This window comes from Zobellella denitrificans (genome assembly GCF_002237365.1).
Classification (GTDB): Bacteria; Pseudomonadota; Gammaproteobacteria; order Enterobacterales; family Aeromonadaceae; genus Oceanimonas; species Oceanimonas denitrificans.
Genome location: NZ_NMUO01000025.1, coordinates 1 through 42,430, shown reverse-complemented (window position 1 = coordinate 42,430; position 42,430 = coordinate 1). Strand labels below are relative to the sequence as shown.

Sequence of the window (42,430 nt, the reverse complement as noted above, 5' to 3'; positions counted from 1 at the left end):
TGGGGTAGTAGCTGAAGTATTTAGTGTTTATCAAGCGGAAGAGGACATACGAATTAAGCGAGAGTCGCGGGGGTGCGGGGAGGTGTAGAAGAAACAGCCCCCTGCAGGGCGAAGGCCAGGGTGTTGGCGAGGGCGGAAAGCAGGGTCCCCGCCTCGGGCGGGGCCGGCAGCAGCAGGCCGGCGCCCAGGCGGGAAAGCTCGTGCCAGGGGTCGAGGGCGGTGACGGACAGATCGGCCCAGGGCAGGCACAACAGCGCCAGCAGCAGGAACAGCAGGCTGCTGTGCACCATGGCCCGGGCCGGCTGCGGCTGGGCCATCAGCGGCTCCGGTACAGGGTGCGCAGCTGGTCCGGGGTCAGCGCCTGGCTGGCCGCGTCCAGCACCACCCGCCCCTGGCGCAGGCCGACGATGCGGGTGCAGTGAGTGAGCGCCTGCTCCACATTGTGTAGCGCCAGCACTACGGTGCGGTGGCGGGCACAGACCAGCCGCAGCAGCTCGTCGGCCTGGCGCTCGTCCAGCGCCGACACCGGCTCGTCGCCGATAAAGATGGGCTTTTGCTGGTACAGGGCCCGGCCCAGGCCGACCCGGCCCTGCTGGCCGCCGGAGAGCCGTTCGGCGGCGGTCCACAGCTGGCCGGCCAGCCCCAGTTGGCTGGCCAGCTCGGTGATCTCGGCCCGGGGCCGGGCCAGGGGCCGCACCAGGTTGGCCAGGTTGTACCAGAAGGGATGGCGCTCGAGCCGCCCCATGTAGATGTTGTGAAAGGCCGACAGCATGGGCACCAGCCCCGGCTGCTGCGGGCACCAGGCCACCTCATGGGGGCGCAGCTCGCGCAGCCGGCGCAGCAGGGTGCTCTTGCCGGTGCCCGACTCGCCCAGCAGGGCGATCTTGTCCCCTTCCCTCACCTCCAGCGACAACTCGCGCAGCACGGGGGTGCCCGCGTAGCCCAGGGTGTCCTGGTGGAAGCGGAACAGGCTGGCGCCCTTGTCCATTACTGCTCGGGATCCATGATGCCGATGGCCACGGCGGTATCGCGGATGGGGGCGTAGTCGTCGTTGCTCGCCGCGATAAAGCCGGAGCGGGGGAAGGCCGCCAGCAGCTCGGGATCTTTCATCTCCAGCAGCGCCTGCTGCACCTTCTGCTTGAAGCCGGCGCCGAAGCGCGCGTCCACGTCGCCGCGGATGCTCCACTGGTAGTCGGGATAGGCCGGCGTGGCCCAGATCACCCCGACCTTGCTCTCGTCGATATTGCCCTTGGCCTTTTCCGCCTCCCACACCGCGTAGTTCACCGCGCCCAGCTCGAAGGCGCCGGACTGCACCAGGCTGATGGTGCGGTTGTGGTCGCCGGAAAAGCCAACCCGGGAAAACAGCCGCTCCGGCGCCTGGCCGAAGTGCTGGCGCAGGTAGAACTCGGGCATCAGCCGGCCGGAGGTGGAGCCCTTGTCGCCGAAGGTGAAGCGCTTGCCGGCAAGGCCGGCGGGTAACTGCTCACTCTCGCCCAGCCCGGTGCTGGCGTGGGCGATGATGTAGCTGACGAACTCGGTGTCCTCCACCCCCTGGGCGATGGCCTCGCTGCCCGGCACCAGCTCGCGGGCCTGCACCCCGGTCAGGCCGCCGAACCAGGCCAGCTGCACCTGATCGTTGCGAAAGGCGCTCACCGCCGCCGGGTAGCTCTTCACCGGAATGTACTGCACCTCCACCTCCAGCTTTTCAGACAGGTAGTCGGCAATCTTGCCGAAGCGCTCGGTCAGGTGGCGCTCGTCCTGATCGGGGATGGCGGTAAACACGAAAGGCGCGGCCTGGGCCAGGGAGCCCAGGCACAGGGTCATCAGGCCCAGCAGGCGGGCACGCAAAGCAGGGGTCATCTTCATGGTCGACTCATCCGGAAAAAGGCGGGAGCCGGATTATAGCCGAAAGCCGGCCGGGATCAGAGCCCCAGCCAGCCGTTCATCAGCGCCATGTACACCAGGGTGCCGGCGAGGATGCTGAGCAGCGCCTGCCGGCGCCACAGCTGCAGCGCCGCCACCACCGCCACCGCCAGCAGCTGATGGCTGCCGTCGGCGGGCGCGCTCCACTGGTGCACGCCCATGGCATAGAGGGTGAGCAGCACCATCATGGCCACCGGCAGCCGCCGGCCCAGCACCTGGATGCGCCTGTGGTGGGCGATAACCCCCCGCGCCACGAAGGGGAAGGCGCGCAGGCCGAAGGTGACCGCCCCCATGATCAGCGCCGCCAGCAGGTAATCGAGTTCAGACATGGGCCGCCTCCCGCTTCGCTTCCGGCCAGGCCAGCAACACCAGCACCAGCATCAGCGAGGCCGCCAGCAGGAAGTATTCACTGACCCAGGTGCCGGCCACGGCCGCGGCCAACAGCCCCAGGGCCACGGCGCCCCAGTCCTTTTTGGCGCGGATCTGCTCCACCGCCAGCACGGTGAACAGGGCGGTGAGGGCGAAGTCCAGTCCCTGCAGGCCGGGGGGCAGGCCCCGCGCCAGCAGCACCCCGGCCAGGGTGCCCAGCACCCAGTAGCCCTGGTTGAACAGCGTCACCAGCAGGGCGGTCTTGCTGTCCTTCACCTGGCCGGAGGCGCTGAGCAGGGAATAGGTTTCGTCGGTGATGCCGAAGATAAAGTACGGGCGGCCGAGGGCGCCCTTGGGCAACAGGTGATAGAGCGACAGGCCGTAGAACAGGTGGCGGAAATTCACCAGCAACGCCGCCACCGCCAGATCGATCCAGCCGATGCCCGCCGCCAGCATGCCCACCGCCAGGTATTGCAGGGCGCCCGCATAGACCAGCACGCTCATCAGCGGCGCCCAGTACCAGCTCAGGCCCGCATCCACCCACAGCACCCCGAATACCGCCCCCAGGGGCAAATAGCCCATCATCACCGGCAGGGTAAGCGGCACCACGCCGCGCCACGTATCCATGATTCTCGCCCCAATACCTTATAAAACATTAGAAACTAAGGGATTGACCGAAGCTTGGCAAGGCATTGGCTTGTTTTTACAGCCGTTTTATCGGCAGGCGCCAAACGGCACATTTTTTAGGCAAACGGCTTTTATTCGGTGCAACAATTATATAACCTTCTGGTCTGACCTGTATGGAGACACGGTGATGCTGAACCCCTTGCGCTGGTGGCGGACCGCCTTTCGTCCTCGCCACCCCATGACCGACGACCAGGAGCGGCTGACGGACACCCTGCTGTTCTTTTCCTTTATCGCCCTGCTGGTGGGCGGCTACAGCCTGCTGAAGTGGGCCGGCCACGGCCACGGCGCCCTGATGCTGACCTCCAGCCTGCTGATGGCGCTCGCCCTGGCCTGCGCCGGCTGGCTGCGCCTGGGCGGCAGTCCCGGCGGCGCCATGCACCTGGCCATGGCCGGCATGGTGCTGCACGCGGTCAACATCATCTGGCAGTCCGGCGGCCTCGGCCAGCCCACCCAGCTGTACTGGCTGCCGCTGCTGATGATGCTGTGCTTCCTGATGGGGCACCGCCGCCAGGCCCTGCTCTGGTGCCTGCTGCTGCTGGCCGCGGTGGTGGCCCTGGTGGCGTTGCCGCTGCTGGAAGTGTCCCTGCCCCGGCTGCAACTGAACGAGCGGGCCCGGCGCATCGAAACCTGGTCCGGCTTCTTGCTGCCCATGGTGTTGCTGATGATCGCCCAGTACCACACGGTCCGGCTGCGCGACAGCGCCATCGACCACGCCCTGAACGCCCGCGCCCAGAGCGAGCGGGCCGCCCGGCTGGCGGCCGAGGGCAAGGCGCAGCTGGGCCAGATGCTGAGCCAGGCCGACCACAGCGCCGGCGAGCTGGTGAGCGCCGCCGGCGAGCTGGGCCGCACCTCGGGCCAACTGGGACGGGCGGTGGCGGAACTGAACCAGGGCAGCCACCACCAGGCCGAGGCCGCAGGCCGGATGCAAAGCCAGTTGGCCGAACTGCATCAGGCCCTGGAGCGTGCCGCCAGCTTCGTGAGCGAAGTGACCCATCGTTCCGCCAGCGCCGGCAAGCGGGCCGATCAGGGCAACCAGGCCCTGGCCGAGTGCGTGACCGCCATCCACCGCATCCAGGCCCGCCACCAGGACATCGACGCCGCCACCAGCCTGATCACCCATATCGCCGAGCAGACCAACCTGCTGGCCCTGAACGCCGCCATCGAAGCGGCCCGCGCCGGCGAGCACGGCCGGGGCTTCGCGGTGGTGGCCCAGGAGGTGCGCGAGCTCTCCACCCGCAGCAACGAGTCCGCCCGCCAGATCCGCGAGCTGCTGGCCAGCAGCCATCAGGAGGTGAGTAACGGTGAGGCGGTGATCCAGGGTGCCACCCAGGCCCTGTCCGGCATACTGGCGCTGGTCAAGGACATCGGCCGGGATATGCAGGAGCTGAGCGCCCTCACCCGCAGCCAGCATCAGGCCCTGCACGCTCTGGGCCAGGCCGGCGACGCCGTGGCCGCCGTGGCCGGGCAGACCCTGGCCACCAGCCGCCAGATGGCCGCCTATGAAGCGGACTTGCAGGGCATTACCCGATTGCTGGAAAGCCAGTCCAAAGGGCTGGCCAGCATAGTGCGGGAGGGATGAAGAGGCTGTCCGACGGTGGTACCACCATCAGCCATGGCCGCCGTGACAACGTCAATTAGCTAGCATCACTGACGCATCCAGATGGCTGGACATGCTTGACCTGTATCGGCGACATTTAAACAATGAAAATAATAATATATTTTCAATAAATCATGAATTATATTCATGATTTATTGAATACTAAAGACCGGAGTCAAGTTATGCTGGAGCGGTTTCACCTTGAAGTACTGGCAGCCATAAAAGAGCAAGGAACCTTAACCCAGGCGGCTGAATCGTTAAATTTATCCCAGTCCGCATTGAGTCACAGCATCAAAAAATTAGAAGGCCAGATCAAAACACCCGTTTGGCAAAAAGAAGGTAGAAACTTGCGCCTTACCGATGCGGGTGAACGAATCTTGACTCTTGCCAATCGGGTATTACCGCAATTTAAACATACTGAACATCTATTGCGTCAGATAGCGACTGGTGAAATGGGTTCACTGCGCATCGGCATGGAATGCCACCCATGCTATCAATGGCTGTTAAAAGTGATTGAACCTTATCTTGAAAAGTGGCCAAACGTTGACATTGACGTGAAGCAGGAATTTCAGTTCGGTGGTCTGGGCGCCCTGCACAGCTACGAGATAGATATCCTCGTCACGCCTGATCCCTTGTATAAACCTAATTTGACGTTTATACCGGTATTTGACTATGAACATAGACTCGTCGTTTCGGCAGCTCACCACCTTGCCATGCAAGACTCGATCATGCCTGAACAGCTGAGTGAAGAAGTGTTATTTAGCTACCCGGTAGAGCCTGAGCGGCTGGATATTTACAGTCAGTTTTTAAATCCCGCAAAATGCACGGTCAAAAAACACAAGACTATCGAAACGACGGAAATCATGTTGCAAATGGTGGCAGCAGGCAGAGGTGTCTGTGCATTGCCTGGCTGGTTAGTGGATGAATTCGCCAAAACAATGGCTATTAAAAGCCTCCGGTTCGGTAAACATGGGATTAGAAAACAGATCTTTTTGGGAATACGAAAAGGCGAAGAACAGGTTAACTACCTGAGTGATTTCATTGCTCAGGCTCAGCAGGTCAGATGATCACGCTGCTTTTTCATTCAAACGCTCTCCTCTCTTAAATCATACAGCCGCCGCCCCCGTCAGGTGTTGCAACATCAGTAACGGGCGGCCGTGTCCTGCTCGTTACACACCTAAATAACTGATCCTAATAGTGCTACATCGACCGGGCCCCGCACGCAGACACGCCATGAACCCATCCCTGGGGGCTCCGCCGCGCCATCCCTGGCGCGGAGGGTCTGCTTAGCGGAACCCGGTCGTTGCCGACAGTGATCTACTATTCGGAACAGCTATTTAGCTGGCCCCACGTTTACAGGCATCGCCGACGTTGCTCGACGCAGCTGCGTCGAGCAACGTCGGCATACCGCTTGCCCTGGTGGGCCTAGGCTTACCAGAAATCATGAAAAAGTTGCATCTATTCATGAGATAAAATCACTTTTGCTCATGTAATGACCCCTGTATAACATAGCCATGCTCAGCTCTAGACATCTGGACTTCCAGACAACAGACAATCATCAAGCCCAGAAAGAGCAATAAACAGATTCAGATTTTAGTACGGGAAATGGGGTGCCAGGACATTATGAATAACGAATTTAAATTTACCATCAACAGCATTGCTTTCGATGAAAACTATCAGCCCTCTGACAGTACACGCATTACCACCAACTTTGCTAACCTGGCCAGAGGAGAGAGCCGCCAGGAAAACCTGCGTAACGCCTTAACGATGATTAACAATCAATTTAACTCCTTGGCTAACTGGGATAATCCGAAAGCGGATCGCTATTCAGTTGAACTTGAAATCATTTCCGTTGACATGGATATTGATCACGAAGGTAATGGCCAAAGTTTCCCTACTATCGAAATATTGAAGACGAATATCGTCGATCACAAAACCAAAAAACGCATTGAGGGCATTGTAGGTAATAATTTTTCCTCGTACGTGCGGGATTATGACTTCAGCGTGCTGCTGTTGGAGCATAACAAGGATAAGCCCGGTTTCAGCACGCCGGAAAACTTTGGCGATCTGCACGGCAAACTTTTTAAATGCTTTGTGAATTCCGATGCCTACAAGCAGAACTTCACTAAACTGCCTGTGATATGCCTCAGTGTTTCCGATAACAAGACCTATCATCAAACTGAGAACCATCACCCCATATTGGGTGTTGAGTACCTGCCCAATGAATCATCCTTGACTGAGCAGTACTTCAAGAAGATGGGGTTGAAGGTTCGCTATTTTATGCCACCCAATAGCGTTGCGCCTCTGGCTTTTTACTTCTTTGGTGATTTGCTTAATGATTACAGCAATCTTGAGCTTATCAGCACCATCAGCACGATGGAAACTTTTCAAAAAATTTACCGACCCGAGATTTACAACGCCAACTCGGCAGCAGGAAAATGCTACAAACCGGATTTGAAGAACCGGGATCACTCATTAACTCAAATTGTTTATGATCGAGAAGAGCGTAGCCAGTTAGCGATTAAGCAGGGAAAACTTGCTGAGGAGAACTTCATCAAGCCATACCAGTCTATCCTTGAGCAATGGTCTGCCAATTACGCTTTATAATCAACGAGAATATAACGGTATTTATCATGAAAAAATTATTACCCACTTCAACCGCGGGCAGTTTACCCAAACCTTCCTGGCTTGCACAACCTGAGACACTTTGGTCACCCTGGAAATTGCAAGAAGAGGAGTTGATTGAGGGTAAACACGATGCTTTGCGTGTGTCGTTGCAAGAGCAGCAACAAGCAGGCATTGATATTGTCAGTGATGGCGAGCAAACGCGCCAACATTTTGTGACTACGTTTATTGAGCACCTCAGCGGTGTTGACTTTGAGAAACGTAAGACCGTTAAAATCCGTGATCGCTATGATGCGAGTGTACCTACGGTCGTTGGTGCAGTGAGTCGCCAGAAGCCGGTTTTTGTTGAAGATGCCAAGTTTTTACGTCAGCAAACCAGGAAACCCATCAAATGGGCCCTGCCGGGTCCCATGACCATGATAGACACACTTTATGATGACCATTATAAAAGTCGCGAAAAGCTGGCCTGGGAATTCGCCAAGATACTCAATCAGGAAGCCAAGGAATTAGAGGCGGCTGGCGTTGATATTATCCAATTTGATGAGCCTGCATTTAATGTGTTTTTTGATGAGGTAAATGACTGGGGGATTGCTGCTTTAGAAAGAGCAATTGAAGGCCTTAAATGTGAAACCGCCGTGCACATTTGCTATGGTTATGGCATCAAAGCCAATACGGACTGGAAAAAGACGTTAGGCTCCGAGTGGAGACAATATGAAGAAGTCTTTCCCAAACTGCAAAAGTCTAATATCGACATTATTTCATTAGAATGTCACAACTCCCGCGTCCCAATCGAGCTGCTTGAACTCATTCGAGGAAAAAAGGTGATGGTCGGGGCCATTGATGTTGCAACCAACACCATCGAGACGCCAGAGGAAGTCGCCAATACCCTACGAAAAGCACTTGAGTTTGTAGATGCCGACAAGCTTTACCCTTGTACCAACTGTGGCATGGCCCCCTTGTCTCGTCGAGTAGCAAGAGCCAAGCTCAATGCCTTAAGTGCGGGTGCAGACATCCTCCGAAGAGAACTCTCGGCCTAGGGCGCGCGAATTCAACTCACAAGTGCAACACCCGCCTATGCAGCCTGACGTAGTTCCTCAAAAACGACGGCTGGCTGCCTGAACTCCAGGCATTTTCTTGGCCGGAGGTTGAGTTTTATCTGCACCTGTTCGATTTCATCATCAGTGACCTGTCGTAGGTCCGTCCCTTTCGGAATGTACTGGCGCAACAAGCCGTTGAAGTTTTCGTTCAGACCCCGCTCTCAATATGAATACGGATGGGCAAAGTAGGCCTCCGCATCCAGGGCAGCGGCGATCGCCTTGTGCAGCGCGGCAGGCCCGCGTCGGCGAGCACGGCCGGGGCTTCGCGATGGTGGCCCAGGAGGTACGCGAACTCTCCACCCGCAGCCAGCAACAGGCCCTGCACTCCCTGGGCCAGGCCGGCGACGCCGTGGCCGGGCAGACCCTGGCCACCAGCCGCCGGATGGCCGCCTACGAGACCGACTTGCAGGGCATTACCCGATTGCTGGAAAGCCAGTCCAAAGGACTGGCCAGCATAGTGAAGGAGGGGTGAGGTTTTTAAGGAGTAATGCGTAGCCAGGAAAAGACTCTTCTATATCCCGGCCACTTTGATTATGTCAGTACGGGATCCTGTCTAAATCACCTTCCTTTAACATATAAAATTTTTGCATCAGAGCCAGGAGATAATCGCTCTTCACAACAAAAAAGCTCTGTCTTTGATTTAACCAAATCACTAAGCTTTTTGAAGCCATAATGCCTAGAATCAAAATCAGGTTGTAATTTTGTCAAATAGCTACCAAATGTTCCAAGATGAGCCCAACCACTATCATCACTCGCTTTTTCAAGCGCTTCCAAAACAAAACTATGAGGAAATGGATGTGATGCACCACTCACCTCCATATTGGACTTAAGTTCAGCACCATTCCCACTTTGACGCTCATGGCTTATTTCGACAAAAGAGTCAGCTAGCATCATCGGAACTGCAGGCCTCAGCACTTCTGTAAAAAGAAACTTATGACAAGCATTCCTGAAGGCCTCTGGTGTTTTTTGCTCACCGAAACCCAAAACATCTAGTCCTTCTTCACGAATTCTTAGTGCCAGCCCAGTAAAATCACTATCACTTGATACAAGACAGAACCCATCAAATCGCCGTGTATACAATAAATCCATAGCATCAATAATCAAGGTGCTATCTGTCGCATTTTTACCGGTAGTATAAGCAAACTGCTGAACAGGCTTTATTGCGTATTTATTAAGCACCTTTTTCCATTGAGCACTGGTAGGTGATGTGAAATCACCATAAATTCGCTTAACTGTTGCCTCACCAAAACTGGCAATTTCTGCTAAAAGCCCCTCGATAACTGCCGCTTGAGCATTATCTGCATCAATTAAAACAGCCAAACGACGGGTAGGTTCTTCTGTTTCTATTTTAGCTACAAGTCTCGGATTAAACATAGGCCAGCTTCCGTGCACAAGAAACATAACCATTAGATAATAGCAGGGACAGCTATAAATACAACAAAGGGAGCCGAAGCTCCCTTTTTTATCGTTGACAGTCAGTCTGCAACGGCTTACAGCGCTTTCAGGATATTGTCCACGCTGTCTTTGGCGTCGCCGAACAGCATGACGCTGTTTTCGCGGAAGAACAGCGGGTTCTGCACCCCGGCGTAGCCGGTGTTCATGGAACGCTTGAACACCACCACCTGCTGGGCCTTCCACACTTCCAGCACCGGCATGCCGGCGATGGGGCTGGCCGGGTCTTCGTTGGCGGCCGGGTTGACGGTGTCGTTGGCGCCGATCACCAGCACGGTGTCGGTGTCGTCGAAGTCGTCGTTGATCTCGTCCATTTCCAGCACTACGTCGTAAGGCACCTTGGCCTCGGCCAGCAGCACGTTCATGTGGCCGGGCAGACGACCCGCCACCGGGTGGATGCCGAAGCGCACCTTGACGCCGGCCGCGCGCAGCTTGGACACCAGATCCGCCACCGGGTACTGGGCCTGGGCCACCGCCATGCCGTATCCGGGGGTGATGATCACCGAGCTGGAGTTCTTCAGCATTTCGGCCACGTCCTCGGCGTTCACCTCGGTGTACTCGCCGTCTTCCTCTGCACCGCTGCTCACGGCACCGTCGGAGCCGAAGCCGCCGGCGATAACAGACACGAAGGAGCGGTTCATGGCCCGGCACATGATGTAGGACAGGATGGCACCGCTTGATCCCACCAGGGCGCCGACGACGATCAGCAGGTCGTTGGAGAGCATAAAGCCCGCCGCCGCCGCGGCCCAGCCGGAGTAGGAGTTGAGCATGGAGATCACCACCGGCATGTCGGCGCCGCCGATGCTGGCCACCAGGTGCCAGCCGAAGGCCAGGGCGATCAGGGTCATCACCAGCAGGGCGAAGGTGGAGCCTTCCACCTTGACGAACCAGATCAGCAGCAGGGCGGACACCACCACCGCCAGCAGGTTCAGCTTGTGGCGGTGCGGCAGCATCAGCGGCTTGGAAGAGACCAGGCCGCGCAGCTTGCAGAAGGCGACGATGGAGCCGGTGAAGGTGACGGCACCGATGAACACGCCGAGGAAGACTTCGGTGTTGTGAATGTTCAGCATGGCGCCGAACATCTCTTCATGGTCGATGTAGGTGTTATAACCCACGAACACCGCCGCCAGGCCCACGAAGCTGTGCAGTATGGCGATCAGTTCCGGCATTTCGGTCATTTCCACTTTCAGTGCGAAGCGGATACCGATGGCGGCACCGATGGCCATGGCCACGACGATCCAGCCCAGGCCGGTGACCTCGGGATTGAAGATGGTGGCCAGCAGGGCGATGGTCATGCCCGCCACACCGTACCAGTTACCGGCCTTGGCCGATTCCTGCTTGGACAGACCCGCCAGGCTCAGAATGAAGCACACGGCGGCGATAATATAAGACGCAGTTACAAGTCCTTGTGACATTCCATTAGCCCTTTCTAAACATCTTCAGCATACGGTGGGTTACGGTAAAGCCGCCAAACACGTTGATGGAGGCGATCAGTACCGCGATAAAGGCGAGGAAGGTGACGAAACCACCGGTTCCCACCTGGGACAGGGCCCCGACCACGATGATCCCGGAAATGGCGTTGGTGACCGACATCAGCGGGGTGTGCAGCGAGTGGGACACGTTCCAGATCACGTAGTAGCCCACGATGCAGGCCAGCACGAAGACGGTGAAATGGGACAGGAACTCGGCCGGCGCCACCGCCGACAGCCAGGCGAACAGCACCACGCCGGCGCCGCCCAGGTAATACTTGAGGTTGCTCGGCTTTTTGGCATGGGGTTCGGCGGCCGGCTGGGCCGCGGCCTTGGCCTTGGGCGCGGCGGACACGCTGATGGCGGGCGGCGGGAAGGTGACTTCACCGTCCTTCACCACCGTCATGTTGCGCAGCACCACGTCCTCGAAGTCGACCTTGATGTTGCCGTCCTTCTCCTTGCACAGCAGCTTGGCCAGGTTGACCAGGTTGGTGGCGTAGAGGGTGGAGGACTGGGTGGGCAGGCGGCCGTTGAGGTCGGTGTAGCCGATGATCTTGACGCCGTTGTCGGACACGAACAGCTCGCCGGGCTTGGTCAGCTCGCAGTTACCGCCGTTCTGGGCCGCCAGGTCCACGATCACCGAACCCGGGTTCATGGCCGCCACCATCTCGGCGGTGATCAGCTTGGGCGCGGGCTTGCCGGGGATAAGCGCCGTGGTGATGATGATGTCCACTTCCTTGGCCTGGGCCATGAACAGCGCCATTTCGGCATCGATAAAGGCCTTGCTCATCTCCTTGGCGTAACCGTCGGAAGAGTCGGCCTCTTCTTCGTAGTCGAGTTCGAGGAACTCGGCGCCCATGGAGTTGATCTGCTCTTTTACCTCGGGGCGGGTGTCGAAGGCGCGGACAATGGCGCCCAGGGAGCCGGCGGCACCGATGGCGGCCAGGCCGGCCACGCCGGCGCCGATCACCAGCACCTTGGCGGGCGGCACCTTGCCGGCGGCGGTGATCTGGCCGGTGAAGAAGCGGCCAAACTCATGGGCGGCTTCCACCACGGCACGGTAGCCGGCGATGTTGGCCATGGAAGACAGGGCATCCAGGGACTGGGCGCGGGAAATACGCGGCACCATGTCCATGGCCATCACGGTCACGCCCTTGGCCTTGAGTTTTTCCACCAGCTCGGGGTTTTGCGCCGGCCAGATAAAGCTGACCAGGGTGGTGCCGGCCTGCAGCCGCTCGATTTCGTCGGCGGTGGGGGCGTTGACCTTGTAGATGATGGCGGATTGCCAGACCTCGTCGGCGCCCACCAGCTTGGCACCGGCGGCCTGGTAGGCCGCATCCTCGAAGCTGGCCTTGACGCCCGCACCCTGCTCGATGCAGACCTCAAAACCCAGTTTACGCAGCTGTTCGACCGACTTGGGGGTCGCCGCCACCCGCGTCTCGCCGCTAAGCGTTTCCCTTGGAATTCCAATTAACATAATAATTCCCTGATTAGTGTTGATATCACACCGGCTACCGACGAGGCATATCCGGTTTCGGGCAAGCTGTTCCTTCAACTGCCAGGCAGCCTTGCCTTTGTTGCTCCAGCCTAATTACGTTCTTTTACAACAGCGCTAAATCTTCCACTTATATCAAAACGACGCCGTTATACCTTTTAACATTATTAACGTCGAAACCCCGGCGATACCCACCAGATGATGAGCATTGAGGGGAAGATAGCGTAAGAAAGAAACAGCACCTGAGGCACTATACTGGCTCCCAAGGAAAAAGATAAATTGATCTTTCCTCGAACCTTAATAGGCTGTGGCTTTCAATCACTAAAGTATCACTTATCGGTGAGCCGCAAAGTGGTGGTTTAGCGAGCAGGATCACATAACCCGCGACTGGGTAGCCAAAGGGGGCCGGGAGCCCCATCAGGGGATCGGCATGGTCATGGCCGCACCTGACCCGCGTCGAGGCCGGGAGTGGACCTTCGCCACCGATGCCGGGGTTGGTCGACGACATTCGACCCTACAAGATCTCCGGGGGATGGCGCTCGGCCGGATGAGGTCGGCCAGCCTGGTCTTCATCTTCTTCTTGCGGCTGACGCGGCAGGGGATCCTGCCCGAACAGGGCCGCCAGTTGGCGATGCACCGCCGGGTAGGCGGCCGCCAGCTGGCGCGGCCGGGTAAAGAACAGTTCACAGGCCACCGCCAGGAATTCGGCCGGATGGGTGGCGGCATAGGGATCGATGGGCGGCTCCTCGTCGCGCTCCAGCTGCCGGCAGAGGGAATCGAACGCAGCCTGGAAGTCGGCGCGCCAGGACCCCATGTCCATGCCGGGGCGCATGGGCGGCACGCCATCGGCATCGCCCCCCAGCATGTCCATCTTGTGGGCCAGTTCGTGGATCACCAGGTTGTAGCCGTCCCAGCCGCCGTCCTGGCACAGTTCGCTCCAGGCCAGCACCAGGGGGCCCTGCTGCCAGGACTCGCCGGCGTGCTCTTCCTCCACCTCGCTGACCAGGCCAAACTCGTCCTGCACCGACTCCCGCCGGGTCACCGGCTCGGGGATGACGATGATCTCGCGAAAGCCCCGGTACCACTGCAGGTCGAGGTGCAGTATGGGCAGCGCCGCCTGCAGCGCCAGGGCGGCCCGCTCTTCCGGGGCGAGTTCCACCCCGAGCAGGGTCAGGGTCTTGCGCGCCAGCAGATGGGCCGCCAGCTCGCACAGGCGGGCCTGCTCCTCTGCCGCCAGGCTCTGCAGTATGGGGAGCTGGTCCAGCACCTCCCGCCAGGGCAGTTCCTCTGCCGCCCCGCTCCCTTGCCCGAACCAGCCCCTCAGCCGGCTAAAGAACGACATGCCATCTCCTCACCAGCCATGATTCCCCATAGCAGTACAGGGCCAGGTGGTCTTATTTGACGAACAGATACCAGTAACCGAACAGCAGGTTGAAACCGGCGAAGAACAGGATGCCGGCCCAGCTCAGGGCCACCATGGCGCCGCCCAGGCGGTAACGTTCCGGCACCACCGGCAGTTTCATCAGCCGGTAGTTCAGCCAGGCGAACACCAGGGCGCTGATAAAGGCGGAGATCATGGCGAACTCCAGCATGGCCAGCAGGGCCCCCTTGAAGAACATGATGATCAAGGCCCCCACCAGCCCCATCACCACCATCAGCGGGTAGGTATAGCGGGCGCCGTGGCCGGTCGGGCCGCTGCCTTTCTGCTGGCTCAGCTGCACAAAGCACTCGCTCAGGGCGCGGCTGTAGCCGTCCAGCACGGTGACGGTGGTGGAGAACATGCACAGGAAGGCGATCAGCGCGATCAGCCAGCGGCTCCAGTCGCCCATGACGCTGGCGTACACGTTCACCAGTTGGTGGGCGAAGGCAATGCCGGAAGTGGCCAGGCTCTCGCCGCTGCCGTGCAGCACCAGGGCGCCGAGGGCGACGAAGGCGATGGCCAGCAGGGTGGAGGTGATGTAGCCCACGTTGAAGTCGACCAGGGCGCCCTTGTAATCAAGCTCATCGCCCAGGGCCTTTTTCTTCTGCCTGAGCCAGACGCTGTTCCAGGAAGAGAGTTCGATGGGCGCCGGCATCCAGCCCATCAGCGCCACCAGAAAGCCCACCGCCGCCAGGTTCCAGGGACTGGGCGCCACGAAGTCGGGAGTGGCCACGCCGCCCTGGTTGAGGGCGATAAACACCGCCGTGACGGTGGCAATGGCCAGGCCGACGATAATCCACTTGGTCACCCGGTCCAGGGTCTTGTAGTGGCCGGTGATCAGGAACACCAGGGAGCCGGCCAGCACTATCATGCTGAGCTGGGTCACGCTCAGGCTGTCGCCGATAAAGAGGCCCAGTATGCTGCCGCACAGCATGGCCACCCCGGCGGTGCTGACCACGGAAGCAAAGATATTGAGGGCGGTAAACAGGTAGAGATAGCCCCGGCCGATGCGGTCGTAGCCCTGGATCAGGGTCTCGTCCGCCGCCATGGTGTAGCGGGCGCCGATCTGGAAGAAGGGATACTTCAGCAGGTTGACGAGCACGATAAGCCCCACCAGTTGCCAGCCGTAGATGGCGCCGGCCTGGGTGGAGGCCACCAGGTGGGAGCCGCCGATGGCGGCGGCGGCGCCCAGAATGCCGGGGCCCAATACCCGCATGTAGTGGCTTATGCTGCGTGAGCCGCTTTCCGCCACCTCGACTAACTCTGCCATCTTGTTATCCTGCCTTTTTACTTCGTCAATATGTGGAAAAGGCAAGTAAAAAGCCATAGCAAACAGCATAAAGCAACTGATTTTTTTATCGAAAGACAGTTACATTCAGTATTAAAAACCAATATTTAAAAATAATTCAGACCATAACTTCATAAAAATAATTTGCAGCAGGTTCATATTTCATTCAGGAACCAAATGCCATATTTAATCCCTTTCCTCACTTTTACGTTATTGCTCTATTCGGAGCCCTGGGCCAGCAGCCAGGAGCCTACCTTGGGAAAGCTGCCCTGCAGAGTGAAGGGAATGGATTCGACCCGGCCGTTGTTGTACACCTGCACCGCCAGATGCAAGTGCGGCCCCGAGCTGTAGCCGGTGTTGCCGGATGCCGCCACCCGCTGCCCCGCCCTGACCCTGTCGCCCTTCTTCACCAGCAAAGAGCCGGTGTGCAAATGGGCATAGAGGGTCATGGTGCCGTCGTCGTGGCGCAGCCGCAGGTAATTGGTCTTGCCCCGGTATTCCGCCCTCAATCCGCCGCCCACATGGCTGTCCACCGCCGCCGCCACCACACCGTCGCGGGTGGCATACAGCGGCGTGCCGATTGGCAGGGCGATGTCCAGGGCGTAGCGGTTGGCAGGCCTGTTGTGGCTGAACTCGCCGTTGAAGCCCTGGGACACCCGGTAGCGCCCGGCCACCGGCGAGCTCAGGTCCACCGCCTGGGGAAAGTAGGAAGGGGTCGATGGCCGCTGCCAGGACACGGGCGCGGGCTTCACTATGGTGGAGCCGGCTATTTTCTGCACCTTGGCGGCGCTGGGCGACGGCCGCAGCTCGTTGCCGGTGTAGGCAAAGCCATAGTCGTAGCGCCAGGCGCCGGGGCCCCTGGCGGTGAGCTTGCCCACAAACTTTTCTTCCCGCGGCGGCAGCCGGATCACCTGCTGCATCTCGTCCGGGATCTGCACGTTTTCCTGGCGGGTAAAGCGAAAGGTCAGCTCGGCCCGGGAAGGCAGCCGGTTGAGGGCGAAGAAATAGTGGCCATCGGGCTTTTCCACCACCCGCACCAGCACGGCGTCGCGGTTGACGGCGTCCTGGCTCCAGCGGTCGTTGGAATACTGCACGGCATGCAGGCGATTATCGGTATAGTGCACCACGCCGGCGGCGTCCCGATAACGGTAGATGTTGGCGTCCGACACCAGCGGCCACAGCAGCGCCGTGGCCAGCAGGCAAATCCTTGAGCCTCTCATGGTTCCGTCCCTGGTGAGAGTATTTGCCTTTTAGTATGGAAGCTTACAACGGTTTTTGCATCACGATGGCATCTTCCCGCCCCTCGCCGGCACGGTAATAGTCCTTGCGCCGGCCGGCCTTGGCAAAGCCCGCCGTCCGGTACAGGGCCAGGGCGGCCTGGTTGGAGGCCCTTACCTCCAGCCAGGCCATGGCCAGCCGCCGCTGCCGGCACTCTTCCAGCCAGTGCTCCAGCAGCCGGCGGCCGAGACCCTGACCCTGCCACAAGGGTGCGATGCAGATATTCATCAGGGTGCTTTCATCGATGACCGCATCGGCGATAAAAAAGCCGAGCAACTGCTCCTGTTGCCACAAGGCACCGGAAAAGTAGCGCCCATGCAGGCTCTCGGCCAGCTGTTCCCGGCTCCAGGGTGCGAGGTGGGCGGCCTGCTCCAGCGCCACCATGGCGTCCAGATCGGCGGGCGTCAGGGCGCGGAACAGAGGTGGCATAACCGGCTCCAGAGCTGGCGCTTGTGCGCCGGGGTCAGCGGCAGGCTGCCGTGCCAGGCGAAGCCCTGCACCGCCGCCGTCAGGTTGAGGCCGAGCAGGACGGGCGCCACCGGGCTACCCGCGGCCCGCCAGGCCGTTTCGTCCATCACAAGGAAACGGGCCTCGTCCGGCCCCAGGGCCAGGCGCAGATCGGACTCGAGCCGCGCCGGCAGGGTCTTGCCCTGGCCCAGCACCAGCAGCACCTTCGCCTGTTCGGCGTCGGGCGCGGGCGCCAGGGGCAGGCGCTCGGGGTGGCTGCAGCGCCACACCGGCTGTTTGAGCAGTCGCCACAGTTGCGATTGTACCGGCGTCATAACCACTCCATAACGCAAAAAGCCAGCGTGAAGCTGGCTTTTATATGTGAAGTTGGCAGGGGCAGAGGGATTCGAACCCCCAACCGTCGGTTTTGGAGACCGCTGTTCTACCAATTGGAACTATGCCCCTGCAACACGAGGCGCATTATAACCGGCGGCTTTCAAAGGTAAAGGGCTTTTTCGAGGCTTATGGCGCGTTCGCTCACCTTTTCACCGCCGGTACGGAACCGCCGCCCCATTTTGCTTTGGCCGCGCATTTCTCTATAATCCGTACGATTTGCAATCGCCCGGAGTGTCTGGATGTTCCATTCTCGCCGTTATCCCCAGGCCGGTTTCCTGCCCGTTTCCCGTGCCAGCGGCGGCGTTTGCGATCGATTTTGCTCCCATGGCCCCTTCCGGGGCTTTTTTATGATCTTCACCTTCTACCTTGAAGAGCGCTGCTGATGGCAAACCCCCTATATCAAAAGCATGTAATCTCCATTTCCGACTTCACCCGCGCCGAGCTGGAGCTGGTCATCGACACCGCCGTGATGCTCAAGACCCACCCCCGGCCCGAGCTGCTCAGGCACAAGGTGGTGGCCAGCTGCTTCTTCGAAGCCTCCACCCGTACCCGGCTGTCGTTCGAAACGGCGGTGCACCGGCTGGGCGGCGCGGTGATCGGCTTTTCCGACAGCGGCAGCACCTCCCTGGCCAAGAAGGGCGAGACCCTGGCCGACTCGGTGAAGATCATCAGCTCCTACAGCGATGCCTTCGTGATGCGCCACCCCCAGGAAGGCGCCGCCCGGCTGGCGGCGGAATTTTCCTCGGTGCCGGTGATCAACGCCGGTGATGGCTCCAACCAGCACCCAACCCAGACCCTGCTGGACCTGTTCACCATCTACGAAACCCAGGGCACCCTGCAGGGCCTGACCGTGGCCTTCGTGGGCGATCTCAAGTACGGCCGCACCGTGCATTCCCTGACCCAGGCGCTCAGCCTGTTCGGCTGCAAGTTCTACTTTATCGCGCCCCAGGCCCTGGCCATGCCCGACTACCTGTGCGACGAGCTGGTGGAAAAGGGGATCAACTTCGAGTTTCGCGACAGCATGGAAGAGGTGATGGACGAGCTGGACATCCTCTACATGACCCGGGTGCAAAAGGAGCGCTTCGACGAAACCGAGTACATGCACGTGGCCTCCAAGTACGTGCTGACCCCGGAGGTGCTGGAAAATGCCAAGGACAGCCTCAAGGTGCTGCATCCCCTGCCGCGCATCGACGAGATCACCATAGAGGTGGACGACACCCCCTACGCCTATTACTTCGAGCAGGCCGAAAACGGCGTCTATGCCCGCCAGGCCCTGCTCGCCCTGGTGCTGAACGAGAGCCTGTGAGAGACATGATGAACAAGAGCCAACTGCAAGTCGAAGCCATCCACAACGGCACCGTCATCGACCACATCCCCGCCGGCCAGGGCATCAAGATCCTGCAGCTGTTCGGCCTGGCCCAGACCCACGAAAAAATCACCGTGGGCCTGAACCTGCCGTCCAAGGCGCTGGGCGCCAAGGACATCATCAAGGTGGAAAACACCCGGCTGTCCGCCGCCCAGGCCAACCAGCTGGCGCTGTTCGCCCCCCAGGCCACGGTCAACCTGATCGAGGACTTCGAGGTGGTGGAAAAGCTGCAGCTGCAATTGCCGGAAAAGGTGGAAGGGGTGTTCTCCTGCCCCAACAGCAACTGCATCAGCCACAACGAGCCGGTCACCAGCAAGTTCAGGGTGCGGGCGGTGGACGGCCAGGTGCGCTTTCGCTGCCGCTACTGTGAAAAATCCTTCCACCGCGACATGATGGCGGTATAAGGATCCGGGCCCGGCGGATGCCGGGCTTTTTTTTTATCTCCCCGGCCGCGTCCCTCCACCGCCTATACTTAGCCTGTGCGGAGCCAACCCTCCTGGAGGTACGCATATGACCAGCACCGAGTTCAGGCTGGCGAACGGAGACCGGGTGCTCTTTCGCCCCAGCTACGACAGCGACGACGACTTCGTGGGCTATGAAATGGTGGTCGATCACCCGGATCACCACTGCGAGCGCATGGAGCCCGAGCGTCTCTACCTGCCCGAGGAATTCGTGGACCTGGTGTCCCACTACGCCAGCGACAACAAAACCCGGGTACTCTGATCACCAAGGGCGGCCGCGGCCGCCCTTTTCCATCACCCTGCAGTTGCCGGGTCGCTCCACACCATGCGTTGCAGGCGAATTCCCTACTGGGCGCAGTAGCCGCCATCCACCACATAGGTGTTGCCGTTGCAGCCGCTTGCGCCGTCCGAGAACAGAAAAACGGCCATCGCCGCGCATTCCTCATTGATCACGTAGCGCCCCAGCGGCACCCGCGAGGCAAACATCTTGTGCACCTCCTCCCCATGACCGAGGCTGGCCTGCACCTCGATGGAGCGCATCATGCGGTTGTCCACCGGACCCGGGTTGAGGGTGTTGACCCGGATGGCCTGCGGCCCCAACTCCGCCGCCAGGCAACGCATCAGGCCCACCACCGCATCGTGGATCCCGGGAACGGAGCCGCCGGTGAGGGGATACACCGCCCGTTACTGCGGCACTTTTGCATGTTCGTAGATATGCCAGTTCGCCCCCCGAAACTCGACCTCGCGCTTCAGGCTGGCCCCTAGCGCCCTGGCCAGCCGAATGGAGGCCGTGTTTTGGGCATGGATAAAACTGATGAGGGCGATGTCGGGCAAATGGCTCAGCCCGACCCTGTGCACGGCCCGGGCGGCCTCGCTGGCAAGCCCCCGTCCCCAATAGGCGGGCGCCAGCGCCCACTTGATTTCCGGGCCTGGCCAGTCGTTCGGATACCAGAAGCCGACGGTGCCCACCACCACGCCGCTGGCCTTTTCCTCTACCGCGTAAGGGCCATAACCACGCAGGCTCCAGTGGCCAATCATGCCGCACAGGGTGCGCCAGGTTTCGCCTTCGGAAAGGGGCCGCCCAACGGTAAAGGTGGTGGCCTCGGCGCAAGAATAGTAATGATGGAGATCTTGCCAGTCCTCCTCCCGAAACGGCCGGAGTATCAGCCTCGCGGTCACGATGTGCTCGGGTACCAAAAGTGTCATCGTCTTGTTGCTCCTCCGGAGATGGGGTATGGCGCCGGCGGCGATGGCCACCGCCGCCAGCCATTTCGGCCACGCCCACTGCGGCAACGCCCGGCCAGGCCCCGGAGGCCCTGGCCGGGCGTTTACCCCCAGGAATGGCGTGATGCCGTTCAGAACCTGTACATCACCATGCCCTGCAGGCGCAGGGCGTCCCCTTCCCGGCCGTCCTGTACCTGGCGGCGGTGGTAGCTGGTCTCGATGCCGTAGCTGACGCTGGCGAGCGGCGACCAGATATAGTTGAGGTGCCAGGCCTCGAATTTCTTGTTGGCGTCACCGGCCAGGGCGCCGGCAGCCACGGCGTCGTCCAGATCGGTCCGGGCCACCCCGTAGCCCAGGGTGATGTCACCAAGGCCCGCCGCCAGGCTGACCCCGGCGGTGGCGCCGCTGGCCTTGATGGTTTCCAGCTTTCCGGTCAGGGGATCCACATAGCCGGGCGCCGCCGGGCTGCCTTCCAGGTAGCCGCCGATGCCGTCGCCGTGGGTCAGGGCACCGCGCAGCACCAGCCCCGGCACGGGCCGGTAGGCCGCCTCCAGGTTCAGGCCCCAGCCGAAGGCATTGCGATCGCCGTTGCTCCCGGACTGGTAGTATTCCAGCTGGCGCAGCACTGCCGAGGTACCAAAGTCCAGGCCGCCCACCTTGCCCTGGTAGCGCAGGGTCAGGTCGGGCAGCGGATGCTTGACGCTGTCGGGCGCGGCCAGGTTCACCTTGCCGCCCAGGCTGCCCGGATCTTCCAGCGCCGCGGAAAAACCGCCCTGGCTATAGCGCAGCTGGGCCTGGCGGGCGGCGTTGCCCTGGCCCGGCTGGGGGGTGAAGTCGATGGTGGGGTTCATGCCGAGAAAACCGCCGAAGTTGGTCCAGGTCTGGCCGGCGGTGATGCCGTTCCATTCGCCGTAGGCATGGCGCAGGCGGAAATGGCCGCCGCCGTTGCCGAAGAAGTCCCCTTCCAGCACCGCCTTGACCTCGCCCTGCTCGGTGGCGGTCAGGCTGCTCACCCCCAGCCGGCTCTGGTAGGCGTGCAGGGTACTGTGGCCCTCGGGCCCGTTTTCACCATCCAGGCGGATATTGCCGCGATTGACGGTATTGCCCAGGTTGGCGTCCACATCATGGATGATGTCGAGCTTGGCATAGCCGTAGACGCTGGCCCTGGTGTCGCCTATCTGCCACTCGAAGGCGCCCGCGGTAGCGGACAGCGCCGTGCCCACCAGGGCGGCACACAGGGTGATGGCGTTGGATTTCATATCCATATCGTTGTTCTTCCTTTTTATGGGTCATGGTTAGGCCCCGGCCGCGAGAAATCGGAAACCGGGGATCCCGGGCGGCGGCCTCCGCCGCCTCCGGTCAGCAATCATGAAAGGGGGGTACCTTGTCGGGCCGCATGGGACGGCCCTTGTCAGGACGTCGGTATCAGGACAGGCTGCCCGGCACCTTGGCCAGGGAGACCGGCTGTGCGCTCCGGCCCGGAGCCGTTTCCCGCGACCAGTACACGCCGATGGCGCTCACCAGGCAGAGCCCGCAGAACAGCATGGCGACGTACTGGGTATTGGTGCCACCGCCCCCCAGGCCGAGCAGGGTCTGGGCGATAAGCGGGGTGAAGCCGGCGCCCAGCACTGTGGTAAGCTGGTAGGTCAGCGACAACCCGGTGTAACGGGTACGGGTGGTGAATTTCTCGCTGATAAAGGCGCCCATGGGGCCGTACATCACCGCCTGGATCAAGGGGTTGCCGATGATAAAGCCGAGCAGCAGCAGCCAGGGAGAACCGTGGCTGATCAGGGCGAACATGGGCCAGACCATGATGCAGCCGATCAGGGCGCCCACCAGCATCACCGGACGGCGACCGTAGCGATCCGACAGCGCCGCCATCAGCGGGATGGTGAAGATGTGCAGCACGCTGGACAGGGTCAGCATCAGCAGGGCGTCGCTGCGGCTGTGGCCGATGGACACCGCGTAGGTCAGGCCGAAGGTGGCCAGCATCGACTGCATGAACAGCGGCGCCAGGCCGGCCAGCACGCCGAGGGAGATACTGGAGGAGGATTCCCGAAACAGCCGCACCAGGGGCACGCCGGCATGGGCAGACGCCTCGGGTTTGGCCTCTTCCGCTGCCTTGGCCGCCTCGAACTCGGGAGACTCGGTCACGCTGTAGCGCATGTAGAGGCCGATAATCACCAGGATGGCGGACAGCAGGAAGGGAATGCGCCAGCCCCAGCTCATAAACTGCTCCTCGGGCAACAGCGAGAACAGCCCCAGCACCATGGTCGCCAGCACGGCGCCGGACGGACCGCCGGCGACCGCTATGCTGGCGCCGAAGCCCTTGGACTTCTTGCTCGAGTGCTCCATCGCCAGCAGGGTGGCACCGGCCCACTCGCCGCCCACCGCCAGGCCCTGGATCACCCGCAGCACCACCAGGGTGATGGGAGCGGCCACGCCTATGGTCTCATAGGTGGGCAGCAGGCCGATCACCACCGATACCCCCCCCATCACCATCAGGGTGATGAACAGCACCAGCTTGCGCCCCACCTTGTCGCCGTAGTGGCCGAACAGCAGGCCACCCACCGGACGGGCCACGTAGCCCGCCGCCAGGGTCAGGTAGGACAGCATCAGCCCCACGCCGGGCTCCAGCTCGCCAAAGAACAGCACCGGGAACACCAGGCTGGCGGCGGCGGCGTACAACAGGAAGTCGTAGAACTCCACCGTGGAGCCCAGGTAGCTGGAGATGATGGCCCGGCGGCTTTCCTTGCGCTGCTGCCGGGGATCCTTGGTGCCGTCGCCAGGACGGGCTTGATGGGTTGATATTGACATTGACTCTCTCCTCCTAGAGTTGACCGGTTCGGCCATGCTTTCCTGCTTGTCTCCACACAACGGAGACATTTGGCAAACAAGTTATTTACCTTGATGAAACACTCGCAGTGTAAAAACGGGACGGCCAGCGAACAACGAAAAACGGCCACAGGGTGCACTATGTGCACTTCATTGTTTTTTTAAGTATTTTTAAGAGAATTCGAAAGGGAATCGAGTGAAGCCTTTGCGTCGCCGGACAGGGGGACGCACACCCCGGCACACCGCCGCCGGCGCAAGCAAAACCAAAAAAGCCCGGGCCTGCGGCTCCACTTGGGAGCCGCAGGCCCGGGCCCATCGTCCGCCCGAGGCGCGGTCCGGCTTACCCCTGGCGCGCCGCCAGCATGTCCAGGGCGACGTCCACTATCATGTCTTCCTGACCACCCACCATGCGCCGCTTGCCCAGCTCCAGCAGGATGTCCGCCGTTTTCAGGCCGTAGCGCTGGGCCGCCGTTTCGGCGTGGCGTAAAAAGCTCGAATAGACACCGGCGTAACCCAGCGCCAGCGTTTCCCGATCCACCCGCACCGGTCGGTCTTGCAACGGCCGCACCAGATCATCCGCCGCGTCCATCAGGGTGGCGAGGTCAGTGCCGTGGTGCCAGCCCAAGCGCTCGGCCGCCGCGATAAACACCTCCAGCGGCGCGTTGCCGGCCCCCGCCCCCATTCCCGCCAGGCTGGCGTCGATGCGGTCACAGCCCTCTTCCACCGCCACCATGCTGTTGGCCACCCCCAGGCTCAGGTTATGGTGGGCATGGATGCCGGTCTCGGTCTCCGGCTCGAGCACCGCCTTCACCGCCCGGAAGCGGTCGCGCACGTCCTGCATGGTCATGGCGCCGCCCGAGTCGACGATGTAAATGCAGGTGGCGCCGTAGTCCTCCATCTTCTTCGCCTCCAGCGCCAGGTTACCGGGGCTGGTCATGTGGCTCATCATCAAAAAGCCGACGGCGTCCATGCCCAGTTTGCGGGCGTGCTCGATGTGCTGGCGCGACACGTCCGCCTCGGTGCAATGGGTCGCCACCCGCACCACCCGCGCCCCGGCCCGGTAGGCGTTGTCCAGGTCGTGCACCGTGCCGATGCCCGGCAGCAACAGGGTCGCCACTTTGGCGTGCGTCACTTCCTCCGCCACCGCCGCTATCCATTCCAGATCGGTGTGGGCGCCAAAGCCGTAGTTGAAGCTGGAGCCCTGCAGGCCGTCGCCGTGGGCCACTTCGATGCTGTCCACCCGCGCCGCGTCCAGGGCCCGGGCGATGGCCCGCACCTGATCCAGGCTGTACTGGTGGCGCACCGCGTGGCTGCCGTCGCGCAGGGTGACATCGGAGATATAGAGTTTCTTGCCGTTGTTGATGCTCATCCGAAGTTCCTCCTCAGGCGTTGAGCTGGGACAGGGCCATCCGCTCGGCGGTGGCCAGGGCGGCGGAGGTCATGATGTCCAGGTTGCCGGCGTAGGCCGGCAGGTAGTGGGCCGCCCCTTCCACCTCCAGGAACACCGCCGTCTTGAGCCCGCTGAAATCGCCCAGGCCGGGAATGTGCAGGGGCGCCTCGGCCGGAATTTGCTCGAACTGCACCCGCTGCTTGAGCCGGTAGCCGGGCACATAGCTGCGCACCGCCGCCACCATTTCCTCGATGGAGGCTTCCACCGCCGCCGGATCCGCCGCTTCCGACAGCACATAGACGGTATCGCGCATCATCAGCGGCGGCTCCGCCGGGTTGAGCACGATGATGGCCTTGCCCCTGGCCGCCCCGCCCACCTGCTCGATGGCCCTGGAGGTGGTCTCGGTGAACTCGTCGATATTGGCGCGGGTGCCGGGACCGGCGGACTTGCTGCTGATGGACGCCACTATCTCGGCGTAGTGCACCTTCGCCACCCGGGACACCGCCGCCACCACCGGTATGGTGGCCTGGCCGCCGCAGGTGACCATGTTGACGTTGCCCGCGGCTAGGTTCTGCTCCAAGTTCACCACCGGCACGCAGTAGGGACCGATGGCCGCCGGGGTCAGGTCGACCAGCTTGATGCCCGGCTTGTGCGCCCGCAGCAGGGCGTCGTTCCTGATGTGGGCGCCGGCGGAGGTGGCGTCGAACACCAGATCGATGTCGGCGAACTCGGGCATCGCCACCAAGCCGTCTACCCCTTCGTGGGTGGTGGCCACCCCCATGCGGGCGGCGCGGGCCAGGCCGTCGGAGGCCGGATCGATGCCGACCATGACGCCCATCTCCAGCTGTTTGCCCTGGCGCAAGATCTTGATCATCAGGTCGGTGCCGATATTGCCCGAACCGATGATGGCCGCTTTCAGTTTTTTCATTTCCTCTTCCCCTCTGTATTGGGTTCAGTTCCGGCCGAAGTTCACGGCCACCTGGCCGATGCCCTCGATATGGGCTTCAAAACGATCCCCCGCCGCCACCGGCGCCATGGGCCCCAGGGCCCCGGTCAGGATCAGGTCGCCGGCGCGCAGCGGCTCGCCCAGCCGGCTCATGGTGCGCGCCAGCCAGACGGCGGCGTTGAGCGGATGGCCCAGGCATTCGGCACCGCTGCCGGCGGACACTTCCTCGCCGTTGCGGGTCATGCGCATGCTGGCGGTACGCAGATCCAGGCCGTCCGGCCGGCGAGCCGGGCCGCCCAACACGAACAGGCCGCTGGAAGCGTTGTCGGCCACGGTGTCGACGAAGCGGATGTCCCAGTCGCGCACCCGGCTGCCGACGATCTCCAGCGCCGGCAATACCCAGCCGGTGGCGGCCAGCAGCTCGGCGAAGGTGGTGTCGGCCGCCGGCAAATCCCGCTCCAGGATCAGGGCGATTTCCGCCTCTATCTTGGGTTGCAGCACCCGGCCGAAGGGCACCGTTTCGTTGTCGCCGTAGCCCATGTCGGCGAACAGGGTGCCGAAGTCGGGCTGATCCACCCCCAATTGCTGCTGCACCTTGGGGTTGGTCAGGCCGATTTTGCGGCCCACCACCCGGCGCCCGCCGGCCACGCCCTGGGCCACGTTGATGCGCTGGATGGCGTAGGCCGCCTCGGCGTTGCCCTCGCCTATGTAGTCGCGCAGCGGCGCCAGGGGCCGGCCTTCGGCCTCGGCCCGGCGCAGGGCGCCGGCCAGTTGTTCCAGGCTTTCTTGATTCGGGTTCATCGGTTTGCCCTCTCTCGGCATTCAGTGGGTCAGGAAGTCCAGCACCATGCGGTTGAACTTGTCGGCGTGTTCCCACTGGGCCCAGTGGCCGCAGCGGTTGAACAGGTGCAGCTCGGCGTTGGGCAGGCCGGCCACCAGGCGCAGGCCGGTGTCCATGGGCACGAAGCGATCCTGCCGGCCCCAGATCACCAGGGTCTCGGCGGTAATTTCCCCGAGTCGCGGGCTGAAGTCCGGGAACTGCCTGGGGTTGGCCTCGATGCTCTTGACGAAGTTCTCCAGGTGATCCCGGCGCGCCAGCATGTTGTCGAGCCGGGCCTGGAACAGCTCCTCGGTGAGATCCGAGGTGTCGTAGACGAAGATGTCCATCATCGCCTTGAGGTTGTCGATGGTCGGGCCGCGGTAGAGCCCCTGCAGGCGCTTGATGCCCTCGGTGGGCATGGGGGTGAACAGGCTGGCGCCGCCGGTGCCGCCGCCCATCAGGATCAGCTTGCCGAGGCGCGCCGGATAACGCAGGGCGAAGGCCACGGTGCTGTGACCACCCATGGAGTTGCCGATGATGTCCACCCTTTCGATATCGAGGGCGTCCAGCAACCCCTTGAGGGCGGTGGCGTTGAGATCGGAGCGGGAGCCCTCGCAGACGATGCTGTCGCTCTTGCTCCAGCCCGGGCAGTCCAGCAGTATCACCCGGAAACCGGCGTCCACCAGGGGGGCGACGTTGCGGTTGAAGTTGGCCCAGCCGCTGGCGCCGGGACCGGAGCCGTGCAGCATGACCACCACCCGCTCGCCCTGGCCGCAGTCGTTGTAGTGCAGTTGCAGGTCGAGCTCGCCTTCCCGGATGCGGACGAAACGGCTGGTGGCGGCTTCGGTAAGATGTTGGCTTGTCATAGTCTGGTTCCTGTTGTCATGGTAATGAGGAAAAAGGATCAACGCAGCGGGGCCGCGCTGATCGAGCCGAAGCCGGCAATCCACTCGGGGATGGCGCGGTAGTAACCGTGGTCCACTCCATAGGGACCGTAGGCCGAGAGCGCGGCGAAGGCCGCCACCCAGGTCTTGACCTCGTTGGCCGACTTGCCGGCCAGGGCCGATAGATCGTCGTTGCCGAGCCCGTCCAGCTCGGCCAGGCGGCCTTCCGCCAGGGTGGCCATAAACTGCCGATCCCACTCGGGATTGAGCGGGTACAGGCTGTGCGGATCGGTGACGAAGCCCCGCGCCGCCGCGATCACCCGCTGGGTGCGGGCCTCGCGCTCCGCCGCCGGCAGATCACGGCCGCTGCCCTTGAGCCGGTCGGCCAGGTGTTCGTTGGCGGTGGCCAGCTCCGGCACCGGCGGCTGGTGGGACAGGCCGCCGGAGCCGATCAGCAGCACCCGCTGGTCCAGGCGGCGGGCAAAGCGGCCGATGGCCTCGCCCAGCAGGCGGGCACGCTGGAAGCTGGGCAGGGGCACGGCCACCGAGTTGATGAACACCGGGATCACCGGCACCCGGTCGATGCCGCCCAGCAGGAATTCCAGCGGCTGGGCAAAGCCGTGATCCACCTGCATGCGGTAAGACACGGCGGCGTCTATGCCCTGGGCCAGCACGCTGCGGGCGCAATCTTCCGCCAGCGCCTGGGGCACCGGCAGCTCGCCGGCGGCGGTGCCGAAGTCACCGATGGCCCGGGCCGCCATGCCGATGCAGAAGGACGGCATGATGTCGTAGAAGAAGCCGTTGTAGTGATCCGGCGAGAACAGGATCACCAGCTCCGGATCGAAGCGGGCGATGCGCTCCCGGGCGGCGGCGATGGTGGCGTCCACCTCCGCCACCACGGCGGGCGCGGGATCCACATGACCGATCAGCGGAGTGTGGGACAGGCAATGCAGATAGACGCTCATCTCAGGCCACCTTGCGCGCCGCGGCCGGCGCCTGTTGGGGTTGGTTTTTTGCCTTGAGCACCTGGCGCAGTTGCCGGCACAGGGGCTCCAGGGTCTGGGGAATGGCGATGCCGGCCACGAAGCGATCCGGGCGCAGCACCGCGATGGACGCCGGATAGCGGCCGAACCACTCCTTGAGCCGCCCGCTCTCGTCGCCGATGCGAATGACCCCTTCCGCCAGGCTGGCCTCGGCCTGCAACTGCACCGAGGGCACCACCTGAATAAAGCGGGTGCCGAGGCGCTGCCAGTGGGCCAGCTCCTCCGCGCTCAGGCCATAAGTGGGATCCGTGCCCCAGGCGATGACCGCGAAACGACGGCCGATGACCTCGTCCAGCAGCAGCACCTGCTCGCCCAGCCGCACCTTGGGTTGAATAAACAGCTTGCCCACCGGCGACTGCTTCAGCTTGGGCGTCGGCTCGACCAGCACCCCCTGGTGGTACTGGGGCATGGGCTTGAAGCGCATTTCCAGGAAGTAACGCTTGACCGGCGGTATGTAGTTGAGCAGCCAGGAGATGCCGTCGCGCAGGCTGGCCTGCCACTTCTTCGGCGGCGCCAGCACATGGCCGGCGGTGACCGACAGATCGATCATCGCCCTGGCGTGATCCCGGCGCTCCTGCTGGTAGCTGTCGAGCAGTTCGTCGCCGGCCAGGCCCTGGACCACCAGCGCCAGCTTCCACGCCAGGTTGCTGGCGTCGCGCATGCCGCTGTTGTAACCCTGCCCCTGCCACACCGGCATGATATGGGCGGCGTCGCCGGCCAGCAGGATACGACCGCGGCGGAACTCGCCGGCCAGGCGTGCATTGTGGGTGTAGACCCGCTGGCGGATGACGTCGACCCGGGTCGGATCCGGCAGCACCTTGGCCAGCAGCCGTTGCAGCTCTTCCGGCCGGCTCAGCTGTTCCTCGGTCTCGCCCGGCATCACCATAAATTCGAAACGGCGGATGCCGTGGGGCAGGGCCGCGGACACATAGGGCCGCTCGGCGTCACAGCACATGTAGATATTGGGGGTGCCCAGGGGATCGTTGCGCACGTCGATCACTATCCACTGGTTGGGCGCCGTCTTGCCGTCGAAACTGATGTCCAGGGTGCGGCGCACCAGGCTGTTGCCGCCGTCGCAGGCCACCAGGTAGCGGGCGCGCAGCCGTTCTTCCCCCTGGGGACCGGCCAGCGTCAGGCTGACCCCTTCCCCATCCTGGCTGAACGCCTGCAGGTCGCGGGAGAACAACACCCTGACCTTGTCGAAGCGGGCCAGGCCGTCGTACAGCACCTTGTCCGCCAGGGGCTGGATAAAGGCGTTGCGGCGCGACCAGCCAAACTCGTCGGTGTTGGGCTGGATGTCGGCGAAGCAACGCCCCTTGGGAGTGAGGAAGCGCATGGCGTGCATGGGCGTGGTGTGAGGCAGCACCTGCTCGGCGAGATCCACCGCCTGGAAGGTACGCAGGCTTTCGTCGTCCAGCCCGATGGCGCGGGGAAAGTCGATCAGGGTATCCAGTTTTTCCACCACCATGACCTCGACACCGCAGTGCCCCAGGTAGTTGGCAATCATCAGTCCGACCGGGCCGGCGCCGGCAATCACCACGTCGGCGTCGAAGTGGGCATGGCTGCCCTGGGTTGTATGGGTTGTTGCTGTCACGTTCTTCACTCCTGAATCGGTGAAACTTGATGCCTTGGGTCCGGCAGCGGGCAAGCCTTGCCCGTCGGCTCCGGCGGGCGGAACCTTGCTGTCAGGCGCTTGAATGGGTTGCTAAACTCGGGCCCGGGGCCCGGGAGCGGTCATCATGGAGGGCCGGTCAGGGCCAGCCCCGGCGCGGGTTGTAACAATCGGCGGTGCAAGCTTGCATAATTGTTTCTCCCTTGTTGCGTTCCTTGACCGATGGACCGAGTATAAAAAGCCCCCAGAATTGCGGCAATGAAAAACCGACCAGCTGTGCACTAGGTGCACGCAGCTGTTTAACAAGGATTTTTTTAATAATGAGTAGCGAGAGCAAGAGCGATTACAAGGCGGTGCGCGGCCTGATCCGGGGCCTGGACCTGCTCAACAGCCTCAACCGTTTCGACGGCGGCGCCCGCATCGGCCAGCTTGCCGATGCCACCGGCCTGCACCGCACCACGGTGCGCCGCCTGCTCGAAACCCTGCAAAACGAAGGCTATGTGCGGCGCAGCGAGTCCGACGACAGTTACCGGCTAAGCATCAAGGTGCGGGAGCTGAGCGAGGGCTTTCGCGACGAGCAGTGGATTTCCCAGCTGGCCGCCCCCCTGCTCGGCCAGCTATTGCAGGAGGTGGTCTGGCCCACCGATATCACCACCCTGGACGTGGACGCCATGGTGATCCGGGAAACCACCCACCGCTTCAGCCGGCTGTCGTTCCACCGCTCCATGGTGGGCCGGCGACTGCCGCTGCTGCAGACCGCCGCCGGCCGGGCCTATCTGGCCCACTGCCCCGACACCGAACGGGAGAGCATACTGGCGCTGCTGGCCTCCCGCGACGATACCCAGGGCCGGCTGGCCCGCAACCGCATCTGGGTAGACAAGCTGATCCGCCAGACCCGGGCCAGGGGCTATGGCGCCAATTACGGAGAATGGGGCGAGGAGGAGAAAATCGGCGCCATCGCCGTGCCCATCCGCCACGGAGAGCAGGTGCTGGGTTGCCTCAGCCTGATTTATATCTCCAAGGCCATGGCCATCGAGGAAGCCGCCCGGCGCTATCTGGCCAGCCTGAGAGCCATGGTCGGCCAGATAGAGCAACAGTTGGAACAACAGGATGCCGAGCGGCGGGCGCAGCTAGAACCGAAACAGCAGGAGACCCGGGAGGATGGGGAAAGCCCGCAGGCCGTCGGAGAGGCGCAGAGGCCGGACAGCACGGCGCCCGGCACCGAGGACGGTGCCGGGCGGGATTAAAGCGGTTCAGGGCAGGTCGAACACCAGGGCCCGCACCGGCTGGACGGCGCTGAAGCTCAACCGCGCTTCACCGCTTAAGGCGGCGCCGTCGCCGGGGGCCAGCCGCTCACCGTTGACGCTGAGCTCCCCTTCCACCAGCTGCACCCAGGCCTTTCGCCCCGGAGCCAGTTCCAGCCCGGCCTCTTCGCCCTGCCCCAGCCACAGCTGGTACAGGCGGGCGTCCTGCTTGATGACCAGCGAGCCCTCGGCGCCGTCCGGGCTGACCACCAGGGTCAGGCCAGGCGCGCGGCCGAAGTCCTTCTGCTGGTAGCCGGGCTTGCCGCCGAGGGCGTTGGGCTCTATCCAGATCTGCAGGAACTTCAGCGGCCTGCTGTTGGACGGATTGAACTCGCTGTGCAGGATGCCGGTGCCGGCGGACATCAGCTGGAATTCCCCCGCACTCAGGATTTCCTCGTGGCCGGAGCTGTCCTTGTGGGCGATGCTGCCCTCCAGCACATAGCTGATGATCTCCATGTCCCGGTGGCCGTGGGTGTCGAAGCCCGCCCCCGGCGCCACCGCGTCGTCGTTGATCACCCGCAACCGGGAAAAGCCCATCTGTGCCGGATCGTAGTAGCTGCCGAAGGAAAAAGTGTGTTGGCTGTGGAGCCAACCGAAGTTGGCCCTGCCCCGCTCATCCGCCTTTCTGATGCTGATCATGGTTCCTCCTCAATTCAGACGTTGTGCCAGGGCCTGGTCCAGGGCCAGTTTGCCGGCGCCGGAGAACAGCAGGGAGACCGAAGCCGCCAGCAGCGCCAGGCCGAACTCGTAGCCGCCGTTGCTCATGAACAGGCCATTCTCGACGTGCACCGCGAAGATGGCCACCAGCATGGTCACGGCCAGGGTCAGCGCCGCCGGCCGGGTCAGCAACCCGAGCAGGATAAAGAGCCCGCCGAAGAACTCGCCCGCCCCGGCCAGGAAGGCCATCAGCACGCCCGGCTCCAAGCCGATGGACGCCATCCACTGGCCGGTGCCCTCCAGGCCGTAGCCGCCGAACCAGCCGAACAGCTTCTGGGCGCCGTGGGCCATGAAAATGATGCCCACCGGCAGCCGCAGCGCCAGGGGGGCCCAACCGGACTTGGACTGGAGTACGGAGATCAGGGTCGCCTTGTTCATAAATCACCTCTTCATAAAATTTGAAATAAACTTGTGGGTTTTAACGTCCGCCATCAGGGCGTTCGTTGAACTTGGAGCCAGTCTAATGAAGCCGGAGCAGGGATAAAATCGGAATGATTTGGCAGGATTGTTTAAATTTTTTGAAATAACGAGAGTGCAGACGTCCGGGACGGCCGCGACCGCCGTCAAAGCCTGATACACTGACTCATCCAACCATCAGATGAGGACTTCATGATGAGCGATACCCCCTACGTTCCCCCCAAAGTGTGGAAATGGGAAGCCCCCAGCGGCGGCGCCTTCGCCCATATCAACAGGCCCGTGGCCGGCCCTACCCACGACCAGGCCCTGCCGGTGGGCCGGCACCCGCTGCAGCTCTACTCCCTGGCCACCCCCAACGGGGTCAAGGTCACCATCATGCTGGAAGAACTGCTGGCGCTGGGGTTCGAAGGCGCCGAGTACGACGCCCACCTGATCCGCATCGGCGAAGGCGATCAGTTCGGCAGCGGCTTCGTGGCGGTCAACCCCAACTCCAAGATACCGGCCCTGGTCGATCACGGCGTGCAGCCGCCGCAACGGGTATTCGAATCCGGCGCCATCCTGCTGTACCTGGCGGAAAAGTTCGGCGCCTTCCTCCCCCAAGATCCCGCCGGGCGCACCGAATGCCTGTCCTGGCTGTTCTGGCAGATGGCCAGTGCTCCCATCCTGGGCGGCGGTTTCGGCCATTTCTACGTCTATGCCCCGGAGAAGTACGAATACCCCATCAACCGCTACGCCATGGAAGTGAAACGCCAGCTGGACGTGCTGAACCGGCGGCTGGCCGAGTGCCCCTACATCGCCGGCGAGGAATACAGCATCGCCGACATGGCCATCTGGCCCTGGTACGGCGGCCTGGTGCGCAACCAGGTCTACGAGGCGGCCCAGTTCCTCTCGGCCCATGAATATCCCCATGTGCAACGCTGGGCCGACGCCATCGCCCGGCGCCCCGCCGTGCGGCGCGGACGCATGGTCAACCGGACCTCGGGCCCGCTCGAGGAGCAGCTGCACGAGCGCCACGACGCCAGCGACTTCGAACTGAAGACCCAGGACAAGCTGGAACAGGGCTGAAAGAAAGGATAACGAGCGCCCCTTGCCGGGGCGCCTCAGCCTTTTCGCTGATTATCTGCACGATCCTGGTGTTCCAATCCCCTATAGTGCTGTTGGTTGACCAGTTTCTGCCGGTCATATCCCCCAAACGGGGGAAATTAGCCGCCCTGGGTTGCGAAACAAGAAGACACGCTGCAAGCTTCAATGCTCTGCATATTCAGGTTTCCAGCCCATGAACCTCCACCACACCCTGCAACAGACCTTTGGTTTTTCCTCGCTGCGCCCGGGCCAGCAGCAGGTGATAGAGCAGTTGCTGGCCGGCCGGTCGGCGGCGGCCATCTTTCCCACCGGCTCGGGCAAGTCGCTGTGCTACCAGTTGCCGGCGCTGCTGCTGCCGCACCTGACCCTGGTGATCTCGCCCCTGCTGGCGCTGATGCAGGATCAGCTGGCCTTTCTGCGCCGGCTGAACATTCCCGCCGCCAGCATCGACTCCAGCCAGGGCTGGGAAGAGAGCCGGCGGGTGATGCAGGAGGTGAGCGAGGGCCGCATCAAGATCCTGATGATTTCGGTGGAGCGGCTGAAGAACGAGCGCTTCCGCCAGTTTATCGGCCGGGTGCCGCTGTCCCTGCTGGTGGTGGACGAGGCCCATTGCATCTCCGAATGGGGCCACAACTTCCGCCCCGATTACCTCAAGCTGCCCCAGTACCGCCAGCAGCTCGCCATTCCCCAGGTGCTGCTGCTCACCGCCACCGCCACCCCCAGAGTCATCGAGGATATGCAGCAAAAGTTCGCGATCCCTAAGGAAAATGTGGTGATCACCGGCTTCTACCGGCCCAACCTACAGTTGCAGGTGCTGCCGGTGGAAGAGCAGGACAAGGCCGCCGCCCTGCAGCAGTTGCTGGCGGAAGCCCCCCGCTCGTCCACCATCGTCTACGTGACCCTGCAGCACAGCGCCGAGCAGCTGGCCGAGCGCCTGGCGGCGGCCGGCATCCCCGCCCGGGCCTACCACGCCGGCCTGGAGCAGGATCTGCGCAAGCAGCTGCAGCAGGATTTCATGCAGGGGCGGGTTCCCTGCATCGTCGCCACCATCGCCTTCGGCATGGGGGTGGACAAGGCCGATATCCGCCGGGTGATCCACTACGATCTGCCCAAGTCCATCGAGAACTACAGCCAGGAGATCGGCCGGGCCGGGCGCGACGGCAACCCTTCCACCTGCACCCTGCTGGGCAACCGGGCCGGGCTCAACGTGCTGGAAAACTTCGTCTACGGCGACACCCCCGAGCCCGCCGCCATCCGCGACCTGCTCGGGGAACTGCAGCAGGCCGGCCCCCAGTGGGAACTGATGCCGCTGCGGCTCTCCAACGCCACCAACATCCGCCTGCTGCCGCTCAAGACGCTGCTGGTGTACCTGGAGCTGGACGGCATTATCGAGCCGCAATACAGCTATTTCGCCGATTATCGCTTCAAGTTTATCAAGCCGCGCGAGGAGATCCTCGCCGCCTTCCAGGGCGAGCGCCAGGCCTTTCTGCGGCAGTTGTTCGACGGCTCGCCCCAGGCCCGCAGCTGGTGCCAGGTGAATTTCGAGGCCATCCGGCAGCGCGCCGGCGGCGAGCGGCAGCGGGTGATCCGCGCCCTCGACTACCTGCACCAACAGGGCTGGATCAGCCTGGAAAGCAAACAGATGATCGAGGTGTACCGGGTGCTGCAGTCCGGTTTCGATCCGGAGGCGGAAGCCGCGCGGCTGCATGCCCTCTTCCGGCAGAAGGAGCGCAGCGAGCTCAGCCGGCTGGAGGAGATGATCGACTTCTTCGAGAGCGACGACTGCCTGAGCCGGCGCCTGGCCGGCTACTTCGCCGATCACCAGGCCCCGGTCCGTTGTGGCCACTGCTCGGTGTGCGCCGGCCGGCCCGCCCGGCTGCCGGCCCCAGCGTTGCCGCCCCTGCCCGCACCAGCCCAACTGGAGCAGTGGTGCCGGGCGCTGCAGCAGGAGGATGGTACCCCGCTCAGCACCCACAGCCTGGCCTGCTTCCTGTGCGGCATCAGCACGCCCCTGCTCAACCGGCTCAAGGCCAGGGGCAAGCCCGGCTTCGGCGCCCTGGAGCGGCAGCGGTTCGGGGAAGTGGCACAGTTGCTGGCCAGTCCCCCCGCCGGCTAAGGCCGGGCCAGGAACTGCCTGGCCGCGTTCAGCCGCGCCGGCTCGGTATCCGCCTGGGCGGCCAGCTCGACCAGCCGCCGATAGTAGCCGGCGGCGCCCTCCCGGTCACCGGCCAGCTCGGCGGCCCGGCCGGCGCCGTACAGGCTGTTGAAGCGGTTGGCCGAGCGCGCCAGCGCCGCCTCGTATTCGGCCCTGGCCTCGCTGTACATCTCCAGCTCCAGCAGCATGTCGCCGAACAGCTCACGGGCCGGCAGCACCTCACCCGGCGTGACCGGGTGCTTCTCGGTGCCGGCTTCCAGTTCGGCGGCGGCGCGCATCCGTTGCAGGCCTTCCTCCTTGTTCCCCTGCAGGAACATCAGCCAGGCCTCGGCCGCCTTTTGCTGGATTTCGACCTGCCTAGCCCAGTAAGGCGAGGTGGTCGCCGCGGCCTCCCGCAGTTCGCCCAGGCGGGCGATGGCGTCCCGCGCCAGTTGCGGTTCACCCATATGGGCGGCACCCAGGGCCTTGGCGAAGTGGCTGATGGCCTCCATGGCCGGGAATCGCTCCCAGGGAAAATCCGCCGGGGTGCGGGGCTCCAGCCTGGCGGCCTGCTCCCACTGTTGCCGTTCCAGGGCCAGCCGCGCCGGGGCCACCGCCAGGGTATAGGCGGAGGCGGCATGGGCCTGGATGGGACCATTTATGCCGGTGATCCGAGCCAGCTCCTGCTCGGCCTTGCCGTACTCGGCGCCCTGCAGATGGGCATACACCAGGTAATCCAGGGCATGCAGATAGTGGAAGGAGACTGCGTCCCCGAACGGGTGCTTGAGGGCCGCCTCGGCCGAGGCCCGGTTCCAGCCGATGGACTCCTGCCACAGGCCGGCGCGGGTAAAGATATGGGACGGCATATGCAAGGCGTGGGGCACCTCCGGCGCCACCTCTCCGTAACGCCGCGACACCGCCAGGGCCTTTTCCGCCAGCGGCGGATAATCATAGGCATGGATGGCGTAGTGGTGGGCGCCCGGATGCTGGGGGTTGTCCGCCAGTACCTGCTCCGCCAGGCGGCCGGCCTCCAGTTGGGCCCGGTAGCTCTTGTCCGCCGGATCCGCCGTGGCGATCAACGCCAGGGCGTAAAAGCTCATGACTTCGTGCTCTTCGGGCATGGCGTCGTAGGCCAGGCGCCAGCCCTCGGCAAAGCTGGCCAGGCGGGGCCGCTCGTCCGGCTCCCACTCGTGCCGGTAGTAGGCCGCCACCGCCGCGATAAAGGCCTGCTCCAGCTCGCTGGCCGCCCCCGCCGCCCTGGCCTTGTCGATGAGCGCCGCCCCCTGCTGATAACGCTCCCGGGAGGGCGGATCCGACCACAACGGATGGATGTAGCTCATGGCCTGCCCCCAATAAGCCATGGCGCAGCCGGGATCGAGCTCGGCGGCCCGGGCAAACTCGGCCTCGGCGCCTTCATAGGTCATGTGATGCAACAGTGCCATGCCCCGTTCCACCAGGGCAGCGGCCTGCGCCTGGCAGGACACGCTAAACGCGACCTTGCCGAGCTGCTCGCCGTAGTGTTCGCCCGATGCGGTCGTGCCCGCCCCAAGCGCCAGGGGGACCATGCCGAACACGAGGGCGAGTGCCAGGCCCGGTTTGCTGTGCTTGTTCATACCCTACCTCCTGCCTTTTTCGATGGCGCCGGCATCCGGCTCCCGTCCAAGGCCGGCTCCAACAGTGTCCGCTTTAATTATGGCGTCGGGGCCCCGGGTTCCGGGGGGATTGCTTATATCGAATCGCAGCCAATAACAGCGGGATGGAACCGTTAGTTCTAACCGGATCTTGTCCCAGCGCCGCTGCCACCATATCTAATGGTGCGCCCGCTGGAACACTAAATAGCTTAAAACTTGGGCAGGTCGATATCTCACCTGTAGGCGCCCGTTTACGTGGCGCAAACCGGCAAAGGGCGGGGAATGCGGAAATTGGGCGCCGGTTTGTGCCGGCTAAAGCGGCACCTACAGCGACGGCTACAGTACAAACCGGCAGCGATGCAGTGCTTGGCTGCCACCATGGCAAAGCCCTGGGCCGGCATTCGCCGGCCCTTTTTTATACTCAATCCCAAGCCGGGCCGAAGTCGGGGCTGACCAGCCGTTGATTGGTGGCAATGGCGCGCACCCGTGCCAGTTCCGCCTCGCTCAGCCGCAGCCCGGCGGCGTCCAGGTTAGCCTGCAGGTGGCTCCGCCTGGTGGAGGCCGGTATGGCGATGTGGCCTTCCTGCAGCAGCCAGGCCAGGGCCACCGAGGCCGGGCTCACCCCGTGGGCCGCGCCGATCGCCTGCAACACCGGCTCCTCCAGCACCTTGCCGTAGGCCAGCGGCATGTAGGCGGTGACCCGGATGCCCCGGGTGCGGCAGAACTCGACGATGGGCTCGTTGCGGAACAGCGGGTGCAGCTCCACCTGGTTGGTGAGGATGGCGTCGGCCCCGACGGCGTCGATCGCCGCCTGCAGGTGGCGGACGGTGAAGTTGGACACCCCGATATGGCGGGTCAGCCCCCGCGCCCTGGCCTCGGCCAGCTGCTCCATATACACCGCCACCGGTATCTCGTCCCGGGGCGCGGGCCAGTGGATCAGGGTGAGATCCGCCTGCTCCGTTTGCAGCTTTGCCAGGCTCGCTTCCAGGCTCGGGATCAGCCGGCCCGGGGCCAGGTGCTCGGTCCAGATCTTGGTGGTGAGGAAGACCTCCCCGCGCGGCACCCCGCTTTCGGCCAGGGCCCTGCCCACCTCCGCCTCGTTGTCGTAGATCTGGGCGGTGTCGATATGGCGGTAGCCGAGCTCGAGCCCGGAGCTCACCGCCGTGATCACCTCTTGTTCCTTCAGCCGGAAGGTACCCAGCCCCATGGATGGTATCTGCATCTTGTGCTCCTATTGTGGATGGTTGTCGGTAACGATATGGGTTCAGGGTGGCCGGCGGACGGCGAACCGTCCGCCGGCCACCGGATTCATCGGGTTCGCGGTGCCGGCAGGGCGTCGCCGCGGGCATCCAGGGCACCGCTCAGCCGGGTCAGCAGCAGGGCCACCAGCACCACCAGGCCGCCGATCCAGGGCGTCTGCATCAGTCCGCCGCGTTCCACCACCAGGCCGCCCAGCCAGGCGCCCAGGGCAATGCCCAGGTTGAAGGCGGCGATATTGAGCCCGGATGCCAGGTCCACCGCCCGGGGGCTGTACCGCCCGGCCAGTTGCACCACGTACAGTTGCAGGCCGGGCACGTTGCCGAAGGCGAAGGCGCCCCACAGCAGCAGGGTGAGCACCGCCGCCCAGGGGTGGCCGGCGCTGAAGGTAAAGACCAGCAGCACCAGCGCCAGGCCGGCGAAGACGATGTTCAGCGCCCGCACCGGCCCCAGCCGGTCGGCCAGCCGGCCGCCCCAGAGGTTGCCCACCGCCACCGACATCCCGTACACCAGCAACAGCAGGCTCACAGTGTCGGCGGCGAAGCCGGTCTCCTGCTCCAGGATGGCCGCCAGGTAGGTAAAGGCGATAAAGGTGCCGCCGTAGCCGATGGCGGTGATGGCATACACCAGCAGCAGGCGCGGCTGGGCCAGCACCGCCAGTTGCTGGCTCAGGCGGGCGGGCGCCGGTTGCTTCAGGTTGCGCGGCACCAGCAGGGCGCTGCCGAGCAGGGCCAGCACCCCGAGCAGGGATACCACCAGGAAGGTGGCTCGCCAGCCGAGGCTCTGGCCGATAAAAATGCCGAGCGGCACCCCGATCACCAGGGCCACGGTCAGGCCGGTGAACATGATGGCGATGGCACTGGCCTCCTTCTCCCTGGCCACCAGGCCGGTGGCGATGGTGGAGCCGATGGAAAAGAAGACCCCGTGGGCCAGGCCGGTCAGCACCCGGGCCAGGATCAGCGAGCCGTAGCCCGGCGCCCGCCAGGCCAGCAGGTTGCCGAGCACGAACAGCGCCATCAGCGCCAGCAGCAGGTGCTTGCGGTTCCAGCGTCCGGTCAGGGCGGTGAGCACGGGGGCGCCCACCGCCACGCCCAGGGCGTAGAGGCTGACCAGCAGGCCGGCGGATGGCAGGGACACGCCCAGATCCTGGGCGATGGTCGGCACCAGGCCGACGATGACGAATTCGGTGGTGCCGATGGCGAAGGCACTGAGGGTTAACGCGAATAACGCGACTGGCATGGCTTGCTCCGTCTTGGCTTGAGTAATAGTCGGGACAGAGGCATTCTAGGCCGGGTTACTTTTGTCAAAAACGCTATAAAGCACAAATCATATTTGCAGGAATAACAATGATCACCCGTTCCGACGATCTGACGCTGCTGCTGGCGGTGGTGGACAGCGGCGGTTTTTCCGCCGCCGCCGAGCAACTGGGCATACAGGTGGCCAGGGTGTCCCGGGCGGTGAGCCGGCTGGAGCGACAACTGGGCACCACCCTGCTCAACCGCACCACCCGCCAGGTGGAGCTGACCGAGGAAGGCCGCCGCTTCAGCGAGGAAGTGCGCCGGGGCCTGGCCCTGCTCGACCGGGCGGAAGAGGCCCTGCACAGCGCCCGCCACGGTCCTTCGGGCCGGTTGCGGGTGGATGCGGCCAGCCCCCTGGTGCTGCACCAGCTGGTGCCGCTGGTGGCGGAGTTCGCCGCGGCCTACCCCGCCATCCGGCTGGAGCTGAGCTCCAGCGACGGCATCATCAATCTGCTGGAAAAACAGACCGATGTCGCCATCCGCATCGGCGGCATGAGCGACTCTACCCTGCACGCCCGGCTGCTGGGAGAGAGCCCGCTGCACATCGTCGCCTCGCCGGACTACCTGCGTCGCCGGGGCAGCCCGGCCAGCGCCGCCGAGCTCGACCGGCACCGGCTGCTCGGCTTTATCGGCAGCGGCGGGCTCAACCGCTGGCCCCTGGCGCGGGACGCCGTAGTGCCGGACATCGCCGCCAGCAGCGGTGAAACCCTGCGCCAGCTGGCCCTGGCCGGCAACGGCATCGCCTGCCTGTCGCGCTTTATGATAGGAGAGGATCTCGCGGCGGGCCGGCTGGTGCCGTTGCTGCAGCAGGAATACCTACCGCTGCCGGAGCGGGAGCAGGTGCACGCCGTCTACTACCGGCACAGCGCCCTCTCCGCCCGCATCGGCGCCTTTCTCGACTTTATCGGCCCGCGCCTGAGGTTATAAGCCGGCCTCGCCGCCCGCCGGGACGGGCCGCGCCCGGGGAGCCAGGCGCGAGGCCAGCAGGGAGTCGGCCAGCATGTGCAGGAAGTGAAACACCAGGCAGCCGACCACCGCCAGCAGGCACAGCCCCAGCAGGGTACCGTGCAGCAGCAGCGACCAGGCCGCCAGCGCCAGCAGATCCGGCCAGCCCAGCTGCAGCAGCGCCTCCCGGCTGGTGGACAGGGTGATCCAGGCGGTGATCACCACGCTCAGGGTCGGTACCACCCCCATCCAGCGGCGCACCACCAGGCCGCCCAGCAGCTGACGCAGCACCAGGCCGAGCACGAAAGGCAGCAGCACCATGGACGAGAGCTTGTGCAGCAACGGCCAGGGCGAGAGCGCCGCGCCCTGGCCGATCAGCAGGCTCAGCATCAGCGGGATGGTGACGATGCCGAGCAGGTTCAGCCCCAGGGTCATGAACAGCGACCACTGGGCCTGGCCGCCGCTGAGCCGGGTCAGCACCACGCAGGACGAGAGCGTCGGCGGCACCACCGACACCACCAAGAGCCCCAGTGCCAGACCGGGTGCCAGGCCGCCATGCTGGTAGATCAGCCAGCCCACCAGCGGCGACAGCAGCAGGCTGATCACCAGCGCCGCCAGGAACACCCGGCCGAAGCCGGGCTCGGGCCTGAGCTCCTGCAGCCGGCTCTGCAGGCCGTTGACCAGGAAGATCACCGCCACCAGCCAGGGCAGCGGCTGCCACTGGGCCAGCCAGAGCCCGGGGCCGGGCAGCAGCAGGGCCAGCAGTATGGCGGCGCAGAGGCCGCCGGGAAGTAACCAGGCGATGATGAACTCCTTACCCGGGCCCGGCCCGGAACGGACGCGGGACTCAGTCTATCCTGACCCTGGCCTCGCCGATACCCGGGAAGCGGGCGCACACCTCGGCGCCGGGGGCGATAAAGCGCATCCCGGTCCAACTGCCGGTGGTGATCAGATCCCCGGGCTCCAGCCCCTTGTTGCGCGCCACCAGGTGGTTCACCGACCAGCCCAGCAGGCTCGCCGGATCCCCCAGCGGGTGGCCACCGCGCTGCTCGGCCAGCACCTCGCCGTTCACCGTCAGCGCCAGCGGCCGTTGCGCCAGCTCGAGCCCCTGCCAGTCGCTGATGCCGCCGCCGACGATCAGCGCCCCGTTGATCTGGTTGTCCGCCAGCCGCCACAAGGTGCCGGCCTGCTGCCACTGGCGCAGCCGGGTGTCCACCAGTTCGATGGTCACGCACAGCTCGCCCAGCGCCGCCCGCACCTCGGCCTCCTCATACAAGCAGGCCCGGGGCGGCAGGGGGCGGGTCACCCGGAACGCCAGCTCCGCCTCGATGCCGATCATGTGAAAATCATCCCCGCTCAGGCGGGCGCCGCTGGCGTGGACCCGCCGGGGCGGGATGGGCGCGCTGTAGGCCTCGCTGTCCTTGTTGGGCGCCCCCACCTTCCAGCAGCGGGGGCGCTCCCCCCGCCACCGGCCCCGCGCCCCCCCTCTCTCTTTTTCCCATCTCGCCCTCCCCGCGCAA

At 63.5% G+C, this 42,430-nt stretch carries 43 protein-coding genes, 1 tRNA gene and 1 pseudogene; 13 read left to right on the top strand and 32 right to left on the bottom strand.

The window, feature by feature from the left end:
• Positions 1–53 precede the first annotated feature (53 nt).
• From CGX12_RS07635 to CGX12_RS07615, 5 genes are read right to left on the bottom strand one after another with little or no spacing between them, the layout of a single operon-like run.
• The gene (locus CGX12_RS07635; RefSeq protein WP_254918232.1) at positions 54–317 is read right to left on the bottom strand and encodes a hypothetical protein; all 264 of its coding nucleotides are present in this window, start codon (positions 315–317) and stop codon (positions 54–56) included.
• On the bottom strand, positions 317–988 hold the full coding sequence (locus CGX12_RS07630; protein WP_094039296.1) for an ATP-binding cassette domain-containing protein: 672 nt from the start codon (positions 986–988) through the stop codon (positions 317–319). Before CGX12_RS07630 ends, CGX12_RS07635 begins: the two co-directional genes overlap by 1 nt.
• On the bottom strand, positions 988–1,866 hold the full coding sequence (locus tag CGX12_RS07625; protein WP_254918231.1) for a putative selenate ABC transporter substrate-binding protein: 879 nt from the start codon (positions 1,864–1,866) through the stop codon (positions 988–990). The genes CGX12_RS07630 and CGX12_RS07625 overlap by 1 nt, the downstream gene beginning before the upstream one ends.
• 56 nt (positions 1,867–1,922) lie before the next feature.
• Positions 1,923–2,252: a branched-chain amino acid transporter permease gene (locus tag CGX12_RS07620; RefSeq protein WP_094039295.1), complete on the bottom strand. Its 330-nt coding sequence runs from the start codon at positions 2,250–2,252 to the stop codon at positions 1,923–1,925.
• Positions 2,245–2,919: an AzlC family ABC transporter permease gene (locus CGX12_RS07615; protein ID WP_094039294.1), complete on the bottom strand. Its 675-nt coding sequence runs from the start codon at positions 2,917–2,919 to the stop codon at positions 2,245–2,247. Before CGX12_RS07615 ends, CGX12_RS07620 begins: the two co-directional genes overlap by 8 nt.
• A gap of 187 nt (positions 2,920–3,106) precedes the next feature.
• On the opposite strand from CGX12_RS07615, the gene CGX12_RS07610 reads away from it, so the two are divergent.
• The 4 genes from CGX12_RS07610 to CGX12_RS07595 all read left to right on the top strand — a co-directional run bounded on the left by CGX12_RS07610 (position 3,107) and on the right by CGX12_RS07595 (position 8,238).
• On the top strand, positions 3,107–4,558 hold the full coding sequence (locus tag CGX12_RS07610) for a methyl-accepting chemotaxis protein (protein ID WP_217898139.1): 1,452 nt from the start codon (positions 3,107–3,109) through the stop codon (positions 4,556–4,558).
• A 200-nt stretch (positions 4,559–4,758) separates the two neighbouring features.
• Positions 4,759–5,643: a LysR family transcriptional regulator gene (locus tag CGX12_RS07605; RefSeq protein ID WP_094039292.1), complete on the top strand. Its 885-nt coding sequence runs from the start codon at positions 4,759–4,761 to the stop codon at positions 5,641–5,643.
• Positions 5,644–6,199: 556 nt separating this feature from the next.
• Complete coding sequence (locus tag CGX12_RS07600) at positions 6,200–7,183, top strand: DUF1852 domain-containing protein (protein WP_094039298.1); 984 nt, start codon at positions 6,200–6,202, stop codon at positions 7,181–7,183.
• A 26-nt stretch (positions 7,184–7,209) separates the two neighbouring features.
• On the top strand, positions 7,210–8,238 hold the full coding sequence (locus CGX12_RS07595; RefSeq protein WP_094039291.1) for a methionine synthase: 1,029 nt from the start codon (positions 7,210–7,212) through the stop codon (positions 8,236–8,238).
• A gap of 35 nt (positions 8,239–8,273) precedes the next feature.
• Here the strand turns inward: CGX12_RS07595 and CGX12_RS07590 are convergent.
• Positions 8,274–8,522: pseudogene (locus CGX12_RS07590) on the bottom strand (IS30 family transposase); the annotation flags it as partial.
• Between the two features lie 44 nt (positions 8,523–8,566).
• Here CGX12_RS07590 and CGX12_RS07585 point away from each other — a divergent pair.
• On the top strand, positions 8,567–8,770 hold the full coding sequence (locus tag CGX12_RS07585; RefSeq protein ID WP_094039290.1) for a hypothetical protein: 204 nt from the start codon (positions 8,567–8,569) through the stop codon (positions 8,768–8,770).
• 86 nt (positions 8,771–8,856) lie between these two features.
• Here the strand turns inward: CGX12_RS07585 and CGX12_RS07580 are convergent, their stop codons facing one another.
• The 9 genes from CGX12_RS07580 to CGX12_RS07540 all read right to left on the bottom strand — a co-directional run bounded on the left by CGX12_RS07580 (position 8,857) and on the right by CGX12_RS07540 (position 17,612).
• On the bottom strand, positions 8,857–9,672 hold the full coding sequence (locus tag CGX12_RS07580; protein ID WP_094039289.1) for an NYN domain-containing protein: 816 nt from the start codon (positions 9,670–9,672) through the stop codon (positions 8,857–8,859).
• 116 nt (positions 9,673–9,788) lie between these two features.
• Positions 9,789–11,165 (bottom strand): Re/Si-specific NAD(P)(+) transhydrogenase subunit beta, encoded by a 1,377-nt coding sequence (pntB, locus tag CGX12_RS07575; RefSeq protein ID WP_094039288.1) that lies wholly within the window; start codon positions 11,163–11,165, stop codon positions 9,789–9,791.
• Between the two features lie 4 nt (positions 11,166–11,169).
• Positions 11,170–12,696, bottom strand: a complete 1,527-nt coding sequence (locus tag CGX12_RS07570) for a Re/Si-specific NAD(P)(+) transhydrogenase subunit alpha (protein ID WP_094039287.1) — start codon at positions 12,694–12,696, stop codon at positions 11,170–11,172.
• Positions 12,697–13,228: 532 nt separating this feature from the next.
• Complete coding sequence (locus CGX12_RS07565; protein ID WP_094039286.1) at positions 13,229–14,056, bottom strand: M90 family metallopeptidase; 828 nt, start codon at positions 14,054–14,056, stop codon at positions 13,229–13,231.
• A 52-nt stretch (positions 14,057–14,108) separates the two neighbouring features.
• On the bottom strand, positions 14,109–15,404 hold the full coding sequence (locus CGX12_RS07560) for an NRAMP family divalent metal transporter (protein ID WP_094039285.1): 1,296 nt from the start codon (positions 15,402–15,404) through the stop codon (positions 14,109–14,111).
• 236 nt (positions 15,405–15,640) lie between these two features.
• The gene (locus tag CGX12_RS07555) at positions 15,641–16,642 is read right to left on the bottom strand and encodes a peptidoglycan DD-metalloendopeptidase family protein (RefSeq protein WP_094039284.1); all 1,002 of its coding nucleotides are present in this window, start codon (positions 16,640–16,642) and stop codon (positions 15,641–15,643) included.
• Positions 16,643–16,685: 43 nt separating this feature from the next.
• Entirely contained in the window at positions 16,686–17,129 is a 444-nt protein-coding gene (gene rimI / locus CGX12_RS07550; protein ID WP_094039283.1) for a ribosomal protein S18-alanine N-acetyltransferase, read from the bottom strand.
• On the bottom strand, positions 17,105–17,482 hold the full coding sequence (locus tag CGX12_RS07545) for a hypothetical protein (RefSeq protein ID WP_094039282.1): 378 nt from the start codon (positions 17,480–17,482) through the stop codon (positions 17,105–17,107). Before CGX12_RS07545 ends, rimI begins: the two co-directional genes overlap by 25 nt.
• Positions 17,483–17,535: 53 nt before the next feature.
• Positions 17,536–17,612, bottom strand: a tRNA-Trp gene (locus CGX12_RS07540).
• A 170-nt stretch (positions 17,613–17,782) separates the two neighbouring features.
• Here CGX12_RS07540 and CGX12_RS19850 point away from each other — a divergent pair.
• From CGX12_RS19850 to CGX12_RS07525, 4 genes are all read left to right on the top strand, one after another.
• A complete protein-coding gene (locus tag CGX12_RS19850) occupies positions 17,783–17,926 on the top strand; it encodes a hypothetical protein (RefSeq protein ID WP_157772149.1) in 144 nt (47 codons plus the stop codon).
• Positions 17,926–18,849 (top strand): aspartate carbamoyltransferase, encoded by a 924-nt coding sequence (gene pyrB, locus CGX12_RS07535; RefSeq protein WP_094039281.1) that lies wholly within the window; start codon positions 17,926–17,928, stop codon positions 18,847–18,849. The genes CGX12_RS19850 and pyrB overlap by 1 nt, the downstream gene beginning before the upstream one ends.
• Before the next feature lie 5 nt (positions 18,850–18,854).
• Positions 18,855–19,313: an aspartate carbamoyltransferase regulatory subunit gene (gene pyrI / locus CGX12_RS07530; RefSeq protein WP_094039280.1), complete on the top strand. Its 459-nt coding sequence runs from the start codon at positions 18,855–18,857 to the stop codon at positions 19,311–19,313.
• A 106-nt stretch (positions 19,314–19,419) separates the two neighbouring features.
• A complete protein-coding gene (locus tag CGX12_RS07525; RefSeq protein WP_094039279.1) occupies positions 19,420–19,632 on the top strand; it encodes a hypothetical protein in 213 nt (70 codons plus the stop codon).
• Between the two features lie 83 nt (positions 19,633–19,715).
• On the opposite strand, the gene CGX12_RS07520 is transcribed toward CGX12_RS07525, so the two are convergent.
• The 10 genes from CGX12_RS07520 to CGX12_RS07475 form a co-directional block, all read right to left on the bottom strand.
• On the bottom strand, positions 19,716–20,048 hold the full coding sequence (locus CGX12_RS07520) for an SDR family oxidoreductase (protein WP_217898138.1): 333 nt from the start codon (positions 20,046–20,048) through the stop codon (positions 19,716–19,718).
• Between the two features lie 6 nt (positions 20,049–20,054).
• Positions 20,055–20,576 carry a GNAT family N-acetyltransferase gene (locus CGX12_RS07515; RefSeq protein WP_094039278.1) on the bottom strand — a complete coding sequence of 174 codons (522 nt, stop codon included), beginning with the start codon at positions 20,574–20,576 and terminating at the stop codon, positions 20,055–20,057.
• A gap of 149 nt (positions 20,577–20,725) precedes the next feature.
• A complete protein-coding gene (locus CGX12_RS07510; protein ID WP_094039277.1) occupies positions 20,726–21,859 on the bottom strand; it encodes a DcaP family trimeric outer membrane transporter in 1,134 nt (377 codons plus the stop codon).
• A 160-nt stretch (positions 21,860–22,019) separates the two neighbouring features.
• Positions 22,020–23,411, bottom strand: a complete 1,392-nt coding sequence (locus CGX12_RS07505; protein WP_094039276.1) for an MFS transporter — start codon at positions 23,409–23,411, stop codon at positions 22,020–22,022.
• Between the two features lie 358 nt (positions 23,412–23,769).
• The gene (dmpG, locus tag CGX12_RS07500) at positions 23,770–24,798 is read right to left on the bottom strand and encodes a 4-hydroxy-2-oxovalerate aldolase (protein WP_094039275.1); all 1,029 of its coding nucleotides are present in this window, start codon (positions 24,796–24,798) and stop codon (positions 23,770–23,772) included.
• A 13-nt stretch (positions 24,799–24,811) separates the two neighbouring features.
• Positions 24,812–25,747 (bottom strand): acetaldehyde dehydrogenase (acetylating), encoded by a 936-nt coding sequence (locus CGX12_RS07495; RefSeq protein WP_094039274.1) that lies wholly within the window; start codon positions 25,745–25,747, stop codon positions 24,812–24,814.
• A 24-nt stretch (positions 25,748–25,771) separates the two neighbouring features.
• Positions 25,772–26,566 (bottom strand): 2-keto-4-pentenoate hydratase, encoded by a 795-nt coding sequence (gene mhpD, locus CGX12_RS07490; protein WP_094039273.1) that lies wholly within the window; start codon positions 26,564–26,566, stop codon positions 25,772–25,774.
• A gap of 21 nt (positions 26,567–26,587) precedes the next feature.
• A complete protein-coding gene (locus CGX12_RS07485; RefSeq protein WP_094039272.1) occupies positions 26,588–27,451 on the bottom strand; it encodes an alpha/beta fold hydrolase in 864 nt (287 codons plus the stop codon).
• Positions 27,452–27,489: 38 nt separating this feature from the next.
• Positions 27,490–28,434, bottom strand: coding sequence for a 3-carboxyethylcatechol 2,3-dioxygenase (locus tag CGX12_RS07480; protein ID WP_094039271.1), 945 nt, complete (start codon positions 28,432–28,434; stop codon positions 27,490–27,492).
• A gap of 1 nt (position 28,435) precedes the next feature.
• Positions 28,436–30,106, bottom strand: a complete 1,671-nt coding sequence (locus CGX12_RS07475; protein ID WP_094039270.1) for a bifunctional 3-(3-hydroxy-phenyl)propionate/3-hydroxycinnamic acid hydroxylase — start codon at positions 30,104–30,106, stop codon at positions 28,436–28,438.
• A 338-nt stretch (positions 30,107–30,444) separates the two neighbouring features.
• Between CGX12_RS07475 and CGX12_RS07470 the strand changes: the two genes are divergently transcribed.
• The gene (locus CGX12_RS07470) at positions 30,445–31,371 is read left to right on the top strand and encodes a DNA-binding transcriptional regulator (RefSeq protein ID WP_094039269.1); all 927 of its coding nucleotides are present in this window, start codon (positions 30,445–30,447) and stop codon (positions 31,369–31,371) included.
• A gap of 6 nt (positions 31,372–31,377) precedes the next feature.
• On the opposite strand, the gene CGX12_RS07465 is transcribed toward CGX12_RS07470, so the two are convergent.
• Positions 31,378–32,067: a pirin family protein gene (locus CGX12_RS07465; RefSeq protein WP_094039268.1), complete on the bottom strand. Its 690-nt coding sequence runs from the start codon at positions 32,065–32,067 to the stop codon at positions 31,378–31,380.
• Positions 32,068–32,076: 9 nt separating this feature from the next.
• Positions 32,077–32,523: a DoxX family protein gene (locus CGX12_RS07460; RefSeq protein WP_094039267.1), complete on the bottom strand. Its 447-nt coding sequence runs from the start codon at positions 32,521–32,523 to the stop codon at positions 32,077–32,079.
• Between the two features lie 234 nt (positions 32,524–32,757).
• Here CGX12_RS07460 and yghU point away from each other — a divergent pair, with 234 nt between their 5' ends.
• Both yghU and CGX12_RS07450 read left to right on the top strand, forming a co-directional pair.
• Positions 32,758–33,627 carry a glutathione-dependent disulfide-bond oxidoreductase gene (yghU, locus tag CGX12_RS07455; RefSeq protein WP_176442026.1) on the top strand — a complete coding sequence of 290 codons (870 nt, stop codon included), beginning with the start codon at positions 32,758–32,760 and terminating at the stop codon, positions 33,625–33,627.
• Between the two features lie 211 nt (positions 33,628–33,838).
• Positions 33,839–35,761 carry a RecQ family ATP-dependent DNA helicase gene (locus CGX12_RS07450; RefSeq protein WP_094039265.1) on the top strand — a complete coding sequence of 641 codons (1,923 nt, stop codon included), beginning with the start codon at positions 33,839–33,841 and terminating at the stop codon, positions 35,759–35,761.
• Here CGX12_RS07450 and CGX12_RS07445 read toward each other — a convergent pair.
• The 3 genes from CGX12_RS07445 to CGX12_RS07435 form a co-directional block, all read right to left on the bottom strand.
• A complete protein-coding gene (locus CGX12_RS07445; protein WP_094039264.1) occupies positions 35,758–37,392 on the bottom strand; it encodes a tetratricopeptide repeat protein in 1,635 nt (544 codons plus the stop codon). The genes CGX12_RS07450 and CGX12_RS07445 overlap by 4 nt on opposite strands.
• A gap of 439 nt (positions 37,393–37,831) precedes the next feature.
• Positions 37,832–38,632 carry a 2,5-didehydrogluconate reductase DkgB gene (gene dkgB, locus CGX12_RS07440; protein ID WP_094039263.1) on the bottom strand — a complete coding sequence of 267 codons (801 nt, stop codon included), beginning with the start codon at positions 38,630–38,632 and terminating at the stop codon, positions 37,832–37,834.
• Between the two features lie 86 nt (positions 38,633–38,718).
• A complete protein-coding gene (locus CGX12_RS07435; protein WP_094039262.1) occupies positions 38,719–39,906 on the bottom strand; it encodes an MFS transporter in 1,188 nt (395 codons plus the stop codon).
• A gap of 107 nt (positions 39,907–40,013) precedes the next feature.
• Between CGX12_RS07435 and CGX12_RS07430 the strand changes: the two genes are divergently transcribed.
• On the top strand, positions 40,014–40,892 hold the full coding sequence (locus CGX12_RS07430) for a LysR family transcriptional regulator (RefSeq protein ID WP_094039261.1): 879 nt from the start codon (positions 40,014–40,016) through the stop codon (positions 40,890–40,892).
• On the opposite strand, the gene CGX12_RS07425 is transcribed toward CGX12_RS07430, so the two are convergent.
• Together CGX12_RS07425 and CGX12_RS07420 are read right to left on the bottom strand one after the other, a co-directional pair.
• The gene (locus CGX12_RS07425) at positions 40,887–41,714 is read right to left on the bottom strand and encodes a bile acid:sodium symporter family protein (protein WP_094039260.1); all 828 of its coding nucleotides are present in this window, start codon (positions 41,712–41,714) and stop codon (positions 40,887–40,889) included. The genes CGX12_RS07430 and CGX12_RS07425 overlap by 6 nt on opposite strands.
• Positions 41,715–41,757: 43 nt before the next feature.
• Positions 41,758–42,430: 2-keto-4-pentenoate hydratase (locus tag CGX12_RS07420; protein WP_217898137.1), on the bottom strand; the 673-nt coding region annotated here is incomplete at its 5' end.

What these genes read in the sequence shown, in the direction of transcription:
- CGX12_RS07485 (WP_094039272.1), bottom strand. Translation starts at nt 27,451, where the DNA reads ATGACAAGCCAACATCTTACCGAAGCCGCCACCAGCCGTTTCGTCCGC.
- CGX12_RS07630 (WP_094039296.1), bottom strand. Translation starts at nt 988, where the DNA reads ATGGACAAGGGCGCCAGCCTGTTCCGCTTCCACCAGGACACCCTGGGC.
- CGX12_RS07480 (WP_094039271.1), bottom strand. Translation starts at nt 28,434, where the DNA reads ATGAGCGTCTATCTGCATTGCCTGTCCCACACTCCGCTGATCGGTCAT.
- CGX12_RS07625 (WP_254918231.1), bottom strand. Translation starts at nt 1,866, where the DNA reads ATGAAGATGACCCCTGCTTTGCGTGCCCGCCTGCTGGGCCTGATGACC.
- pyrI (WP_094039280.1), top strand. Translation starts at nt 18,855, where the DNA reads ATGATGAACAAGAGCCAACTGCAAGTCGAAGCCATCCACAACGGCACC.
- CGX12_RS07560 (WP_094039285.1), bottom strand. Translation starts at nt 15,404, where the DNA reads ATGGCAGAGTTAGTCGAGGTGGCGGAAAGCGGCTCACGCAGCATAAGC.
- CGX12_RS19850 (WP_157772149.1), top strand. Translation starts at nt 17,783, where the DNA reads ATGTTCCATTCTCGCCGTTATCCCCAGGCCGGTTTCCTGCCCGTTTCC.
- mhpD (WP_094039273.1), bottom strand. Translation starts at nt 26,566, where the DNA reads ATGAACCCGAATCAAGAAAGCCTGGAACAACTGGCCGGCGCCCTGCGC.
- CGX12_RS07585 (WP_094039290.1), top strand. Translation starts at nt 8,567, where the DNA reads ATGGTGGCCCAGGAGGTACGCGAACTCTCCACCCGCAGCCAGCAACAG.
- CGX12_RS07610 (WP_217898139.1), top strand. Translation starts at nt 3,107, where the DNA reads ATGCTGAACCCCTTGCGCTGGTGGCGGACCGCCTTTCGTCCTCGCCAC.
- CGX12_RS07510 (WP_094039277.1), bottom strand. Translation starts at nt 21,859, where the DNA reads ATGGATATGAAATCCAACGCCATCACCCTGTGTGCCGCCCTGGTGGGC.
- dmpG (WP_094039275.1), bottom strand. Translation starts at nt 24,798, where the DNA reads ATGAGCATCAACAACGGCAAGAAACTCTATATCTCCGATGTCACCCTG.
- CGX12_RS07620 (WP_094039295.1), bottom strand. Translation starts at nt 2,252, where the DNA reads ATGTCTGAACTCGATTACCTGCTGGCGGCGCTGATCATGGGGGCGGTC.
- rimI (WP_094039283.1), bottom strand. Translation starts at nt 17,129, where the DNA reads ATGCCACCTCTGTTCCGCGCCCTGACGCCCGCCGATCTGGACGCCATG.
- pntB (WP_094039288.1), bottom strand. Translation starts at nt 11,165, where the DNA reads ATGTCACAAGGACTTGTAACTGCGTCTTATATTATCGCCGCCGTGTGC.
- CGX12_RS07465 (WP_094039268.1), bottom strand. Translation starts at nt 32,067, where the DNA reads ATGATCAGCATCAGAAAGGCGGATGAGCGGGGCAGGGCCAACTTCGGT.
- CGX12_RS07470 (WP_094039269.1), top strand. Translation starts at nt 30,445, where the DNA reads ATGAGTAGCGAGAGCAAGAGCGATTACAAGGCGGTGCGCGGCCTGATC.
- CGX12_RS07635 (WP_254918232.1), bottom strand. Translation starts at nt 317, where the DNA reads ATGGCCCAGCCGCAGCCGGCCCGGGCCATGGTGCACAGCAGCCTGCTG.
- pyrB (WP_094039281.1), top strand. Translation starts at nt 17,926, where the DNA reads ATGGCAAACCCCCTATATCAAAAGCATGTAATCTCCATTTCCGACTTC.
- CGX12_RS07565 (WP_094039286.1), bottom strand. Translation starts at nt 14,056, where the DNA reads ATGTCGTTCTTTAGCCGGCTGAGGGGCTGGTTCGGGCAAGGGAGCGGG.
- CGX12_RS07430 (WP_094039261.1), top strand. Translation starts at nt 40,014, where the DNA reads ATGATCACCCGTTCCGACGATCTGACGCTGCTGCTGGCGGTGGTGGAC.
- CGX12_RS07570 (WP_094039287.1), bottom strand. Translation starts at nt 12,696, where the DNA reads ATGTTAATTGGAATTCCAAGGGAAACGCTTAGCGGCGAGACGCGGGTG.
- CGX12_RS07495 (WP_094039274.1), bottom strand. Translation starts at nt 25,747, where the DNA reads ATGAAAAAACTGAAAGCGGCCATCATCGGTTCGGGCAATATCGGCACC.
- dkgB (WP_094039263.1), bottom strand. Translation starts at nt 38,632, where the DNA reads ATGCAGATACCATCCATGGGGCTGGGTACCTTCCGGCTGAAGGAACAA.
- CGX12_RS07615 (WP_094039294.1), bottom strand. Translation starts at nt 2,919, where the DNA reads ATGGATACGTGGCGCGGCGTGGTGCCGCTTACCCTGCCGGTGATGATG.
- CGX12_RS07555 (WP_094039284.1), bottom strand. Translation starts at nt 16,642, where the DNA reads ATGAGAGGCTCAAGGATTTGCCTGCTGGCCACGGCGCTGCTGTGGCCG.
- CGX12_RS07450 (WP_094039265.1), top strand. Translation starts at nt 33,839, where the DNA reads ATGAACCTCCACCACACCCTGCAACAGACCTTTGGTTTTTCCTCGCTG.
- CGX12_RS07605 (WP_094039292.1), top strand. Translation starts at nt 4,759, where the DNA reads ATGCTGGAGCGGTTTCACCTTGAAGTACTGGCAGCCATAAAAGAGCAA.
- CGX12_RS07435 (WP_094039262.1), bottom strand. Translation starts at nt 39,906, where the DNA reads ATGCCAGTCGCGTTATTCGCGTTAACCCTCAGTGCCTTCGCCATCGGC.
- CGX12_RS07580 (WP_094039289.1), bottom strand. Translation starts at nt 9,672, where the DNA reads ATGTTTAATCCGAGACTTGTAGCTAAAATAGAAACAGAAGAACCTACC.
- CGX12_RS07515 (WP_094039278.1), bottom strand. Translation starts at nt 20,576, where the DNA reads ATGACACTTTTGGTACCCGAGCACATCGTGACCGCGAGGCTGATACTC.
- CGX12_RS07460 (WP_094039267.1), bottom strand. Translation starts at nt 32,523, where the DNA reads ATGAACAAGGCGACCCTGATCTCCGTACTCCAGTCCAAGTCCGGTTGG.
- CGX12_RS07545 (WP_094039282.1), bottom strand. Translation starts at nt 17,482, where the DNA reads ATGACGCCGGTACAATCGCAACTGTGGCGACTGCTCAAACAGCCGGTG.
- CGX12_RS07505 (WP_094039276.1), bottom strand. Translation starts at nt 23,411, where the DNA reads ATGTCAATATCAACCCATCAAGCCCGTCCTGGCGACGGCACCAAGGAT.
- CGX12_RS07595 (WP_094039291.1), top strand. Translation starts at nt 7,210, where the DNA reads ATGAAAAAATTATTACCCACTTCAACCGCGGGCAGTTTACCCAAACCT.
- CGX12_RS07525 (WP_094039279.1), top strand. Translation starts at nt 19,420, where the DNA reads ATGACCAGCACCGAGTTCAGGCTGGCGAACGGAGACCGGGTGCTCTTT.
- CGX12_RS07445 (WP_094039264.1), bottom strand. Translation starts at nt 37,392, where the DNA reads ATGAACAAGCACAGCAAACCGGGCCTGGCACTCGCCCTCGTGTTCGGC.
- yghU (WP_176442026.1), top strand. Translation starts at nt 32,758, where the DNA reads ATGAGCGATACCCCCTACGTTCCCCCCAAAGTGTGGAAATGGGAAGCC.
- CGX12_RS07600 (WP_094039298.1), top strand. Translation starts at nt 6,200, where the DNA reads ATGAATAACGAATTTAAATTTACCATCAACAGCATTGCTTTCGATGAA.